Origin of the sequence: Ectopseudomonas chengduensis (genome assembly GCF_900102635.1) — a bacterium.
GTDB classification, from domain to species: Bacteria; Pseudomonadota; Gammaproteobacteria; order Pseudomonadales; family Pseudomonadaceae; genus Aquipseudomonas; species Aquipseudomonas chengduensis.
On the sequence record NZ_FMZQ01000012.1, the window covers coordinates 111659 to 168390 of the forward strand.

Below are 56732 nucleotides of genomic sequence, written 5' to 3' on the forward strand. Positions count from 1 at the left end.
GACCGCTGCCAGGTATGCAGTAACGCGCGTGTACGGGGCAGAACTGCTCTGGATCGCAGTCCCTATCCGCCCGGGCTGATAAGCTTGGGCGGAACTTCACCGCGCCTTGGCGGTTCGAAGGCTGCGGCATGTCTGCCCGATACCAGAAGAAATCCTAAGGAAAAGTTATGAAGACCAGGCGTAATCTGATCGCAGCCACTGCGCTCATGGCCTTGCTGGCCGGCTGTACCACCAACCCTTACACCGGCGAGAGCCAGGCCGGCAAAGCCGGCATCTATGGCGGCATCGGCGCCGCGACCGGTGCGGTGATCGGCGCTGCAACTTCGAGCAAAAAGGACCGCACCAAAGGCGCGCTGATCGGTGCGGCCGTCGGTGGCGCCGCCGGTGGTGGTTACGGCTATTATGTCGACACCCAGGAGGCCAAGCTGCGCCAGACCCTGCAGGGCACTGGCGTGCAGGTGCAACGCAACGGCGATGATCTGAAACTGATCATGCCGGGCAATATCACCTTCGCCAGCAACTCGGCGGATATCTCCAGCAGCTTCTACCCGACCCTCAATTCGCTGGTGCTGGTGTTCAAGGAGTTCAACAAGAACGGCGTGAACATCGTCGGTCATACCGATAACACCGGCTCCCTGGAGCTGAACCAGAGCCTGTCGCAGCGTCGTGCGCAAAGCGTGGCCAACTACCTGACCGCCAATGGTGTGCCGGGTCAGCGCATCTCCGCATACGGTGCCGGGCCGAGCCAGCCGATTGCCAGCAACGCCAGCGAAGCGGGGCGCGCGCAAAATCGCCGCGTCGAGATCAACCTGCGTCCGCTCTAAGGCCGCATTGCGTTGAACGAAGCCTCCCTCTGGGAGGCTTTTTCATGTTGATTGACAAGCACTGTTGCTGACGTCTTTCGGCGAGGCGCTAGAGGGCGTTTCCGACAACCTTCGTGACCGCCCGTCGTGTCCTTTGTGGTCAAAGGCCACTCATTCAAAACCTGACTAGAATGCTTGCTGTGGTTCTGTGATGTCCGCGCGCGGATGCCCCGTGTGCGTTGGTTCTGGATGACCGAGGGAGCGCGAATGGACGACAGAGCTGTCGAGTGGACGCCAAGGCCCTGGATACCGCTGCTGGCTGCACTTGGCCTGTTTATCGGGCTGGGTGGGTTGATTTATTGGCAGTGGAATACCCTGCAGGAACGTGAGCGGGAAGATAGTCAGCATCGCTTTGCGCTTGAGGCGCAGGATATTGGTCAGCGAGTGATGGCGCGCATGCAGGCTTATGAAATGGTCCTGCGTGGCGTTTCGGGGCTGATGAACGGGAGTGACCGGGTTTCTCCCATCGAGTGGGAGCGGGCACTGGATCAGCTGCAATTGCAGGATCGTTATCCGGGAATACAGGCCGTCGCCTGGTCGCGCTACCTGAGCCACGCGCAGTTGGACGATTTTCGAGCCGAGCCGAGCTGAAAGCGGATGAGCACCTCGATTATCAGGTGTTTCCCGAGGGGGGAGCGCGAGTACTACTTGCCCATCGATTACGTCAGTCCTCTGGATTGGCGTAACCGGCGCGTACTTGGTTTCGACATGTTCAGCGAGGCGATCCGTCGTCAGGCCATTGAGCGCAGCCTTGAGAGCGGTGATGCCAGCCTGAGTGGGCCGGTGGCGTCACGCCATCGAGAACGATGACTTCGTGCTGGTCTATCAGCCCCAGCTCCATCTCAATAGCGGCCGCCTGCGCGGCTTCGAGGCCTTGCTGCGCTGGCAGCATCGTGTCGTGGGTACCGTTGCGCCGAACGTGTTCATACCGCTGCTCGAAGAAACCCGCCTGATCAATTGCTTGAGCTGGGGGTGAAGATCGCCATCGATGACTTCGGCACCGGTTACTCGTCACTGGCTTATCTGCGTCATTTCGAACTGGACACGCTGAAGATCGGCCGTCTGTTCGTCTCCAACATGCTCGACTCACCGCGTGACGCCGCGGTGGTCAGCATCATCATCGATTTGGGCCATCATCTGGGGTTGGAGGTCATCGTGCGAGGGCGTCGAAACTCAGGCGCAGCGCGAGTGGCTGACGCGGCACCATTGCAACATCATGCAGGGCTTTCTGGTGGCGCCGGGTGTGTCGGCCGGCACCGCGATGCAGGTGCCGGCGCAGCTGGATTGGAGCAAGTTGCCCCTGCCGCGTGGTGAATGAAGCGGCGGTGACGCTTCAGGCTTGCTGGTGAAGGCTGGCGAGCTCCGCGTCTTTCTCTTCCCACAGGCGATTGACCCACTGCTGGAATGCCAGACGGTAGTCGTCGTCCTGATCGTAGTTGCGGCCGATGAATTCGCGCGGAATGTCGACCTGCCTGAAAATCACCTGCACGGCATCCAGGCGCCCGCAGAGCAGGTCCCAGAAGCCTGGTACGCCATGGGGATAGTGAATGGTGACGTTGACGATGGCGTGCAGCTGTTCACCCATGGCATCGAGCACGAAGGCGATGCCGCCAGCCTTGGGCTTGAGCAGGTACTTGAATGGCGACTGCTGCTGCGCATGTTTGGCCGGGGTCAGGCGGGTGCCCTCGAGGAAGTTGAATACCGCCACGGGGTTGGTCTTGTAGCGTGCGCAGGCCTTGCGCGTGGTGGCCAGGTCCTGGCCGCGCTTTTCCGGGTACTTGGCCAGGTACTCCTTGCTGAAGCGCTTCATGAATGGAAACTCCAGCGCCCACCAGCACAGGCCGATCACCGGCACCCAGATCAGCTCCTGCTTGAGGAAGAATTTCAGCAGCGGCATGCGCTGGTTGAGCAGGTACTGCAGCACCAGAATGTCCACCCAGCTCTGGTGGTTGCTGGTCACCAGATAGGAGTGACGGGTATCGAAACGCTCCAGGCCCTGGACGTTCCATTCGATATGGCCGACCAGACGCATCCAGAATTTGTTGATGCCGATCCAGCTTTCGGCGATGCCGTGCATGACGAAGCGCAGCGCGCGCTGGATCGGGGCGAACGGCAGCAGCAGCTTGAGCAGGGCGACGAAGAACAGCGGCCAGCACCAGAACAGGGTATTGAGAGCCAGCAGCAGGCTCGCGATCAGGCCGCGCAGCGGCGCGGGAAGAAAGTGCAGCATCGGGCAAACGCCTCCGTAAGCAGGCTGCACGCCCGGCGGGCAGCCTGAGAAGGGGGCTTTCTCTGCGCCCCGTATCAGTCGAAAGAGCTGCGGCGTTCCGTGCGGCGAGCTGGTTCGGCGCCAAGGGTAACGGTTGTGCACTGACCTACAAGTGCCAGTGGTGACCCGTTGGTTTCACTGGCTTGCAGGGTAGGCCATACGCACCGGCTTTTTTGACCGGCGAACGAGGGCGTCCTTCCTGGTGCGCCGGCTGAACACGCGGCGCACCCTAGGTCCTGCCTGGCTTCAGCTCGGCAGATCGGCCGCCTGGATTGCCGTCAGAGCGATGGTATAGACGATGTCATCGACCAGCGCACCGCGCGACAGGTCGTTCACCGGCTTGCGCAGACCCTGCAGCATCGGACCGACGCTGATGCATTCGGCACTGCGCTGCACTGCCTTGTAGGTGGTATTGCCGGTGTTCAGGTCAGGGAACACGAACACCGTGGCGCGACCGGCCACCGGGCTGTTCGGCGCCTTCTGCCGGCCGACGCTTTCGATGGCCGCGGCGTCGTACTGCAGCGGGCCGTCGAGCAGCAGGTCGGGACGTTTCTCGCGGGCCAGGCGAGTGGCGGTGCGCACTTTCTCCACTTCTTCGCCGCTGCCTGAATCACCGGTGGAGTAGCTGAGCATGGCCACGCGCGGCGGAATGCCGAAGGCCTGCGCCGAGGCGGCGCTCTGCAGGGCGATCTCGGCCAACTGCTCGGCGTTGGGGTCAGGGTTCACCGCGCAGTCGCCGTAGACCAGCACCTGGTCGGGCAGCAGCATGAAGAACACCGAGGACACCAGGTTGTAACCTGGTGCGGTCTTGATCAGCTGCAGCGCCGGGCGAATGGTATTGGCGGTGGTGTGGATGGCGCCAGACACCAGGCCGTCCACCTCGTCCAGTGCCAGCATCATGGTGCCCAGCACCACGGTGTCTTCCAGTTGTGCTTCGGCCATCGGTGCGTTGAGGCCCTTGCCCTTGCGCAACTCGACCATCGGCTCGATGTAGCGACCGCGAATCAGGTCCGGGTCGAGAATTTCCAGGCCTTCCGGCAGCTCGATGCCTTGCGCGCGGGCCACTGCGTGCACGTCTTCCGGCTTGGCCAGCAGCACGCAGCGGGCGATGCCGCGCGCCTGGCAGATGGCCGCCGCCTGCACGGTGCGCGGCTCGCTGCCCTCGGGCAGGACGATACGCTTGGCGGCCGCCTTGGCCCGTTGCACCAGTTGGTAGCGGAACGCCGGTGGCGACAGGCGCAGCTCGCGCGGCGTGCCGCAACGGGCGCTCAGCCAGTCGTGATCGATATGGCTGGCGACGAAGTCGGAGACCTTGCCCGCGCGTTCGCGGTCATCCAGGGGGATTTCCTTGTTCAGGCGGTTGAGGTGGGTGGCGGTGTCGTAGGACCCGGTGCTCACGGTCATCACCGGCAGGCCGCTGGCCAGGGCGCCCTGGCACAGCTCCATGATGCGCGGATCGGGGGCAAAGTCGCTGCACAGCAGCAGCCCGGCCAGCGGCACGCCGTTCATCGCAGCTAGGCTGGCGGAGAGGATGATGTCGTCCCGATCACCCGGCGTTACCACCAGAGTGCCCGGCTTGAGCAGCTGCACGCTGTTGGCCACGGCACGGGCGCAGAGCACGATCTTGAGCATGCGCCGCTGCTCGTAGTCGCCAGCGTTGAGGATGCGTGCGCCGAGCAGCTCGGCGATGTCTTTGGTTCGTGGTGCGTTCAGTTCGTCTTGCCAGGGAATGCAGCCGAGCAGGCGGAAATCCTGGCTCTTGAGCAACGGTGAGAGTTCCAGCAGGCGCTCGGCGAAGGCCGTGATGCCATCTTCGCTGCGCACCTTGTTGAGAATCACGCCGAGCACTTTCGGGTCCTTCGGCCCGCCGAACAACTGGGCCTGGATTTCGATACGATCGAACAACTCGGTGAGGCTCTCGTCCTCAGGCGCGCTGACCAGGATCACGTCGGCATCCAGGCTCTTGGCCAGGTGGAAGTTGACTCGTGCAGCGTAGCTGGCGTGGCGCGTCGGCACCATGCCTTCGACGATGACCACGTCCTTGTCGGCGGCCGCTTGTTGATAGAGGCTGATGATCTCTTCCAGCAGTTCATCCAGCTGGCCATCGCCGAGCATGCGCTCGACATGGCTCAGCGGCAGCGGCTTGGGCGAGTTCAGACCGTGGGTGCGGGCGATCAGCTCGCTGGAGCGCTCCGGGCCGAGATCGCCGGCATGTGGCTGGGCGATGGGCTTGAAGAAACCGACCTTGAGGCCGCTGCGCTCCAGCGCGCCGACCAGGCCGAGGCTGATGGAGGTAAGGCCGACACCAAAACCGGTGGGGGCGATGAAGAAGGTATGCATGAAAAAGCCTCAGTCGAGCAGGGCAAGGGTGTCGAGGGCGATCTGCCGCTCTTCGTTGGTCGGTACCACCAGCACGCGCGGGTGGCCGTCGGCATGAATGGCACCAGCGACGCCGCGTACGCAGCGGACGTTGGCCTGGGCATCCAGCTGCAGCCCGAGCAGGCTGAGATGGTTCACGGTCTTGCTGCGGATCAGCGCCGAGTTTTCGCCGATACCGCCGGTGAAGATCAGCCCGTCGAGGCGGCGCAGTGCGCAGCTCATCGCCGCCAGCGATTTGGCCAGGCGGTAGCAGAACACCTCGATGGCCAGGGTGGCGCCGGCATGGCCCTGTTCGCGGGCCTGCTCCAGCGTGCGCATGTCGTTGGACAGGCCGGACAGGCCGAGCAGGCCGCTGTCCTTGTTGAGCATGCTGTCGATCCGCTCCAGGCTCCAGCCCAGGGTGCGTGCCAGGTGGCCGTGCAGGTTGGGGTCGACATCGCCGCTGCGTGTGCCCATCACCAGGCCCTCCAGCGGTGTCAGGCCCATGCTGGTGTCGCGGCTATGGCCATTTTCCACGGCGCAGGTGGAGCTGCCATTGCCAAGGTGCGCGACCAGCCAGCTGCTGGCGTCGTACGCCAGGTCGCTCATCTGCGCGGCCTGGCGGCTGACATAGTGGTGACTGGTGCCGTGGAAGCCATAGCGGCGCACGCCGTGTTCGGCGTAGAGCGCCTGCGGTACGGCGTAGCGGTAGGCGTGCTCGGGCAGGCTTTGATGAAAGGCGGTATCGAACACCGCCACCTGGACCAGCTCCGGGAACAGCTTCATCGCCGCCTCGATACCCTGCAGATTGGCCGGGTTATGCAGCGGGGCCAGCGGCGCGACCTGGCGGATCGCTTGCAGGCTGGTGGCGTCCAGACGAGAGGCCCCGGAGAAGTGCTCGCCGCCATGCACCACGCGGTGGCCGATGCCGTGCAGCTCACCGGCTGCGGCCTGCTGTACCACAGGTAGAAGATGCGACAGGGCCAGGCGGTGGTCAGCGCCCGGCAGGACCAGGCTGTCCTTTTGTTCGCCTTGTTGCCAGTGCAGCACCGCCTCGGGGCTGCCAAGACGCTCGGCCAGGCCGCTGAGCATGAAGGTTTCCTGCGCTTCGTTGACCAAGGCGAACTTGATCGACGAGCTGCCGCAGTTGATCACCAGAATGTTGCGTGCAGACATTTAGACTTCCTTGGATTCATCGTGCGACCGATCCATGGCGCACCAGCCACAGGGGAAGAGGCTTCCCAGCCTGACTTGGCGCTGCTCGGGATCGAGTACCCAGGGCCGATTCTGCCAGGGTGGTCGGTGGCGTACATGCTGAGTATGGCCGCAAGACAAGACTGCCACCCAGTCGCCGTCGTCGTCCTGACGAAAATCAACGATGCGCACGGCCCGTTTGTCCGGGCTCGGGTCGCAATCCAGGCTGGCGTTGGTTAAACTTGCCCGTTCATTTATCTTTCGCAAAAGGTCTCCCCATGCTGATCGCCGCCAACAAGGCCGTCTCCATCGACTATACCCTGACCAACGATGCCGGTGAGGTGATCGACAGCTCCAGTGGCGGCGCGCCGCTGGTCTATCTGCATGGTGCCGGCAATATCATCGCCGGTCTCGAGAAGGCCCTGGTTGGCAAGCAGATTGGCGATGAGCTGGACGTTTCCGTCGAGCCGGAAGAAGCCTACGGCGAATACAGCGCCGAGCTGGTCGCGACTCTGAGCCGCGCCATGTTCGAAGGCGTCGACACCCTGGAAGTGGGCATGCAGTTCCACGCTTCGGGCCCGGACGGCAGCATGCAGATCGTTACCATCCGCGATATCGACGGTGACGACGTGACCGTCGACGGCAATCACCCGCTGGCCGGCCAGCGCCTGAACTTCAAGGTCAAGGTCGTAGGCGTGCGTGACGCCAGCGAAGAAGAAGTGGCTCATGGTCATATCCATGGCGAAGGTGGTCACCACCACTAAGTTGCCTGTCAGGCGACTTGCGGTCGTTCTCACTGGTTCAACCGCTGCTAAGCTCAAGCTTGCGATAAAAGGCGCCTTAGGGCGCCTTTTTTATGCATGGCGGCTTGCTCATGCACAGCCGCTTTGATGATTCATCGGGCCGTGCGCCCGCTGCACTGAATTCGCTGAGGAAGTTCGTCATGAGTGCCTTTCACGATCTCAATTTACGCGCGCTGGATGGCCAGGAACTGCCACTGGCGCCCTACAAGGGCCAGGTGGTGCTGGTGGTAAACGTCGCCTCCAAGTGCGGCCTGACGCCTCAGTACGCGGGGCTGGAAAAGCTCTATCAGCAGTACAAGGGCAATGGCTTTACCGTGCTCGGGGTGCCCTGCAACCAGTTTGCCGGTCAGGAGCCGGGCAGCGAGGACGAGATCCGCTCGTTCTGCAGCCTCAACTATGGCGTGACCTTCCCGCTGGGCAGCAAGCTGGAGGTCAATGGCCCAGGTCGCCACCCGCTGTATCGCCTGCTGGCGGGCGAGGGCGCCGAGTTTCCGGGCGATATCACCTGGAATTTCGAGAAGTTTCTGGTCGGCCAGGATGGCCGCGTGCTGGCGCGATTCTCGCCGCGCACCACGCCGGATGATCCTGCACTGATCCAGTCCATCGAGAAATCGCTCGGCCTCTAGGTCTTGGCTCCTGCGTCTCGATCAGAGGCGCAGGTGAGGCTGATCAGCCAAATCCACGGCCATTTCCTCCCATCCTCTTGTTCGCAAAGTCGCCCGGCTGCTTAATCGGGCGACTGCCGAGGAGTGCGCCCATGACCAGCTTTCTCAACGAGCAAACACCCGCCATGGCTTCGCCGGCCGAACTGCGCGCGCTGATCGAAAGTCGCCGCGCGGTACGCCGCTTCACCCCCGAACCGGTGCCGGACGCGGTGATTCGCGATTGCCTGGAGCTGGCCGTGCTGGCGCCAAACTCCTGCAACCTGCAGCCCTGGAGTTTTCAGGTGATTCGCGATCCGGCGCTGCTGGCGCAGTTGCACCCGGTATGCATGAGCCAGAACGCCGCCCGTGCACCTTTGATCATCGCCGTGCTGGCGCGCCCGGACACCTGGCGTCAGGCCTGCCGCAACGTCATCGATTACTGGCCGGAGGCCGAGGTGCCGGCGCGCATCCGCAGTTTCTACAGCAAGACCGCGCCGTTCCAGTACAACCAGGGGCCGCTGGGCTTGCTGGGTTTGTTCAAGCGTCAGCTGGTGCGACTGATGGGTGTGCGCAAACCCTTGATGCGCAAGCCCAACAGCAAGGCTGACATGCGATTGTGGGCGGTTAAGTCGACGGCGCTGGCAGCGGAGAACCTGATGCTGGCCTTCCAGAGCCATGGCTATGCCACCTGTCCGATGGAAGGCTTCGACGAGCCGCGCCTGCGTCGTGTGCTGGAGATCCCGCGTCAGGCCATCCCCATCATGCTGCTGGCCGTCGGGCGCCAGGGCGAGAAGGGCGTCTACAACCCGCGCCTGCGCTTTCCGCTGGAGCAGCAGGTGATCTGGCGCTGATCTGGATCAAGTCGTCACGTCTTGAATACGGCGTAATCGTCCTTATCTAGTCTGCATCTCAGCGAGTTTCTTTTTTCGGGGATGTTGTCCCGGCTCGCCACTCTGGAGGAAGGACATATATGCGTATCGATCGTTTGACCAGCAAGCTGCAACTTGCACTCTCCGATGCCCAATCCCTGGCGGTGGGCATGGACCACGCCGCCATCGAGCCGCTGCACCTGATGCAGGCGCTGCTCGAGCAACAGGGCGGTTCGATCAAGCCGCTGCTGATGCAGGTCGGCTTCGACATCAATAGCCTGCGCCAAGGTTTGACCCGCGAGCTGGATCAGCTCGGCAAGTTGCAGAACCCCACCGGCGACATCAACCTGTCGCAGGATCTGGCGCGTCTGCTCAACCAGGCCGACCGCCTGTCACAGCAACGCGGCGACCAGTTCATTTCCAGCGAGCTGGTGCTGCTTGCCGCCATGGACGAGAACACCAAGCTGGGCAAGCTGCTGCTCGGCCAGGGCGTGTCGAAGAAGGCCCTGGAAAATGCCATCGCCAACCTGCGCGGCGGCCAGGCGGTCAACGACCCCAACGTCGAGGAGTCGCGCCAGGCGCTGGACAAGTACACCGTCGACCTGACCAAGCGTGCCGAAGAGGGCAAGCTCGACCCGGTGATCGGCCGTGACGACGAGATTCGTCGCACCATCCAGGTGCTGCAGCGCCGCACCAAGAACAACCCGGTGCTGATCGGCGAGCCCGGTGTGGGCAAGACGGCCATTGCCGAAGGCCTGGCCCAGCGCATCATCAATGGTGAAGTGCCCGACGGCCTGAAAGACAAGCGTCTGCTGTCGCTGGACATGGGCTCGCTGATCGCTGGCGCCAAGTTCCGCGGCGAGTTCGAGGAGCGCCTGAAGGCGGTGCTCAACGAACTCTCCAAGCAGGAAGGGCGCATCATCCTGTTCATCGACGAGCTGCACACCATGGTCGGTGCCGGCAAGGCCGAGGGCGCCATGGATGCCGGCAACATGCTCAAACCGGCCCTGGCCCGTGGTGAACTGCACTGCGTCGGTGCCACCACGCTGGACGAGTATCGCCAGTTCATCGAGAAGGACGCCGCACTGGAGCGCCGCTTCCAGAAGGTGCTGGTGGACGAGCCGAGCGAGGAGGACACCATCGCTATCCTGCGTGGCCTCAAGGAACGCTACGAGGTGCACCACGGCGTGACCATCACCGACGGCGCGATCATCGCCGCGGCCAAGCTCAGCCATCGCTACATCACCGACCGCCAGTTGCCGGACAAGGCCATCGACCTGATAGACGAGGCCGCCAGCCGCATCCGCATGGAGATCGACTCCAAGCCGGAAGAATTGGACCGCCTGGATCGCCGCCTGATCCAGCTGAAGATCGAACGCGAAGCGCTGAAAAAGGAAGACGACGACGCGGCCCTCAAGCGTCTGGAAAAGCTCAAGGAAGATATCGCCCGCCTGGAGAAGGAATACGCCGACCTGGAGGAAATCTGGAAGTCGGAGAAGGCTGAGGTACAGGGTTCGGCGCAGATCCAGCAGAAAATCGAGCAGGCCAAGGCCGATCTCGAGGCTGCGCGGCGTAAGTCTGACCTGCAACGTATGGCCGAACTGCAGTACGGCATCATTCCGGATCTGGAGCGCAGCCTGCAGATGGTCGACCAGCACGGCAAGGCTGAGAACCAATTGTTGCGCAGCAAGGTCACCGACGAGGAGATCGCCGAAGTCGTTTCCAAGTGGACGGGTATTCCGGTGAGCAAGATGCTCGAAGGCGAGCGCGAGAAACTGCTGAAAATGGAAGGCTTGTTGCACCAGCGGGTGATCGGCCAGGACGAGGCGGTGGTGGCCGTGGCCAACGCCGTGCGCCGCTCCCGTGCAGGATTGGCTGATCCGAACCGGCCGAGCGGCTCGTTCCTCTTCCTCGGCCCGACCGGGGTGGGCAAGACCGAGCTGTGCAAGGCGCTGGCCGAGTTCCTCTTCGATACCGAGGAGGCGCTGGTGCGCATCGACATGTCCGAGTTCATGGAGAAGCACAGCGTCGCTCGCCTGATCGGCGCGCCGCCAGGCTATGTCGGTTATGAAGAGGGCGGTTACCTGACCGAGGCGGTGCGTCGCAAGCCCTACTCGGTGGTGCTGATGGACGAGGTGGAGAAGGCCCACCCGGACGTGTTCAACGTGCTGCTGCAGGTGCTCGAGGACGGCCGTCTGACCGACAGCCATGGCCGCACTGTGGACTTCAAGAACACCGTGATAGTCATGACTTCCAACCTTGGCTCGGCGCAGATCCAGGAGCTGGTGGGCGACAAGGAAGCGCAGCGCGCGGCAGTGATGGATGCGGTGAGCAGCCACTTCCGTCCCGAGTTCATCAACCGTATCGACGAGGTGGTGGTGTTCGAGCCGCTGGGCCGTGAACAGATCGCCGGTATCGCCGAGATCCAGTTGCAGCGTCTGCGTGGTCGTCTGGCCGAGCGTGAGCTGAGCCTGGAGCTGACCCCGGAGGCGCTGGACAAGCTGATCGCCGTCGGTTACGACCCGGTGTACGGCGCGCGTCCACTCAAGCGTGCGATCCAGCGCTGGATCGAGAACCCGCTGGCGCAACAGATACTCGCCGGCGATTTCGCCCCGGGCGCGATGGTGCATGCCAAGGTCGATGGCGAGGAGATCGTCTTCGCCTGATCGGTTGCCGCGTCAACACAAAGGCCCACCAAATTGGCGGGCCTTTGTTTTTGTAGCCCGGATGAAATCCGGGGAGTCGGCGTCAGGTTTGCCCGGATTGCATCCGGGCTACGGTGCAGCGGAGCTATTGTGGGAGGGGCTTCAGCCGCGACCGTCGCCGCTGAAGCCCCTCCCACATCCGTAATAGCGGCTCAGCCTCTTAGCAACAACCACCCCAATGCTTCTTCTTCGAGGTGTGGCCGATGCCGGGGTTGAAGGTATTGGTCGGGTCGAGCTCGCGGTAGAAGCCGGCCAACGCCGGCTTGGCCACGTACAGATGCCCAACGTTGTGCTCGGCCGGGTACTCGGCGCGGCGTTCGTCCAGCAGCTTCCACATGGCATGTTCCATGGCGAGCGGGTCATTACCCTTCTTGACGATATAGTCCTGATGGAACACGTGGCAGAAGAAGTGCCCGTAGTACAGCTTGTGGATGATCTGCTCTTCCATCTCCTGCGGCAGCGTCTCGACCCAGTCGCGGTCGTTGCGGCGCAGGGCGATGTCCAGGGCGAGGATGTCCTCGACGCTGCTGCGGTGCGCCTCGCGGTAGCGGATCGCGGCGCCTGCCACGGCGAAGCGATGCAGGAAGGCCTTGCGACCCTCATCGGCATCGCACTCGAAATAGGCACCGCTGTCACTGCCGGTGAAATACTCGCTGAGGAAGCTGCGGGTCTGTTCCAGCGTGTCGTTGGAGACACGCACCAGCAGGTGATGCTCAAAACGGTCACGGTACTCGCGCATGCGTGGCGGCAGGTGGCTGGGCAGCAGGTTCATCAGGGCCTGGATCACCTTGTCGGTCACGCCACGCAGGCCGAAGCGTTCGAAGAAGCCGTCGACCCGGCTCTTCATGGCGAAGGCAGCCGGCACCTTGGACGTACCGAACTTGTCGATCACCAGAAAGGTGTCCTTACCGTATTTCTCGCCGATGTCGAAGGCGGTGCGGTGGATGTATTCCCCGGCAATCGGCAGGCGCGGCAGTTCGGCCAGCAGGTGGCGGCGCACTTCGGTCAGATCGTGCGGGTCGTTGCTGCCGATATAGAACACCGTGCTCGGCTCTTTCGGGAAGGTGTCCAGGCGCACCGCGAACAGGCACAGTTTGCCGGCCGAACCGGAGGCTTCGAACAGGCGCGACGGGTCGGCATTGAAGCGTGCCGGGGTGTCGGCATCGACGTCGCGCACGTGCTCGCCGTAGCGCGCGTCGGAGGCCTTTGCCGTCTCTTCGTTGCGCACCTGCTGCGGTGTGTAGTCGCCGTTCTGCAGGCGGGTGAGGATTTCCTCCGGATCGTTGCCCAGCTCGATCCCCAGGTGGTTGACCAGTTCCAGCGAACCGTCATCTTTAACCTGTGCATACAGCGCCAGCTCGGTATAGGCCGGGCCACGGCGCACCAGGGCGCCGCCGGAATTGTTGCAGATGCCGCCGAGTACCGAGGCACCGATGCAGGACGAACCGATCACCGAATGCGGCTCGCGGTTCAGCGGCGCCAGGGCCTGTTCCAGGCGATCCAGGGTGGCGCCGGGCAGGCACACCACCTGCTCGCCATCGTTGATCAGTTGTACGCCGGTGATGCGCAGGGTGCTGATCAGCACGATCTCGCGGTCGTAATCGGCACCGTCGGGGGTGGAGCCGCCGGTCAGGCCGGTGTTGGCCGCCTGCATGATGACGATGCGGTCGGCCGCTACTGCCGCCTGCAGGATGCGCCACTGCTCCAGCAAGGAGCCTGGGCGCACCACCGCCAGCACGTTGCCTTCACCCGTACGGTGGCCCTTGCGGAAACGCCGTGTGGCTTGTTCGTCGGTCAGCACGTGGCTGGTTCCGACGATCTGGCGCATCTGCGCCAGCAGGGCGTCACGGGTGATGGAGGCGGCAGCAGTCATTGGCTCAACGCTCCATTACCAGCAGATCCGGAGTGATTTCGGCGATGGACTTGGCGCCGGTCAGCACCATGGCCACACGCATTTCCTTCTCGATCAGATCCAGCAGGTTGCTCACGCCAGCGCCACCGGCTGCGGCCAGGGCGTAGAGGAAGGCGCGGCCGAGCAGCACGGTGTCGGCGCCGAGAGCAATCATGCGCACTACGTCGAGGCCGGTGCGGATGCCGGAGTCGGCGAGGATCTTCAGCTCGCCCTTGACCGCATCGGCGATGGCCGGCAGGGCGCGGGCGCTGGACAGTACGCCGTCGAGCTGGCGACCACCGTGGTTGGAGACGATGATGCCGTCGGCGCCGAAGGTCACCGCATCACGAGCGTCTTCGGGGTCGAGGATGCCCTTGATCACCATCGGGCCGTCCCAGAAATCACGGATCCATTCCAGATCCTTCCAGGAGATCGACGGGTCGAAGTTGGCGCCCAGCCAGCCGATATAGTCCGCCAGGCCGGTCGGGTTGCCGCGGTAGGCAGAGATGTTGCCCAGGTCATGCGGTTTGCCCTTCAGGCCGACATCCCAGGCCCACTGCGGGTGAGTCATGGCCTGCAGCATGCGGCGCAGCGCCGCGTTCGGGCCACTCATGCCGGAGTGGGCATCGCGGTAGCGGGCGCCGGGCACGGGCATGTCGACGGTGAACACCAGGGTCGAGCAGCCGGCGGCCTTGGCACGCTCTAGTGCGTTCTTCATGAAGCCGCGGTCTTTCAGCACGTAGAGCTGGAACCACATCGGCCGGTCGATGGCCGGGGCCACTTCCTCGATCGGGCACACCGACACGGTGGACAGGGTGAAGGGAATGCCCTTGGCCGCTGCCGCCTTGGCTGCCTGCACCTCGCCACGGCGAGCGAACATGCCGGTCAGGCCGACTGGCGCCAGGCCTACCGGCATCGACATCTTTTCGCCGAACAGCTCGGTGGACAGGTCCAGTTCGGACATGTTCTTCAGCACGCGCTGGCGCAGTTCGATGTCCGACAGGTCGGCGACGTTGCGGCGCAGCGTGTGCTCGGCGTAGGCGCCGCCATCGGCGTAATGGAACAGGAAGGGCGGCAGCCTGCGTTGAGCGGCGGCGCGATAGTCGGTCGAGGCAGAAATGATCATGGGCTCATCCTGTTGCTGAAAAGGGGAAGCGTAGCCTTACGGCAAATGCCCCGACGATGTCGGGGCGGGCACTACCAGTCGATCAGTGGGGCATCAGCGGATCGCTGACACCCAGCACATAGATCGCGACCATCGCGATGATGCCGGTGAACAGCAGGTAGTACAGCGTCGGCCAGATGGTCTTGCGCAGAGTACTGCCTTCGCGGCCGAGCAGGCCAACGGTAGCCGAAGCTGCGACGACGTTATGGATCGCCACCATGTTGCCGGCGGCGGCGCCAACGGCCTGGACCGCGACGATCAGCGCGCTGGAGATACCCAGGCTGCTGGCCACGCCGAACTGGAACTGGCTGAACATCATGTTGCTGACGGTGTTGGAGCCGGCGATGAAGGCACCCAGGGCACCGATGCTCGGGGCCAGCAGCGGATAGATACCGCCAACGCTGTCGGCCACCCAGCGCGCCATGAGGATCGGCATGCTGGCCAGCTCGGCGCCGTTGACGCCGGAGTTGATCAGAATGCGCACCATCGGCACGGTGAACAGCAACACGAAGCCGGCGCTGAGCAATACGCTGGAGGATTCCTTCACCGCCTTGCCCAGGTCACGTGCCTTCATGCCATGCAGGAAGAAGGTGGCCAGGACCACGGCGACCAGAATGCCACCCGGCAGGTACAGGGGTTGGAAGTTGGCGCTGACGCCGGCTTCGCCGAGCAGGTCGGGGAAGTTCACCACCACCGCCTTCAGCGCGTTGCTCACTTCCGGGAACACGCGGCTGATCACCAGCAGGGCACCGACCAGCACATAGGGCAGCCAGGCGCGCAGTGCGCTCATCGGTTTGGCAGTCAGTTCGTCCAGTTTCATCTCGACGCTGCCCAGCCACTCGCTCGGCCATTTGTCGGCCGGGGCGAAATCCCAAGTCTTCTTCGGTACCAGGAAACCGAAGCGCGCGGCGCTGGTGACGATGGCCAGGCCGATCAGGCCGCCCAGCAGCGAGGGAAACTCCGGACCGAGGAACACCCCGGTGGCCGCGTACGGCAGGACGAATGCAAGGCCGGCGAAAATGGCGAACGGCAGCACTTCCAGGCCGGCTTTCCAGCTTTTCTCCTGACCGAAGAAACGGGTCAGCATCATCGCCATCACCAGTGGCATGACCACACCGACGATGGCATGGATGATCGCCACCTGGCCGGTGATCAATTGCAGGAACTGCGCCCAGGACGAACCTTGCTCGACCAGCTGTGCGCCGATGGTGGCGGTGTCCAGGCCGGTGTTGAGACCGACGATGATCGGTGTGCCGACGGCGCCGAAGGATACCGGTGTGCTTTGTACCAGCATGCCCATCAACACCGCGGCCATGGCCGGAAAACCGATGGCGACAAGCAGCGGAGCCGCGATGGCCGCTGGCGTACCGAAGCCTGAGGCACCCTCGATGAAGCAGCCGAACAACCAGGCGATGATGATCGCCTGGATGCGGCGGTCAGGGCTGATGGTGGTGAAGCCGGCACGAATGGCGGTAATGCCACCGGAGTGCTTGAGGGTGTTCAGCAGCAGAATGGCGCCGAAAATGATCCACAGCAGGCCGAGGGTGATCAGCAAGCCTTGCAGGGTGGAGGCCAGTACGCGGTTGAAGGTCATGTCCCAGGCGAACAGGCCTACAGCAGCAGTCACCAGGTAAACCAGAGGCATGGCGTGTTTGGCCGGCCAGCGCAGACCGATCAGCAGCACGGCAGCGAGCAGAATCGGCGAGAACGCCAGCAGGGCGAGAATTCCGTTGGACATTGGGTCTTACTCCACACGAGCGCACAACTGGCGCGGCAGGGATGAGGCGTGATCGAACAGGCTTGCAGCGCGTAGGGCTGTCATGGCGTGACCTCGATGGTTTGTTGTTCTTGTTGGTTAAATTGGTAATACCAATTTACAAGATAGCGGGCTCAGGTTAAAAGTTGCTCAATAGGCTGTCAAATCGAGAGGCTAAGACTTTGGTCGTAGAGTGCTTGCTTGTTCAGCGAGGAGGGGCGCTATAGGCTTGCCCTGTGAGGCCATCGGCTTGGTCAAACCAATGGAGATGTGGGTAATGGAAGTAGGTCAGGTGCGGCAGCGTCGTCTCTCTGATGACATCGTCGCGCAACTGGAAACCATGATTCTCGAGGGCACCTTGCGTGTCGGTGAGAGGCTGCCTGCAGAACGTGCGCTGGCCGAGCAGTTCGGTGTGTCTCGTCCGTCCCTGCGTGAGGCGATCCAGAAACTGGTGGCCAAGGGGCTGCTGGTCAGTCGCCAGGGCGGCGGTAACTATGTTGCCGAATCACTCGGCTCGACCTTCAGCGACCCGCTGTTGCAACTGCTGGAGCACAAGGAAGACGCCCAGCGCGATCTGCTGGAATTTCGTCACACGCTGGAAGGCTCCTGCGCCTACTACGCGGCCAGGCGAGCCACCGATATCGATCGCCAGCGCCTCACCGAAGCGTTCGAAGCCTTGCAGGATTGCTACGCGCGAGTCGGCAAGGTGACTCGCGCCGAGGAGGGTGCGGCCGATGCGCGTTTTCACCTGGCGATTGCCGAGGCCAGCCACAACGCTGTTCTGCTGCACACCATTCGTGGCTTGTTCGATCTGCTCAAGCGCAACGTGGTGACCAACATCGGTGGCATGTATGCCCAGCGCGAAGAGACCCGCGACATGCTGATCGGGCAGCACCGCGCGCTGTACCAGGCGATCATCGAAGGTCGCGCGGAGGACGCCCGCGAGCTCTCCAATCAGCATATCGATTATGTGCAGGAGGTGCTGTCGGAAGTGCAGTTGGAAGCCCAGCGCGTGGCGCGTGCGCAGCGCCGACTGGGGTTGTAGGCGCTACAGGCTGTACTGGAGCAGGGCGTGACTGGCGGCGATCCGTTGGCGAAGCAATACGCTGTTGAGTCCCAACGGAATGTTGTGGTGCCAGGTCTGGCATGGCGGACTGTTCGCTTGGGCTCCTGAGTCCGCCCTACGCCAACTTTGCCTGCAGCCTGTCGCCGCTTTTAGTCGTCCTTGCCCTTGCTGCGCATCGCACGTTGAACCTCACGGTCGGCGTCACGCTCTTTCTCGGTGTGGCGCTTGTCGAAGTCCTTCTTGCCCTTGGCCAGGGCAATTTCGCATTTGACCAGATGCTGCTTCCAGTACAGCGACAGCGCCACGGCGGTGTAGCCCTTCTGCTGCACGGAGCCGAACAGCTTTTCCAGCTCGCGCTTGTTCAGCAGCAGCTTGCGCGTGCGGGTCGGGTCGGCGATGACATGGGTGCTGGCGGTTTTCAGTGGCGTGATGTGGCAGCCCATCAGCCAGGCCTCATCGTCCTTGAGCAGCACGTAGCTGTCGACCAGCTGTGCCTTGCCGGCACGCAGACTCTTCACTTCCCAGCCGGACAGCACCAGGCCGGCCTCGAACTTGTGTTCGATGAAATAGTCATGCAGCGCCTTCTTGTTCAGCGCGATGGTGCCTTGGGGATGTTTCTTTTGCTTAGCCATAGGGCGCGCATTATAGGGAGTCGTCCGCGCCTGCGCCATGGGGCTTTACCGAGCCAAACTTGAGCCCATGCCGCGAATCTCCGACAATGCGCGATCTTTTTTCCCGCAGTATGGGGTCTTGGCCGCAATGGCGAGCGACAAAGTTTCGATTCATGGTGCCTGGACCAGTCGCTGGGTGTTCATTCTGGCGGCGACCGGCTCGGCTGTCGGTCTCGGCAATATCTGGAAATTCCCCTACATGACCGGGGTCTACGGCGGCGGTGCGTTCGTCGTCATGTACCTGTTCTGCATCGCCCTGGTGGGTGTGCCGATCATGCTGGCGGAAACCCTGATCGGCCGCCGCGGCCGGCAGAGTCCGGTCAATGCAATGAAGAGCCTGGCGATCGAAGCCGGAGCCTCGAAGCACTGGTCGCTGGCTGCGCTGATGGGGATGGTCGCCGCGCTACTGATCCTGTCCTTCTACAGCGTGGTGGCCGGTTGGTCGCTGGATTACATCATCGGCATGGGCCGTGGTGACTTCACCGGCATCAGCGCCGATGGGGCAGGTGCGGCGTTCGGCGGTCTGACCTCCGATCCGTGGCGACTGACCCTGTGGCACAGCCTGTTCATGCTGATCACTGCGTTCGTCATCGCCAAGGGGGTGGTAGCAGGGTTGGAGCGCAGCCTGCGCATCATGATGCCGCTGCTGTTCGTGTTGTTGCTGGTGCTGCTGGGCTATAGCTTCACCACCGGGCATTTCCGCGAAGGTTTCGACTTCCTCTTCCATTTCGATCCGAGCAAGGTGCAGGACGGCATTCTGGCGGCCATGGGCCATGCCTTCTTTACCCTGAGCGTGGGCGTGGGCTCGATCATGGTCTACGGCGCCTACATGCCGAAGAAGGCCTCGATCGGCGTCACGGTGCTGACCGTCGGTCTGCTCGATACCCTGGTGGCGCTGACGGCGGGTCTGGCATTGTTCCCCATCGTCTTTGCCGCCGGCCTGGAGCCGGGCGGTGGCCCGGGGCTGATGTTCGTCACCCTGCCGATTGCCTTCGGCAATATCGCTTTCGGTCAGGTGATGGGGCTGATCTTCTTCGTGCTGGTGGCTGTTGCCGCATGGAGTTCGTCGATCTCCATGTTGGAGCCGGCCGTGGCTTACTTCGTCGAAAAAACCGGGCGCAGTCGTGCGCAGGTAACCGCCGCGCTGGCGCTGTTGTGCTGGCTGGTGGGGATGGGCACGGTGCTGTCGTTCAACCTGTGGGCCGAGACCAAGTTCTTCGTCTTCGCCGAGGACGGTTTCCATCTGTTGCAGTGGGGTGCCGAGGGCGGCAAGACGTTCTTCGACAGCATCGACTACCTCACCAGCCGTATCCTGCTGCCGCTGGGCGGTCTGTCTTTCGCCATGTTTGCTGGTTGGGTGCTGAGCCGTGATGCTGTGCGTGAAGAGTTGTCCATCAGAAGCCCGCTGCTGTTCAATCTGGCCCTCTGGCTGATTCGCGTAGTGGCGCCAATCGGCGTGCTGATCGTGTTCATTGCGGAGCTGAGCAAGTAAATGGCTACTCGAATCCAGCGTTCGGCATTGTTGCCGTACCCGGCGCAGGCACTGTTTGATCTCGTCAACGATGTGGCCGGTTACCCACAGTTTCTGCCTTGGTGCCGCGCCAGTGAGGTGTTGGAGGTCAGCGAAACACACATGCTGGCCAGCCTCGAGGTGGCCAAGGGCAGCATCGGCCAGCGCTTCGTCACGCGTAACGTGCTGCTGCCTGGGCAGCGTATCGAGATGAACCTGCAGGAAGGGCCTTTTACCAGTCTCCATGGCGTCTGGGAGTTCAAGGCGCTGGGTGACAAGGCTTGCAAGATCAGCCTGGACCTGACCTTCGACTATGCTGGGCCACTGGTGCGTGCCACGCTGGGTCCGCTGTTCAATCAGGCGGCCAATACCATGGTCGACGCCTTCTGCCAGCGAGCCAAGCAGCTGTATGGATAAACCCAGTATTGCCATCGAAGTGGTCTATGCCCTTGCCGAACGGCAGAAGCTCCTGCGTCTGTCCGTACCGGCCGGCACTACGGTGCGCGAGGCCGCGCTGCGTTCTGGTATGCAGCAGTTCTTTCCGGAGCTGGATCTGAGCCAGGCGCCGCTGGGCATTTTTGGCAAGGCGGTAGGCAAGCCGGAAGAGCGAGTGCTGGAGGAGGGTGAGCGTGTCGAGATCTATCGACCGCTGATCGCCGATCCGAAGGAAGTGCGCAAGCAGCGTGCGGCCAAAGCCAAGGCCAGGGAAGAAGGCGAGGAGTCGAGCTGACCCGTCAGCTCGTAAGACGGCAGATATGAAAAAGCCCGGATTCGCTCCGGGCTTTTTTGTGTGCATGTGTTACTGCGGATCGGTGTCCAGCGGCTCGGGCGTAGGGACCGGAACGGTCTCGACCTGGTCCACTTCGCGCTGAATCTGCTCCAGCAGCGAGCCGGGGGCGGGCGGCGTTTCATCCTGCGGTTGGGCTTGCGGCTGAGCGCTGCTGGTGTCGCTAGTCTGGCCCATGATTGCCTGGTCACGGCTGACGCCGGGCATGAAGTCGCCGGCCAGGCCAACCAGTTGGTCGCTGCCGTCGAATACCAGGCTGACGCGTTCCTGCAGGCGCTGACCGCCGCCGGGCTGGATGCTGTACAGATAATCCCAGCGATCGGCATGGAAGGTGTCGGTGATCAACGGGTTGCCCATGATAAACCGCACTTGGCGTCGGGTCATTCCCGGGCGCAGCTGGTCTATCATGTCCTGTGTCACGACATTGCCCTGTTGAATGTCGATCTTGTAAACCCCGGGGAATGAACAACCGGCGAGTGCGAAGAGCCCGGTCAGCGACAGGCTGGTCAGCAAGAGCTTGGTTTTTTGCATCGGAGGGTGACTTCCACTATCTTGGGCAACTTGAACCCCGGATCATACCCGTATTGAAGGGTGCTGCGAAGCAGCATCCATGAGAAAGCAGACCATGGTTGAAAATAACGAACTGCGCAAAGCTGGACTGAAGGTGACTCTGCCACGAGTCAAAATCCTGCAAATGCTCGACAACGCCGAGCACCGCCATATGAGTGCGGAGGATGTCTACAAGGCTCTGATGGAGGCGGGTGAGGACGTTGGCCTGGCCACCGTGTACCGCGTGCTGACTCAGTTCGAAGCGGCCGGCCTGGTGGTGCGTCACAACTTCGATGGCGGCCATGCCGTATTCGAGTTGGCTGACAGCGGCCATCACGACCATATGGTCTGCGTCGACTCCGGTGAAGTGATCGAGTTCTTCGACGCCGAGATCGAGAAGCGCCAGAAGGAGATCGTCAAGGAACACGGTTTCGAGCTGGTCGACCACAATCTGGTGCTGTACGTACGCAAGAAGAGCTGATTCTTCTGCGGCAATCAAAAAGGCGACCCTCGGGTCGCCTTTTTGCTTTGTCGTGGCCTGGATGCAATTCGGGTGACTTGGTGCTCCCGGATTGCATCCGGGCTACGTCGCTTCAGGCGGCCTGGGCGCTGGTGACCATCTTGCGGGCGTGAGCCAGGGATTCCTCGGTCAGGTCGACGCCACCGAGCATGCGGGCTATTTCCTCGACGCGGCCGCTCTCGTCCAGCTTGCTCACGGCGGTAGACGTGGCATCTTCGCCGCGCCGCTTGTGCACGAACAGATGTTGATGGCCCTGCGCGGCGACTTGCGGCAAGTGGGTGACGCACAGCACCTGACCGCGTTCGCCGAGGCGGCGCAGCAGTTGCCCGACCACTTCGGCGGTCGGGCCGCCGATACCGACGTCCACTTCGTCGAACACCAAGGTCGGTACGCGCGAGGTTTGTGCGGTGATCACCTGGATCGCCAGGCTGATGCGTGACAGCTCGCCACCCGAGGCCACCTTGGCCAGGCCGCGTAGCGGCTGGCCAGGGTTGGCGCTGACCAGGAACTCCACCGTTTCCAGGCCGCTGGCATGTGGCTCTTCGCTGCTCATGGCCTGGAGCTGGATGTTGAAGCGACCGCCAGGCATGCCCAGCGCCTGCATTTCCTGCTCCACTGCAGCGGCCAGGCGTTCGGCGGCATTGCTGCGTAGCGCGCTGAGCTCGACTGCCTTTTCCTGATAATGGCGTTCATAGGCGGTCAGCTCCTCAGCCAGGCGTTCGCTGGCCTGGTCGTCGGCATTCAGGCTCTCAAGCTCTTCGAACAACTGTTGCTGCAGGGCAGTCAGTTCGGCTGGTTGAATACGGTGCTTGCGTGCCAGGGTGTAGATGGTGTCCAGGCGCTCTTCGAGCAGTTGCTGGCGCTCCGGGTCGGCGTCGAAGTGATCGAGGAAGCGATTCAGCTCGCCGACTGCTTCTTCGACCTGGATCTGCGCACTGGCCAGCAGGTTGCTGGCTTCGTTCAAGGCGCCGCCCTGGCCGCCAAAGGCGCCCAGGCGGTTGAGGCTGGCGGTCAGCGCGGAGAGCACGTTGCCGGCATCGCTCTCGCTGCACAGATCGAGCACCTGGCGACAGGCCGCGAGTAGCGCTTCAGCGTTGCTCAGCGCCTTGTGCTCCTGTTCCAGCTGTTCCAGTTCGTTGTCGCCCAGCGCCAGATTTTCCAGCTCTTCCAGTTGATAGCTGAGCAACTGGTGGCGGGCGCGCTGTTCGTCACCCTGGCTGGAGATGCGCTCCAGCTCGTTGCGTGTCTGCTTCCAGCGTTGCGCGGCGAGTTGCACCTGGCGCGCGAGGTCCTGGCTGCCGGCGTATTCGTCGAGCAGGCGGCGATGGGTGTCGGTCTTGAGCAGCGACTGATGCTCGTGCTGGCTATGGATATCGATGATCAGCTCGCCAAGGGCCTTGAGGTCGGCCTGCGGGCAGGGGCTGCCGTTGATATAGCCGCGCGAGCGGCCTTCGGCGGTGATCACCCGGCGCAGGATGCACGGGCCGTCGTTGTCCAGATCCCGTTCGGCGAGCCAGGTGCGGGCTTCGGGAATGTCCGCCAGGTCGAAGCTGGCGAGAATGTCAGCCTTGTCTGCGCCTGGGCGTACCACGCCGCTGTCGGCGCGATCACCCAGGCACAGGCCGAGGGCGTCGAGCATGATCGATTTGCCCGCGCCGGTCTCGCCGCTGATGGCGCTCATGCCGGCATCCAGCTCGAGATCCAGGTGGTCGACGATGGCGTAGTTGTGAATGGACAGGTGCACCAGCATGGCGAACGCTCCCGAATTGATGTCTGGTTATTTATACAGTGTTTTTTCTTTCTCTGGCAATCCTCCCTATTGCCCCTTGAAAGCTGTGGAATTGACTCCATATAGGCGGCAGGAGCGCGAGTCGGTATCGCGCCAGTTTTTTCGAGAGGAGAAAGGCATGGCTGACGAACAGACCCTGGATACGCAGAATTCCGAGGCGCAGGCAGCAGAAGCTGTGGCGCCTGGTGACGACCTGGCTGCTCGCGTGCAAACGCTGGAAGAGCAACTGGCCGCTGCACAGGATCAGTCGCTGCGCGTGGCTGCCGACCTGCAAAACGTGCGTCGTCGCGCGGAGCAGGATGTAGAGAAGGCACACAAATTTGCGCTGGAAAAGTTCGCCGGCGATCTGTTGCCGGTAATCGACAGTCTGGAGCGCGGCCTGGAGCTGTCCAGCCCTGACGATGTGTCGATCAAGGCCGTGCGTGAGGGCATGCAACTGACCCTCAAGCTGTTCCACGACACCCTGGCTCGCTACAACCTGGAAGCCATCGACCCGCATGGTGCGCCGTTCAACCCGGAGCATCACCAGGCCATGGCCATGGAAGAGAGCATCCACGCCGAGCCGAACTCGGTGCTCAAGGTGTTCCAGAAAGGCTATCTGCTCAACGGTCGCCTGCTGCGCCCGGCCATGGTCGTGGTCAGCAAGGCACCAACCACGCCGCCGCCGAGTATCGACGAGCAGGCTTGAAATCAGCAGTAACGACCCCATTTTTAAGTCAAGCGTTTTAGTGCTGCCGGCGCCCGAGAAACGAGGCGACGGAAAAATCAAAGTTTCGGGAGAACATTCATGGGCAAAATTATCGGTATCGACCTGGGGACCACCAACTCCTGTGTCTCTATTTTGGAAAATGGCAACGTCAAGGTAATCGAGAACGCCGAAGGCGCTCGTACCACGCCGTCCATCATCGCTTACGCCAACGACGGTGAAATCCTCGTGGGCCAGTCGGCCAAGCGTCAGGCCGTGACCAACCCGCACAACACCCTGTATGCGGTGAAGCGTCTGATCGGTCGTCGTTTCGACGAAGAAGTCGTGCAGAAAGACATTCAGATGGTGCCGTACAAGATCGTCAAGGCTGACAACGGTGACGCCTGGGTTGAAGTGAACGGCCAGAAGATGGCGCCGCCGCAAATCTCGGCTGAAATTCTCAAGAAGATGAAGAAGACCGCCGAGGACTACCTGGGCGAGCCAGTCACCGAAGCGGTCATCACCGTTCCGGCCTACTTCAACGACAGCCAGCGTCAGGCCACCAAGGATGCTGGTCGCATCGCCGGTCTGGACGTCAAGCGCATCATCAACGAGCCTACCGCGGCTGCGCTGGCTTATGGCATGGACAAGGCCAAGGGCGACCACACCGTGATCGTCTATGACCTGGGTGGTGGTACCTTCGACGTGTCGGTCATCGAGATCGCCGAAGTCGATGGTGAGCACCAGTTCGAAGTGTTGGCCACCAACGGTGACACCTTCCTCGGCGGTGAAGACTTCGATATTCGTCTGATTGACTACCTCGTCGACGAATTCAAGAAAGAAACCGGCATGAACCTCAAGGGCGACCCGCTGGCCATGCAGCGCCTCAAGGAAGCTGCCGAGAAGGCCAAGATCGAGCTGTCCTCGAGCCAGCAGACCGACGTCAACCTGCCGTACATCACTGCAGACGCTACCGGTCCGAAGCACCTGAACGTGAAGATCTCCCGTTCCAAGCTCGAATCGCTGGTCGAAGACCTGGTGCAGCGCACCATCGAGCCTTGCCGTATCGCGTTGAAGGATGCGGGTATTGATGTCGGTTCGATCAACGACGTGATCCTGGTCGGCGGTCAGACCCGCATGCCGCTGGTGCAGAAGCTGGTGACCGAGTTCTTCGGCAGAGAAGCACGCAAGGACGTCAACCCGGATGAAGCCGTCGCCATGGGTGCTGCCATTCAGGGCGCCGTTCTGGCCGGTGACGTCAAGGACGTACTGCTGCTGGACGTGTCCCCGCTGACCCTGGGTATCGAAACCATGGGCGGCGTGATGACTGCGCTGATCGAGAAGAACACCACCATCCCGACCAAGAAGTCGCAGGTGTTCTCCACTGCCGATGACAACCAGAGCGCCGTGACCATTCACGTGCTGCAGGGTGAGCGCAAGCAGGCCGCACAGAACAAGTCGCTGGGCAAGTTCGACCTGGCCGAGATTCCGCCGGCTCCGCGTGGCGTGCCGCAGATCGAAGTGACCTTCGACATCGACGCCAACGGCATCCTGCATGTGTCCGCCAAGGACAAAGCCACCGGCAAGCAGCAGTCCATCGTGATCAAGGCCAACTCCGGCCTGTCCGATGACGAAATCGAGCGTATGGTGCGTGACGCCGAGGCCAACGCCGAGGAAGACCGCAAGTTCGAAGAGCTGGCCACGGCACGTAACCAGGGCGATCAACTGGTGCACGCCACCCGCAAGATGCTCACCGAGGCGGGCGACAAGGCCACTGCCGACGAGAAGGCGGCCATCGAAAAAGCCATTGGCGAACTGGAAGTGGCCGTGAAAGGCGACGACAAGGCCGCCATCGAGGCCAAGATGAACGCACTGTCCGAAGCCACCACGCCGCTGGCGCAGAAGATGTATGCCGAGCAGCCGCAGGGCGGTGCCGCCCAGGCTGATGCTGGCGACGCCAAGGATGCCGGTGACGACGTGGTCGACGCTGAGTTCGAAGAGGTCAAGGAGAACAAGTAAGGGATGCGGCCTGCTCGGCGGGCCGCCTCTTCTTTACGCTCCACCGTCGCTCGCGACGGGCAGGATTCGCCGCGCGGGAGCCTTCTCCCGCGTCGGCGTATCTGGAACTCACGAATTTGAGAGTGCAGCACAACTATGGCAAAACGTGATTATTACGAGATCCTGGGGGTCGAGCGCGGCGCTAGTGAAGCCGAGCTGAAGAAGGCCTATCGGCGCCTGGCGATGAAATATCACCCGGACCGCAACCCGGACGACAAAGACTCCGAAGAGAAATTCAAGGAGGCCAACGAGGCCTACGAAGTACTTTCTGACGCGGCCAAGCGTTCGGCCTACGACCAATACGGCCACGCTGGGGTCGACCCGCAGATGGGTGGCGGTGGTGGGGCCGGTTTCGGCGGCGCCAACTTCTCCGATATCTTCGGTGATGTGTTCAGCGACTTCTTTGGCGGTGCTCGCGGCGGCTCGCGTGGTGGTGCCCAGCGCGGCTCGGATCTGCGCTACACCCTCGAGCTGGATCTGGAAGAAGCGGTGCGCGGCACCACCGTGACCATCCGCGTGCCGACCCTGGTCGGCTGCAAGACCTGCGATGGCTCGGGTGCCAAGAAGGGCACCAGCCCGGTCACCTGTACCACTTGCGGTGGTATCGGTCAGGTGCGCATGCAGCAGGGTTTCTTCTCCGTGCAGCAGACCTGCCCGCGCTGTCATGGCAGCGGCAAGATGATCACCGACCCTTGCGGCAGCTGTCACGGTCAGGGTCGCGTGGAAGAGAGCAAGACGCTGTCGGTCAAGGTGCCGCCAGGTGTCGATACTGGTGACCGCATTCGCCTGTCCGGCGAGGGCGAGGCCGGTACGCATGGCGGCCCGGCCGGTGACCTCTACGTGGTGGTCAACGTCCGTGAACATGCGATCTTCCAGCGTGATGGTAAGCATCTGTACTGCGAAGTGCCGATCAGCTTTGCCGATGCGGCGCTGGGTGGCGAACTGGAAGTGCCGACCCTCGATGGTCGGGTCAAGCTGAAGATCCCCGAAGGCACGCAGACCGGCAAGCTGTTCCGTCTGCGTGGCAAGGGCGTGGCCCCTGTTCGTGGTGGCGCGGCTGGCGATTTGATGTGCCGGGTCGCGGTGGAAACGCCGGTCAACCTAAACAAGCGTCAGCGCGAACTGCTCGATGAGTTCCGCAAGTCGCTGCAGGGTGACGATTCCCACTCGCCCAAGGCCAGTGGCTGGTTCGAGGGCGTGAAGCGCTTCTTCGGCGACGTTTAATTGAGCGTCAAGCGGCAAGTCACAAGCGGCAAGAGGGTATTGCGCTTGGCTTGCAGCTTGAGGCCCGCAGCTTGGAGCTGATGTTATGCAACGTATTGCAGTGATGGGCGCCGCCGGGCGTATGGGCAAGACCCTGATCGAGGCCGTCAGTCAGGCCGAGGGTGCGAAGCTCCGTGCCGCCATCGACCGCGCCGACAGCAGCCTGATCGGTGCCGATGCCGGTGAGCTGGTGGGGCTGGGCAAGATAGGTGTGACCCTGGTGGGTGATCTGGCCGCAGTGGTCGACGATTTTGACGTGCTGATCGACTTCACCCATCCGTCGGTGACCCTGAAGAACCTGGAGGTCTGTCGCCAGGCGGGCAAGGCTATGGTCATCGGTACCACCGGTTTCACCGTGGAAGAGAAACAGCAGCTGAGCGAAGCGGCCAAGCAGATCCCCATCGTTTTTGCCGCCAACTTCAGTGTCGGCGTCAACCTTTGCCTGAAGCTGCTGGATACCGCTGCTCGCGTGCTGGGTGACGATGTGGACATCGAAATCATCGAAGCCCACCACCGGCACAAGGTCGACGCACCGTCCGGTACAGCACTGCGCATGGGCGAAGTGGTTGCCGATGCACTGGGGCGTGATCTGCAGAAAGTCGCCGTGTATGGCCGCGAAGGTCAGACCGGAGCCCGTGAGCGCGAGACCATTGGTTTCGCTACCGTGCGTGCCGGTGACGTGGTGGGTGACCACACCGTGCTGTTCGCCGCCGATGGCGAGCGTGTCGAGATCACGCACAAGGCCTCCAGCCGCATGACCTTCGCCAAGGGCGCGGTGCGTTCGGCGCTGTGGCTGCAGGGGCGTGATGCCGCTCTGTACGACATGCAGGACGTGTTGGGCTTGCGTTGATGTGAATGTGTGACTGAGGCGTCTTACCGGGTGGACCGAAAAAGGGTTTTCCTGTAAGCTTCCTGTTTTAGTGTGTCCACTAAAAGTTACGCAGAATGGCTCAAATAAAAAAGCGGGATGACCTTCACACGTCATCCCGCTTTTTTACAACCTGCGTTTGCTTCAAGCCTTGATCGAGACGGAGGTCTTCTTGACTAAGCCAGCCCCCAAACCTGCCATTTTGGCCCTTGCTGACGGCAGCATTTTTCGCGGCGATTCCATCGGGGCCGATGGCCAGACGATCGGAGAGGTGGTGTTCAACACCGCCATGACCGGCTATCAGGAAATCCTTACCGATCCATCCTATGCCCAGCAGATCGTTACCCTGACTTACCCGCACATCGGCAATACCGGTACCACCCCGGAAGATGCCGAGTCCAACCGCGTCTGGGCCGCTGGCCTAATCATTCGCGACCTGCCGCTGATTTCCAGCAACTGGCGCGACAAGCAGCCGCTGGACGAGTACCTGAAAGCCAATGGCACCGTCGCCATCGCCGGTATCGATACTCGCCGTCTGACCCGCATCCTGCGCGAAAAGGGTTCGCAGAATGGCTGCATCCTGGTCGGTGACGACGCCACCGAAGAGAAAGCACTGGAGCTGGCACGCAGCTTCCCGGGCCTCAAGGGCATGGACCTGGCCAAGGTAGTCAGCTGCACCGAGCGCTACGAGTGGCGCGAAAGCACCTGGAACCTGCAGTCCGACAGCCACCCGGAAATTCCGGCCAGCGAGCTGCCTTACCACGTGGTCGCCTATGACTACGGCGTGAAGCTGAACATCCTGCGCATGCTGGTCGAGCGTGGCTGCCGCCTGACCGTGGTGCCGGCACAAACTCCGGCCAGCGACGTGCTGGCGCTCAATCCTGATGGCGTGTTTCTCTCCAACGGTCCTGGCGATCCCGAGCCGTGCGACTACGCGATCCAGGCGATCAAGGACGTTCTGGAAACCGATATTCCGGTATTCGGCATCTGCCTCGGCCACCAACTGCTGGCTCTGGCCTCCGGCGCCAAGACCCTGAAAATGGGTCATGGCCACCACGGTGCCAACCACCCGGTACAGGATCTCGACAGCGGTGTGGTGATGATCACCAGCCAGAACCACGGTTTCGCTGTGGACGAAAGCAGCCTGCCGAGCAATGTGCGGCCGATCCACAAGTCGCTGTTCGATGGCACCCTGCAGGGCATCGAGCGCACCGACAAGGACGCCTTCAGCTTCCAAGGGCACCCCGAGGCGAGCCCAGGGCCGCACGACGTGGCGCCACTGTTCGACCGCTTCATCGAAGCCATGGCCAAGCGCCGCTAAGCCCGCCGACTGACCTACGGATTCGAGAGAGAAAAAATGCCAAAACGTACAGACATCAAAAGTATCCTGATCCTCGGCGCCGGCCCCATCGTCATCGGCCAGGCCTGCGAGTTCGACTACTCCGGCGCTCAGGCGTGCAAGGCGCTGAAGGAAGAAGGTTTCCGCGTCATCCTGGTGAACTCCAACCCGGCCACCATCATGACCGACCCGTCGATGGCTGACGCCACCTACATCGAGCCGATCAAGTGGGCCACTGTGGCCAAGATCATCGAGAAGGAACGCCCCGACGCCCTGCTGCCGACCATGGGTGGCCAGACCGCGCTGAACTGCGCGCTGGACCTGGAAAAGCACGGCGTGCTGGAGAAGTTCGGCGTCGAGATGATCGGTGCCAATGCCGACACTATCGACAAGGCCGAAGACCGTTCGCGCTTCGACAAGGCGATGAAGGACATCGGCCTGGCCTGCCCGGTTTCCGGCATCGCCCACAACATGGAAGAAGCGTACGGCGTGCTGGAGAAGGTTGGCTTCCCGTGCATCATCCGCCCGTCCTTCACCATGGGCGGTACCGGTGGCGGCATCGCCTACAACCGTGAAGAGTTCGAGGAAATCTGCGCCCGCGGTCTCGACCTGTCGCCGACCAGCGAACTGCTGATCGACGAGTCGCTGATCGGCTGGAAGGAATACGAGATGGAGGTGGTCCGTGACAAGAAGGACAACTGCATCATCGTCTGCTCCATCGAGAACTTCGACCCGATGGGTGTGCACACCGGTGACTCGATCACCGTCGCGCCGGCACAGACCCTGACCGACAAGGAATACCAGATCCTGCGTAACGCCTCGCTGGCAGTGCTGCGTGAGATCGGCGTGGAGACCGGCGGCTCCAACGTGCAGTTCGGCATCTGCCCGAACACCGGGCGCATGGTCGTCATCGAGATGAACCCGCGTGTATCGCGCAGCTCGGCTCTGGCCTCCAAGGCCACTGGCTTCCCGATCGCCAAGATCGCCGCCAAGCTGGCTGTCGGCTACACCCTCGATGAGCTGTCCAACGACATCACCGGCGGGCGTACCCCGGCGTCGTTCGAACCGGCCATCGACTATGTAGTGACCAAGGTGCCGCGCTTCGCCTTCGAGAAATTCCCGAAAGCCGACGCCCGCCTGACCACCCAGATGAAGTCCGTGGGCGAAGTCATGGCCATCGGCCGTACCTTCCAGGAGTCCATGCAGAAAGCCCTGCGCGGTCTGGAAGTGGGCGTTGCCGGCTTCGATCCGAAGCTCGACCTGAATGACCCGGAGGCTGAAAGCACTCTGCGTCGCGAGCTGACCGTGCCCAGCGCCGACCGCATCTGGTACGTGGCCGATGCCTTCCGCGCCGGCAAGACCGTCGCCGAAGTGTTCGAGCTGACCCGTATCGACGAGTGGTTCCTGGTGCAGATCGAAGATCTGATCAAGGACGAGGCGACTGTGGAGACCCTTGGTCTGTCGGCCATCGACCGCGACCTGATGTTCAAGCTCAAGCGCAAGGGCTTCTCCGATGCGCGCCTGGCCAAGCTGCTGGGTGTGTCCGAGAAGAGCCTGCGCGCCCATCGCCACAAGCTCAAGGTGCTGCCGGTGTACAAGCGCGTGGACACCTGCGCCGCCGAGTTCGCCACCGACACCGCCTACATGTACTCGACCTACGAGGAAGAGTGCGAGGCCAATCCGTCGAGCCGTGAGAAGATCATGATTCTCGGGGGCGGCCCCAACCGTATCGGCCAAGGCATCGAGTTCGACTACTGCTGCGTGCACGCCGCGCTGGCCATGCGTGAAGACGGTTACGAGACCATCATGGTCAACTGCAACCCGGAAACTGTCTCCACCGACTACGACACCTCCGATCGCCTCTACTTCGAGCCAGTGACCCTGGAAGACGTGCTGGAAATCGTCCGTGTCGAGCAGCCGAAAGGCGTCATCGTCCAGTACGGCGGCCAAACCCCGCTGAAGATCTGCCGCGCGCTGGAAGAAGCAGGCGTGCCGATCATCGGCACCAGCCCTGAGGCCATCGACCGCGCCGAAGACCGCGAGCGCTTCCAGCAGATGGTGCAGCGCCTGAACCTGCGTCAGCCGGCCAACGCCACTGCGCGCAGCGAAGACGAAGCCCTGGCCCTGTCGAAGAACATCGGTTACCCGATGGTGGTGCGTCCGTCCTACGTACTGGGCGGCCGGGCGATGGAAATCGTCTACCAGGAAGAAGAACTCAAGCGCTACATGCGCGAAGCGGTGAAAGTCTCCAACGACAGCCCGGTGCTGCTCGATCGCTTCCTCAACTGCGCCATCGAAGTGGACGTGGATGCGGTGTGCGACGGCGAAACCGTGGTGATCGGCGCGATCATGCAGCACATCGAACAGGCCGGCGTGCACTCTGGTGACTCCGCCTGCTCGCTGCCGCCGTACTCGCTGCCGATGCACATCCAGGACGAGATCCGCGAGCAGGTCAAGAAAATGGCCCTGGAGCTCGGCGTGGTCGGTCTGATGAACGTGCAGATGGCCGTGCAGGGCGAGGACATCTACGTCATCGAAGTGAACCCGCGCGCCTCGCGTACCGTGCCGTTCGTCTCCAAGTGCGTCGGCGAGTCGCTGGCCAAGGTGGCTGCGCGCGTCATGGCTGGCAAGAGCCTGGCCGAAGCCGGCTACAGCAAGGAAATCATCCCGCCGTTCTTCAGCGTCAAGGAGGCGGTATTCCCCTTCGCCAAGTTCCCAGGCGTCGACCCGATCCTTGGCCCGGAGATGAAGTCCACCGGTGAAGTCATGGGTGTCGGTGATACCTTCGGCGAAGCCTTCGCCAAGGCCCAGCTGGGCGCCAGCGAGATCCTGCCGAACTCCGGTTGCGCGTTCATCAGCGTACGTGAAGATGACAAGCCGGAAGCCGTTCAGGTCGCCCGTGATCTGATCGCGCTGGGCTTTGAAGTGGTTGCCACTGCCGGCACCGCCAAGGTGATCGAGGCTGCTGGTCTGCCAGTTCGTCGAGTGAACAAGGTGACTGAAGGCCGTCCGCATGTCGTCGACATGATCAAGAATGATGAGGTCACCCTGATCATCAATACCACCGAGGGGCGTCAGTCCATCGCTGACTCCTACTCGATCCGTCGTAACGCCCTGCAGCACAAGATCTACTGCACCACCACCATCGCGGCTGGTCAGGCGGTCTGTGAAGCGCTCAAGTTCGGCCCGGAGAAGACTGTGCGCCGGCTGCAGGATCTGCATGCAGGAATCAAGGCATGATCAAATATCCAATGACCGTTCAGGGCGCTCGCGCCCTGGAAGAAGAGCTGGCGCACCTGACCAAGGTGGTTCGCCCGAAACTCAGTCAGGACATCGGTGAAGCCCGCGAGCTGGGTGATCTCAAGGAAAACGCCGAGTACCACGCCGCGCGTGAGCAGCAGGGCATGGTCGAAGCGCGTGTGCGTGATATCGAAGGTCGTCTGCAGAACGCGGTGATCATCGATGTCACCACCATCGAGCACACCGGCAAGGTGATCTTCGGCACCACGGTGGAAATCGCCAACGTCGAGACAGACGAAAGCGTGACCTACCAGATCGTTGGCGAGGACGAAGCCGACATCAAGCAGGGCAAGATTTCCGTCGGCTCGCCTATCGCCCGTGCCTTGATTGGCAAGAATGAAGGCGATGTGGTTGCGGTGCAGACTCCCAGTGGCCTGATCGAGTACGAGATTGTCGAAGTCCGTCATATCTAAACCGCAACAACCGTCTCGGGCGGCTGCCGTCAGTTGGCAGCTGGCCCAGACCCTCTGGGTGGGCGGCTTGTGGTTGTTGCAGTTCGTCATTCTGCCGGCCATCGGCCAAAGCGGTCTGGCGCCTCTGCTGGTGCAGGAGATAGCCACGCGGCTGGTGCCGCTACTGGTCGGTCTGACAGCGGTATGCGTTGCGCTGCAGGCTTTTGCCTTGCTGCGCAGTGAAGGTCTGTCGAGTCTGTTGCGGGATATACGTGGGCAACTACTGCTGACCGTTGCGGCCATGGCCCTGAGCTACTTCGCTGTGTTGCGCTACTGGCCCGAGGTCGAGTATTGGCTGCGCTTCAGCTATCTGGTGATGGCATTTTGTGGGCTGTTGCTGGTGCTGCAGCCTGTGCCTGGGGCGCCAGTCAGGCGCTAACGACGCTTTCAGACGCGAATTCATTCGCGATCAGGGCACGCCATGCCTGCCCGTGATCGCGATGGATGCGCCTCAACCCTGGTAACGAATAACGTTGGACAGGTTGCGATTCGGCTTGGGGTTCTTGCGATAGAGCAGGGCGACCTTGCCAATCGACTGGACCAGTTCAGCGCGTCCGCTCTCGCACAGGGCTACAATGGCGGCCTGGCGATCCTCGCGTTCGGTGAGGCGCAGCTGTACCTTGATCAGCTCGTGATCGTTCAGGGCGCGGTCCAGTTCGGCCAGCACGCCCTCGGTCAAACCATTGTCAGCCACGATCAATACAGGTTTCAGGTGGTGGCCGATAGATTTGAATTGTTTCTTCTGCTCTTGAGTGAGCGGCATAATCGTTAGTACCTAATTCGGTCTGGAAAACGGCGCCTATCTTACCCGAGCCCGCGCAGTTATTCATGACCCGTTGAGTCAGAGGTTTCAGTGGCACGTTCCAAGACCAGCCAGCGTTGGCTGAAAGAACATTTCGATGATCCCTACGTGAAGATGGCGCAGAAAGACGGCTATCGTTCGCGCGCCAGCTACAAGTTGCTGGAGATCCAGGAGAAGGATCGCATCCTGCGCCCGGGCATGACCGTGGTCGATCTTGGCGCCGCGCCAGGTGGCTGGTCGCAGGTCACCAGTCGAGTGATCGGCGACAAAGGGCGGCTGATCGCCTCCGATATCCTGGAGATGGACAGCATTCCTGATGTCACCTTCATTCAGGGTGATTTCACCGATGACGCGGTCTTCGCGCAGATTCTCGAGGCCATCGGCGAAAATCCGGTGGACCTTGTTATTTCCGATATGGCCCCCAATATGAGTGGGGTAAGAACCGCCGATCAGGCGCGTGCGATGTATCTGTGCGAGCTGGCGCTGGATCTGGCCGGGCGTGTCTTGCGTCCAGGTGGCGATTTTCTGATCAAGATTTTCCAGGGTGAAGGTTTCGACGCTTACCACAAGCAGGTGCGCGAGACGTTCGACAAGGTGCAGATGCGCAAGCCGCTGTCCTCACGCGATCGCTCCCGTGAGCAATATCTGTTGGCGCGCGGTTTTCGCGGGATGTGAGTTGAAACTGGTGTCCGCCCTGTCGGTCTCAGTCGCAGAAACCTCATAAAGGGTTACAGACGGTGCCTGCGGGACGCGGGCGTTTGGTGTAAGTTAGTCGGTATATCATTGGTCGTCATGGGAAGCCCGCTTCGCCACGAGGCCTGCTTCAGAGGGTAGCTAATTGAACGACATGGCAAAGAATCTGATCCTGTGGCTGATCATCGCGGCGGTGCTGGTTACCGTGATGAACAACTTCTCCAGTCCGAGCGAGCCGCAGACCCTGAGCTACTCGCAATTCATCGAGCAGGTGAAGGAAGGGCGCGTTGAGCGCGTTACCGTCGATGGTTACGTGATCTCCGGCAAGCGTACCGATGGTGAGGGCTTCAAGACCATTCGCCCGGCTATTCAGGATGAAGGCCTGATCGGCGATCTGCTGGATAACAACGTGGTTATCGAAGGCAAGCAGCCTGAGCAGCAGAGCATCTGGACTCAGTTGCTGGTCGCCAGCTTCCCGATTCTGGTGATCATCGCCGTATTTATGTTCTTCATGCGCCAGATGCAGGGCGGTGCTGGTGGCAAGGGCGGGCCGATGAGCTTCGGCAAGTCCAAGGCGCGTCTGCTCTCCGAAGATCAGGTCAAGACCACCTTCGCCGATGTCGCCGGTTGCGACGAGGCCAAGGAAGAAGTCAGCGAGCTGGTGGAATTCCTCCGCGATCCGGGCAAGTTCCAGCGCCTGGGCGGTCGCATCCCGCGTGGTGTACTGATGGTTGGCTCGCCGGGTACCGGCAAGACCTTGCTGGCCAAAGCCGTGGCTGGTGAGGCGAAAGTGCCGTTCTTCACCATTTCCGGTTCCGACTTCGTTGAGATGTTCGTCGGTGTTGGTGCCAGCCGTGTTCGCGACATGTTCGATCAGGCCAAGAAGCACGCGCCGTGCATTATCTTCATCGACGAGATCGACGCCGTGGGTCGCCATCGTGGCGCCGGCATGGGCGGCGGTCACGACGAGCGTGAGCAGACCCTCAACCAGTTGCTGGTGGAGATGGACGGTTTCGAGATGAATGACGGCATCATCGTCATCGCTGCCACTAACCGTCCGGACGTTCTCGACCCTGCGCTGCTGCGTCCTGGCCGCTTCGACCGCCAGGTGGTCGTTGGTCTGCCGGATATTCGTGGTCGCGAGCAAATTCTGAAGGTGCACATGCGCAAGGTGCCGATGAGCGACGACGTGCAGCCGGCGGTGATCGCCCGCGGCACCCCGGGCTTCTCCGGCGCCGACCTGGCCAACCTGGTCAACGAGGCCTCGCTGTTCGCCGCCCGCGCCGGCAAGCGCGTGGTGGAAATGAAGGAATTCGAGCTGGCCAAAGACAAGATCATGATGGGCGCCGAGCGCAAGACCATGGTCATGTCCGACAAGGAGAAGCTCAACACCGCGTTCCACGAGGCGGGCCACGCCATCGTTGGTCGTCTGGTGCCCGAGCATGATCCGGTCTACAAGGTGTCCATCATTCCGCGTGGTCGTGCTCTGGGCGTGACCATGTTCCTGCCGGAAGAGGATCGCTACAGCTTGAGCAAGCGCGCGCTGACCAGTCAGATCTGCTCGCTGTTCGGTGGTCGTATTGCCGAAGAAATGACCCTGGGTTTCGATGGCGTTACCACCGGCGCCTCCAACGACATCATGCGTGCCACGCAGTTGGCCAAGAACATGGTCACCAAGTGGGGGCTTTCCGAGAAGCTGGGCCCGCTGATGTATGCGGAAGAAGAGGGTGAAGTCTTCCTCGGTCGTAGCATGGGCAGCCAGGCCAGCAACGTTTCCGGCGAGACTGCCAAGCAGATCGACGAGGAAGTGCGTCGCATCATCGATGAATGCTACGCCACGGCCAAGAAACTGCTGGTAGAGAACCGTGACAAGCTCGATGCAATGGCCGAAGCGCTGATGAAGTACGAAACCATCGACGCCGAGCAGATCGACGACATCATGAACGGCCGCGAGCCTCGTGAGCCACGCGGCTGGGATGGTGGCGGTGACTCCGGTGCTCCGCAGGCCAAGGTCGACGAGCCAGATCGTTCTGAAAAGCCCATTGGTGGGCCGGCGGCCGAGCACTAAGGTTTCATATGTCTCAAGTGCAACACCTGAGCCGGCTACCCTGTGGTAGCCGGCTTCTTGATTTGTCCCGTCCGCAGGTGATGGGCATCCTCAATGTCACTCCTGATTCTTTCTCCGATGGTGGGCGCTTTACGGCGCGCGATGCTGCGCTGCGTCACGCCGAGCAGATGGTCGCCGCAGGTGCGACGCTGATCGATATCGGCGGTGAGTCCACCCGCCCAGGCGCCCGGGCCGTTTCTCCGACCGAAGAGCTGGAGCGGGTTGCGCCGGTGGTCGAAGCTATCGCCCGTCAGCTCGACGTGATCATTTCCGTGGATACCTCGACGCCCGCAGTCATGCGCGAAAGTGCAAGGCTGGGCGCGGGGCTGATCAATGATGTGCGTTCGTTGCAACGTGATGGTGCTCTGGATGCGGCGGCAGATACTGGTCTGCCGGTGTGTCTGATGCATATGCGCGGCGAGCCCGGCAACATGCAGGATGATCCGCAGTATCCGGATATCGTCGCTGAGGTGCGTGATTTTCTCGTCGAGCGCATGGCTGCCTGCGCGACAGCCGGTATTCCCGCTGAGCGGATCCTGCTCGATCCGGGCTTTGGTTTTGCCAAGACCCTGGAGCACAATCTCGCCCTGTTCAAGCGCATGAGTGAGCTCTCTGCGTTGGGGCGGCCCTTGCTGGTTGGTGTCTCACGCAAGAGCATGATCGGCAAGGTGCTTGGTCACGAGGTTGGTGGTCGCCTCTACGGTAGTCTGGCATTGGCTGCTCTGGCCTTGACCAAAGGCGCACATATTCTGCGCGTGCACGATGTCGCCGAAACGGTGGACGTGGTGCGCATGATCGCTGCGGTTGAAGCGGCGCAATAACAAGGAAAGCGTTATGGCTAGAAAATACTTCGGCACCGACGGTATTCGTGGTCGCGTTGGCCAGTTTCCAATTACTCCGGATTTCATGCTCAAGCTCGGTTGGGCGGCTGGCATGGCGTTTCGCAAGCAGGGCAAGTGCCGCATCCTGATCGGTAAGGACACGCGTATCTCTGGCTACATGTTCGAGTCCGCCCTCGAGGCGGGGCTGGCTGCCGCAGGTGCGGACGTGCAACTGCTCGGGCCGATGCCGACGCCGGCGATTGCCTATCTGACGCGCACTTTCCAGGCCGATGCCGGTATCGTCATCAGTGCTTCGCACAATCCGCATGACGATAACGGCATCAAGTTCTTTTCCAGCGAAGGCACCAAGCTTCCGGACGATGTCGAGGCGATGATCGAAGAGTTGCTCGATCAGCCGATGACCGTGGTGGAGTCCGCCGGGATCGGCAAGGCTTCGCGGATCAACGATGCCTCCGGTCGCTACATCGAGTTCTGCAAGGGCAGTGTGCCCAGTGGCACCAGCTTCAAAGGCCTGAAGATCGTCATCGATTGCGCCCATGGCGCTGCCTACAAGGTCGCGCCTAGCGTGTTTCGCGAGCTGGGTGCGGAGGTTCGAGTCATTTCGGCGCAGCCCGACGGTCTCAATATCAATGATGCTTGCGGTTCCACGCACATTGCCGCGTTGCAGGCTGAAGTGGTCGCACAGCAGGCTGATCTGGGTATCGCCTTCGATGGCGATGCTGATCGTGTGCTGATGGTCGACCAATATGGTGCGGTGGTCGATGGTGATGAGCTGTTGTTCATCATTGCGCGTGATCTGCAGGAGCGTGGGCGGCTGCGTGGTGGTGTGGTCGGCACGCTGATGAGCAATCTCGGGCTGGAACTGGCTCTGGCCGATCTGAACATCCCATTCATTCGCGCCAATGTCGGCGATCGTTATGTGATCGCTGAATTGTTGGCGCGCAACTGGCAGCTCGGTGGCGAGAATTCCGGGCACCTGGTGTGCTTCCAGCACACCACGACTGGCGATGCGATTATTGCGGCCCTGCAGGTTTTGATGGCGCTCAAGCGCCGCGGTCAGAGCCTGGTTGATGCGCGCAGCGATCTGAAGAAGTGTCCGCAGGTGCTGGTCAATGTGCGATTCTCCGGCGCTGTCGATCCGCTCGAGCATCCGTCGGTGAAGGAAGCCTGCGCGCGGGTGACCGAGAGCATGGCTGGACGTGGTCGAGTGCTGCTGCGCAAGTCCGGCACCGAGCCGCTGGTGCGGGTGATGGTCGAAGGTGACGAGGAAAGCTCGGTTCGCGGCTATGCCGATGAATTGGCTAAGATTGTTGCCGAAGTCTGTGCTTGATTGCGCTTGCTACCGAGGGTGCTCTTGGGTAACATCTGCGCCCTCTTTGATCGACGAGGTAAAACATGCGTCGCCCCTTGGTCGCTGGTAACTGGAAAATGCACGGTACCCGCGCAAGCGTCGCAGAGCTGATCGAAGGTGTACGTCAGCAGGTACTGCCTGCTGATGTCGATGTTGCGGTGTTTCCCTCCAGTCTGCATATCGCTCAGGTCGTCGAAGGCCTGAATGGTAAAGCGGTGAAGGTTGGAGCGCAGGATTGTGCGGCACAAGTAGAGCAGGGCGCCTTGACTGGTGAGCTGGCAGTTAGTCAGTTGGTCGACGGCGGTTGTGAGCTGGTGCTTGTTGGTCACTCCGAGCGTCGCCTGATTCTGGGTGAAAGTGACGAAGTGGTCGTGCGCAAGTTTGCAGCGGTACAGGCTGCAGGTTTGACTCCCGTGCTCTGTGTGGGGGAGACCCGCGAGCAACGTGAAGCGAATAAAACGCTGGGTGTAGTGGGTGGCCAGTTGGCCGCAGTGATCGGCGCGCTGGGTGTCGATGTGCTGAAAAACGCCGTAGTGGCCTATGAGCCTGTATGGGCCATTGGTACCGGGTTGACCGCTACGCCCGAGCAGGCTCAGGAAGTGCACGCAGCAATCCGTGCGCAAGTTGCGCAGCTCGATGCTGGTGTCGCGAGTGGGCTGAGAATTCTTTATGGCGGCAGTGTGAAGGCCGTCAGTGCAGCCGAGTTGTTCGGCATGCAGGATATCGATGGGGGGCTTGTGGGTGGAGCCTCTCTGAATGCGGATGAATTCGGTGCGATCTGTCGCGCTGCAGGAAACTGAAGAATGCTGGAAACAGTCATTGTTGTTCTGCACCTGCTGGGTGCGATCGGGATTGTGGTGCTGGTGCTGTTGCAGCAGGGTAAAGGCGCTGACGCGGGTGCGTCGTTCGGTTCGGGTGCTTCGGCAACTGTATTCGGAAGCCAAGGTTCCTCTACCTTTCTGAGTAAGTTTACTGGTATACTCGCCGCGGCTTTTTTCATTACCAGCTTGGGTTTAGCGTTCTTTGCTAAAGAAAAAGCTGATGCACTGACTCAAGTTGGTCTGCCAGATCCAGCGGTTCTGGAAGTTCAACAAAAACCGGCTGTCGAAGATGTGCCGGTGCTCGAAGAGCAAGCTCCAGCATCCGATGCTTCGGATGTGCCGGAGGCTCCAGGGCAGTAACAGTTTTGCCGAGGTGGTGGAATTGGTAGACACGCTACCTTGAGGTGGTAGTGGCCATAGGCTGTAGGGGTTCGAGTCCCCTCCTCGGTACCATACTCAAGAAAGCCCGCAGTTCGCGGGCTTTCTTGTTGCTGGAGTGTTTGGTTGACCCTCGCCAGGGGGTGGCCGTATAATTCCGGCCCAGCTTTGACGCGGGGTGGAGCAGTCTGGTAGCTCGTCGGGCTCATAACCCGAAGGTCGTAGGTTCAAATCCTGCCCCCGCAACCAGTTTCAGCAGGCCCCTTTTCAGGGGCTTTTTGTTAGCTGAAAGACAGTGTCCGTTGGTATTTACGGCGGATTGAAGGGATGGGCGTTTCGCCCATTTTTTATTTGCACAGCATGCACGAGGGCCGTTAAGTGTCGAGCAAGCTAGAACAGTTGCAGGCCTTGTTGGCCCCAGTAATCGAGGCGCTCGGTTACCAATGTTGGGGCATCGAGTTCCTGTCGCAGGGGCGTCATTCGCTGCTGCGTGTCTATATCGATAAAGCCGATGGCATCCTGATCGACGATTGTGAAATCGTCAGCCGTCAGCTCAGTGGTGTACTCGATGTCGAGGATCCGATTACCTCGGAGTACACACTGGAAGTTTCTTCTCCTGGCATGGATCGTCCGTTGTTCACTCTCGAACAGTTTGCGACGCATGCCGGTGAACAGGTGAAGATCAAGCTGCGTTCGCCTTTCGACGGGCGTCGTAACTTCCAGGGCCTCCTTCGCGGTGTGGAGGAGCAGGACGTGGTAGTTCAGGTGGATGACCACGAGTATCTGTTGCCGATCGACCTGATCGACAAGGCCAATATCATCCCCCGATTTGATTGAGATGCGGATTCTGTGGCGCTGCTGGACTGTCGATTGTCGGCGCAGCGCAAGCGACACAGATGGCGCGAAGGTAGCACGGCAGCTCACGAAGATAGCGCCAATGGCGTGAACGTGAAGCGGACTGCGCAGAACCAATGGATTGCGAAAGGCGAGGCGTACGATGAGCAAAGAAGTACTGCTGGTTGTTGAGTCGGTATCCAACGAAAAGGGTGTACCGGCCAGCGTGATTTTCGAGGCGCTGGAGCTGGCTCTGGCAACCGCCACCAAGAAGCGTTTCGAGGACGAAGTCGACCTGCGTGTGTCGATCAACCGTCAGAACGGTAGCTACGAAACTTTCCGCCGCTGGACCGTGGTCGATGAGTCCGAGTTCGAGGACCCGGCCTACCAGGTGACCGAGGACATGCCGCAGGCCGTTGAGGCCAACGCCAAGATCGGTGACGTGCTCGAAGAGAAGGTTGATTCCATCGAGTTCGGTCGCATCGCCGCGCAAACCGCCAAGCAGGTCATCGTGCAGAAAGTGCGCGAGGCCGAGCGTGCTCAGGTGGTAGACGCCTACCGCGAGCGCCTGGGTGAGATCATCTCCGGCACCGTGAAGAAGGTCACCCGCGACAACGTCATCGTCGACCTGGGCAACAACGCCGAGGCGCTGCTGGCCCGTGAAGACATCATTCCGCGCGAGACTTTCCGCGTTGGTGTGCGGCTGCGTGCCCTGCTCAAGGAAATTCGTACCGAGAACCGCGGCCCGCAACTGATCCTGTCGCGTACCGCTCCGGAAATGCTGATCGAGCTGTTCCGCATCGAAGTACCGGAAATCGCCGAAGGGCTGATCGACGTCAAGGCCGCCTCCCGTGATCCGGGTTCGCGCGCCAAGATCGCCGTGCGCTCCAAGGACAAGCGTATCGACCCGCAGGGTGCCTGCATCGGTATGCGTGGTTCGCGCGTCCAGGCCGTTTCCGGCGAACTGGGCGGTGAGCGCGTCGATATCGTGCTGTGGGACGACAACCCCGCGCAGTTCGTTATCAATGCCATGTCGCCGGCTGAAGTGGCTGCGATCATCGTCGATGAAGATGCCCATGCCATGGACATCGCCGTTGGCGAAGACAACCTGGCCCAGGCCATTGGTCGTGGCGGTCAGAACGTGCGTCTTGCCAGTCAGTTGACCGGCTGGACCCTGAACGTGATGACCGAAGCGGACATTCAGGCCAAGCAACAGGCAGAAACCGGCGACATCCTGCAGTCCTTCATCGACGAGCTGGAAGTCGACGAAGAACTGGCTCAAGTCCTGGTCGAAGAGGGTTTCACCAGTCTCGAAGAGATTGCCTACGTACCCATGGAAGAAATGCTCAGTATCGATGGCTTCGACGAGGAGATCGTCAATGAGCTGCGTGCACGGGCTAAGGATCGTCTGCTGACCAAGGCGATCGCCAACGAGGAGAAGTTGGCCGATGCCCATCCGGCAGATGATCTGCTGGAACTGGAAGGCATGGACAAGGCGCTGGCTCTAGAGCTTGCGCTGCGCGGCGTGATTACCCGTGAAGACCTGGCCGAGCAGTCTATTGACGACCTGCTCGACATCGACGGCATCGACGAAGAGCGTGCCGGCAAGCTGATCATGGCCGCCCGAGCCCATTGGTTCGAATAAGCGGTTGCGGCCGAGGAGAAAGATGCATGACGCAAGTCACGGTTAAAGAACTGGCCACAGTGGTCGACACCCCGGTTGAGCGCCTGCTGCAGCAGATGCGTGAAGCTGGCCTGTCCCACGACAGTGCCGAACAAGTAGTGACCGATAGTGAGAAACAGGCCCTGCTGGCCCATCTCAAGAGCAGTCACGGCGACAAGGTCGAAGAGCCGCGCAAGATCACCTTGCAGCGCAAGACCACCAGCACCCTGCGCGTTGCTGGCAGTAAGACCATCAGTGTTGAAGTGCGCAAGAAGAAAACCTTCGTCAAGCGCAGCCCGGAAGAGATCGAAGCCGAGAAGCAGCGCGAGCTGGAAGCGCAGCGCGCCGCTGCCGAGGCTGAACGCCTGAAGGCCGAAGAAGAAGCCAAGCGCAAGGCTGACGAAGAAGCCAAGCGTCAGCCTGCCGCTGCTGCGACCGATGGCGCTGCACCAGTTGCTGCGCCGACGCCTGTCAGCGAGCCGCTGGTTGCCGCTCCGGTCGTCGAAGTCGAGCGCAAGAAAGAGGAAGTGCGTCGCCCCGAGAAGGCACGCTCTGATGAAGATGAGCGTCGCGATCGCAAGCACACCCAGCATCGCCCCGCGACCAAGGAGAAGGCGCCGGCTCCGCGCGTCGCTCCGCGTAGCGTCGATGAAGAAAGCGACGGTTTCCGTCGTGGTGGCCGCGGCAAGTCGAAGATGAAGAAGCGCAACCAGCATGGCTTCCAGGCTCCGGCCGGTCCGGTGGTGCGTGAAGTGGCCATTGGCGAAACCATCACGGTGGGCGATCTGGCTCAGCAGATGTCGGTCAAGGCTGCTGAAGTCATCAAGTTCATGTTCAAGATGGGCACCCCGGCCACCATCAACCAGGTGCTGGATCAGGAAACTGCCCAGCTGATCGCCGAAGAGTTGGGCCACAAGGTCAAGCTGGTCAGTGATACCGCCCTGGAAGATTCCCTGGCCGAGTCGCTGAAGTTCGAAGGTGAAGCCGTTTCCCGTGCTCCGGTCGTGACCGTAATGGGCCACGTTGACCACGGTAAGACCTCGCTGCTCGACTACATTCGTCGCGCCAAGGTGGCTTCCGGTGAAGCGGGTGGCATCACCCAGCATATCGGTGCTTACCACGTGGAAACCGAGCGTGGCATGGTCACCTTCCTCGACACCCCCGGTCACGCTGCGTTTACCGCCATGCGTGCGCGTGGTGCCAAGGCGACCGACATCGTCATCCTGGTCGTTGCAGCTGACGACGGCGTAATGCCGCAGACCCAGGAAGCCGTACAGCACGCGAAAGCGGCTGGCGTGCCGATCGTGGTCGCGGTGAACAAGATCGACAAGCCCGATGCCAACCCGGATAACATCAAGAACGGCCTGGCCGCTCTCGACGTGATCCCGGAAGAGTGGGGCGGCGATGCACCTTACGTGCACGTGTCGGCCAAGATGGGTACCGGCATCGACGAGCTGCTCGAAGCCGTACTGCTGCAGGCTGAAGTTCTCGAGCTGAAAGCCACGCCGTCGGCCCCGGGTCGTGGTGTGGTGGTCGAATCGCGTCTGGACAAGGGCCGTGGCCCGGTGGCCACCGTGCTGGTTCAGGACGGTACCCTGCGTCAGGGCGACATGGTCCTGGTTGGCGTCAACTATGGCCGCGTGCGTGCCATGCTTGACGAGAACGGCAAGCCGATCAAGGAAGCCGGTCCTTCCATTCCGGTCGAGATCCTCGGCCTCGATGGTACGCCGGATGCCGGTGACGACATGACCGTGGTCGCCGACGAGAAGAAGGCCCGCGAAGTTGCCCTGTTCCGTCAAGGCAAGTTCCGTGAGGTCAAGCTGGCCCGTGCTCACGCCGGCAAGCTGGAAAACATCTTCGAGAACATGGGCCAGGAAGAGAAGAAAACCCTCAACATCGTGCTCAAGTCCGATGTGCGTGGTTCTCTGGAAGCCCTGCAAGGCTCGCTCAGCACCCTGGGTAACGACGAAGTGCAGGTGCGTGTGGTCGGTGGCGGCGTCGGTGGTATCACCGAGTCCGATGCCAACCTGGCGCTGGCTTCCAACGCCGTGCTGTTCGGCTTCAACGTCCGTGCTGACGCTGGTGCGCGCAAGATCGTCGAGGCCGAAGGCCTGGACATGCGCTACTACAACGTCATCTACGACATCATCGAAGACGTCAAGAAGGCGCTCACCGGTATGCTCGGCAGCGATGTTCGCGAGAACATCCTGGGCACCGCCGAAGTGCGTGACGTATTCCGTTCGCCGAAGTTTGGCGCGGTTGCCGGTTGCATGGTCATCGAAGGCACTGTCTTCCGTAACCGTCCGATCCGCGTACTGCGTGAAGACGTGGTGATCTTCGAAGGTGAGCTGGAATCGCTGCGTCGCTTCAAGGACGACGTCGCCGAAGTGCGTAACGGCATGGAGTGCGGTATCGCGGTGAAGAGCTACAACGACGTCAAGGTCGGCGACAAGATCGAAGTGTTCGAGAAAGTCCAGGTGGCTCGCAGCCTGTAATCGCGAGTCGCAACACGCAACGCCCGGCCCCGCATTCGCGCGGCCGGGCGTTTGCCGCTTTTGAGTCCGCTGGCGAACAGGCAGCGGACGAAGTAAAGGTAAGTAGAAAATGGCCAAAGATTACAGCCGTACCCAGCGTATCGGCGACCAGATGCAACGCGAACTGGCCCAGCTTATTCGGCGTGAGGTCAAGGATCCGCGTCTGGGGCTGGTGACCATCACCGCAGTCGACGTCAGTCGTGATATCGGTCACGCCAAGGTCTTCATCACCGTCATGGGGCAGGATGATGCCGAGGCGATCAAAGAGAGCCTCAAGGTACTCAACGACGCGGCCGGTTTCCTGCGCATGCAGCTGGGCAAGGCGATGAAGCTGCGCAGCGTGCCACAGCTGCACTTCCACTACGACGAGAGCGTCCAGCGCGGTGCTCACCTGTCGGCACTGATCGAGCGTGCCGTGGCGGAAGATCGTCTGCACGACGACACCGCGGGTTCCAAGGAGTAAGGCGTGGCGCAGGTCAAACGTATTCGCCGCAAGGTCGACGGCATCATCCTGCTCGACAAGCCGCACGGTTTCACCTCCAACGCCGCGCTGCAAAAGGTGCGTTGGCTGCTCAATGCCGAGAAGGCCGGTCACACCGGTAGCCTCGACCCGTTGGCCACCGGTGTGCTGCCGCTGTGTTTCGGTGAGGCGACCAAGTTCTCCCAGTATCTGCTCGACGCTGACAAGGGCTACGAGACCGTCGCTCAGTTGGGTGTCACCACCACCACTGGTGATGCCGAAGGCGATGTTATCGAACGGCGCCCGGTGACCGTCGGTCGCGCCGAGATTGAGGCGCTGTTGCCGCGTTTTCGCGGTGAAATCAAACAGATACCGCCGATGTACTCGGCCTTGAAGAAGGACGGTCAGCCACTCTACAAGCTGGCTCGTGCGGGTGAAGTAGTGGAGCGCGAAGCGCGTTCTGTTACTATTGCGCGCCTGGAACTGCTGGCCTGCGAAGGCGAGCAGGCCCGTCTGGCGGTTGATTGCAGCAAAGGCACCTATATTCGTACGCTGGTCGAGGATCTCGGCCAGTTGCTCGGCTGCGGTGCACATGTCGCCGAGTTGCGCCGTACCAAGGCCGGCCCGTTCGACCTGACGCGTACCGTGACGCTGGAAGAACTGGAGGCTGCACACGCCGAAGGTGGTAACGAGGCGCTGGATCGCTTCCTGCTACCGGCCGATAGCGGTCTGCAGGACTGGCCGCTGCTGCAGTTCTCCGAGCACAGTGCGTTCTACTGGTTGCAAGGGCAGCCGGTGCGAGCGCCGGAAGCACCGAAGTTCGGCATGGTGCGGGTGCAGGATCACAATGGTCGCTTCATCGGCATCGGTGAAGTGAGTGACGATGGGCGTATCGCCCCGCGTCGATTGATTTATACCGGTGCGTAGCACCGAACGGTTCGGCCGAGATGGCTGAAGGCCTGATGCTGACGACGTCGTCATCAGGTGCTGCGAGGGTGGCTGTTAGTAGGCACGGTCATACCTCTTTTTAAAACACGGGAAGCGATTCCCGGCCTATTGAGACTGCTTCGGCAGTTTCCAGATGAGAGGAAGCCAACATGGCACTCAGCGTTGAAGAAAAAGCCCAGATCGTTAACGACTACAAGCAAGCTGAAGGCGATACCGGTAGCCCGGAAGTGCAGGTTGCCCTGCTGACCGCCAACATCAACAAGCTGCAAGGTCACTTCAAGGCCAACGGTAAGGATCACCACAGCCGTCGTGGTCTGATCCGTATGGTTAACCAGCGTCGTAAGCTGCTGGACTACCTGAAGGGTAAAGACACCAGTCGTTACAGCGCCCTGATCGGTCGCCTGGGCCTGCGTCGTTAATAGACGCGAGCTGCACAAGTTGGAAGCTGGGAGTTCGGCGTCGCGAGTGGGGAGTGATCCTCACCTCGTGGCGCTGGGCTTCCAGCTTTTGGCTTTTCGAGGGATGCATCGGGTCCGACTCCCGCGCTTCTTTCCAATTTCCCCCAAGGCAACAAAGAGAAGGAAAACACCGTGAACCCGGTAATCAAGAAATTCCAGTTCGGTCAGTCGACCGTTACCCTCGAGACTGGCCGTATCGCCCGTCAAGCCTCCGGCGCAGTGCTGGTCACCGTTGACGACGACGTCAGCGTGCTGGTCGCCGTAACCGGCGCCAAGACTGCCGACCCAAGCAAGGGCTTCTTCCCGCTGTCCGTGCACTACCAAGAAAAGACCTACGCTGCCGGCAAGATCCCGGGTGGTTTCTTCAAGCGTGAAGCGCGTCCTTCCGAGAAAGAAACCCTGACCTCGCGCCTGATCGACCGTCCGATCCGCCCGCTGTTCCCGGAAGGTTTCCAGAACGAAGTGCAGGTCATCTGCACCGTGGTTTCCACCAGCAAGAAGACCGATCCGGACATCGCTGCGATGATCGGCACCTCGGCCGCTCTGGCCATCTCCGGTATCCCGTTCAACGGCCCGATCGGTGCCGCGCGCGTCGCCTTCCACCCGGAAACTGGCTACCTGCTGAACCCGAACTACGAGCAGCTCAAGGCTTCGAGCCTGGACATGGTCGTGGCCGGCACCAAGGACGCCGTGCTGATGGTCGAATCGGAAGCCAAAGAGCTGACCGAAGACCAGATGCTGGGCGCCGTGCTGTTTGCCCATGAGGAGTTCCAGGTGGTCATCCAGGCTGTCGCCGAGCTGGCTGCCGAAGCCGGCAAGCCGACCTGGGACTGGCAGCCGAAGCCGGAAAACACCGCACTGCTGAACGCCATCCGTGGTGAGTTCGGTGACGCGATTTCCCAGGCTTACACCATCACCATCAAGCAGGACCGCTACGCGCGTCTGGGCGAGCTGCGCGATCAGGTCGTGGCCAAGTTCTCCGGCGAAGAAGGTCAGCCTACTGCCGGTGAAGTCAAAGAAGCCTTCGGCGAGATCGAATACCGCACCGTGCGCGAGAACATCGTCAACGGCAAACCGCGTATCGATGGTCGTGACACCCGCACCGTGCGTGGCCTGAACATCGAAGTCGGCGTACTGGACAAGACCCACGGTTCGGCGCTGTTCACCCGTGGCGAAACCCAGGCGCTGGTCGTGGCTACCCTCGGTACCGCCCGCGACGCACAGCTGCTGGACACCCTCGAAGGCGAGAAGAAAGACCCCTTCATGCTGCACTACAACTTCCCGCCGTACTCGGTCGGTGAGTGTGGTCGCATGGGCGCCACTGGCCGCCGCGAAATCGGCCACGGCCGTCTCGCCCGTCGTGGCGTTGCCGCTATGCTGCCGAGCGCTGACGAGTTCCCGTACACCATCCGCGTGGTATCGGAAATCACCGAGTCCAACGGTTCTTCCTCCATGGCTTCGGTCTGCGGTGCTTCCCTGGCCCTGATGGACGCTGGTGTGCCGATGAAGGCGCCGGTTGCCGGTATCGCCATGGGTCTGGTGCTGGAAGGTGAGAAGTTCGCCGTGCTGACCGACATCCTCGGCGACGAAGATCACCTGGGCGACATGGACTTCAAGGTAGCCGGTACCGCCAAGGGCGTCACCGCGCTGCAGATGGACATCAAGATCCAGGGCATCACCGAAGAAATCATGGAGCAGGCGCTGGAGCAGGCGCTGGAAGCTCGCCTGAACATCCTCGGCCAGATGAACCAGGTTATCGCCCAATCGCGCAGCGAGCTGTCGGCCAACGCGCCGACCATGATTGCGATGAAGATCGACCAGGACAAGATCCGCGACGTCATCGGTAAAGGCGGCGCGACCATCCGTGGTATCTGCGAAGAAACCAAGGCTTCGATCGACATCGAAGACGATGGCTCGATCAAGATCTTCGGTGAAACCAAAGAAGCTGCCGAAGCTGCTCGTCAGCGCGTTCTGGGCATTACCGCAGAAGCCGAGATCGGCAAGATCTACGTCGGCAAGGTCGAGCGCATCGTCGACTTCGGCGCCTTCGTCAACATCCTGCCGGGCAAGGACGGCCTGGTGCACATCTCCATGCTGAGCGATCAGCGCGTGGAGAAGGTCACCGACGTGCTGCAGGAAGGCCAGGAAGTGAAGGTACTGGTGCTGGACGTGGACAACCGCGGCCGTATCAAGCTGTCGATCAAGGATGTAGCTGCTGCCGAGGCCTCTGGCGTCTAAGCACGGTTCGCCTGTTCGAACGAGAGGGCTCCTACGGGAGCCCTTTTTTGTGCGCGATCGTCAGGGTTCGTCATTGCCGACCTGAGATGCGACTGCGATGCATGCATGCGTTCACTCGGTTATCGGATCATGCAAATTGCCCGAGAGTTTTTTTGCGACTCGGCGAAATGCAATCAAAAGCATAATGGTGATTTTATTTAAGTGTTTGTTTTTAAAGTATTTAATTTAATTTAAAAACCTGGCACAGGCCCTGCAACAGTACTGGTGAACCTGCAACCAGGAGTTGGTTTGCAGATTGTCTGGAATGTACAGGAGTCGAATTATGAAACAGCCAATCAACCGTTTTGCCGCTACCACCCTGACCGCTGCCGTGCTGAGCATGTCGCTGGCCTCGGCAGCCTTCGCCGCAGAGCCGACCATGCTGGCGGCCAATGACACTGTGGATAAAGCCGAGCAGGCGGTATCCGACACCTGGATCACCAGCAAAGTGAAGTCCACCTTCGTCGCTGACTCGAACCTTAGCGCGCTGGACATCAAGGTCGAGACCAACCAGGGCGTGGTTTCCCTGTCCGGCGTGGTCGCTACCGACGCCGAGCGTGATCTGGCTATCGCCAAGACCAAGGAAATCGAGGGTGTGCGTGACGTGTCCGCCGATGCCCTGAAAACTGCTGACTGATAGCCGAGCCGGCCGGGCTGGTGCCCGGCCCCACCTTCTGTCACTGGGAGAATGACCATGAATAGCGACATCATCAAAGGCAAATGGAAGCAGCTCAGCGGTCGCATGAAGGAGCGTTGGGGCAACCTGACCGATGACGACCTGGACGTCGCCGAGGGCCACAGCGAATACCTGGCCGGCAAGCTGCAAGAACGTTACGGCTGGACCAAGGAAAAGGCCCAGCAAGAGCTGCGCGATTTCAGCGACAAGCTCTGAGCACGGATTGCCGGGTAAGGATGCCCACAGGTACGGACAGTTTCAGAAACGGATGTATTTTCAGCACGGATGGCTACAGGCAGGACGCCTGATCAGCACGGATAGCGACAGGCATGGATGCGCGAAGGCCCCGCCGGTGTGACCGGCGGGGCCTTGATTTTTTGTGCCGGGTGTTCGAGATGCTTCAGGAACGTGCGCCCTGCATGCAGTGTTACGTCAGCTACCGCGCTTGCTGCGGACTTCGGTCAGGCGGCCGCCCTCGAAGCGTAGAAAGTGGTACATGCCGCTTTTCGGGCCGTAGACCCACTCCTCGACACTCACCTCGTTGCGAAAACCGTAGCTATCGACCACTTCCTTGTAACCGAGAAAATCGCGGCTGGAAGGTTCACCACATTTGTTCAGCACCTCTGCGGTGGGTGCTGTCTTGCTGACCAGGGCGCTACCGCAGCGATAGGTGGAGGACGCCTCGGCCATCAGGGGCAGGCAGAGCAGGCTGAACAGACAGCTGAGTTTGCGCATGAGAACCTCCTGTTCAGCGTTCGCGACGACGTTCGATGGCGGTCAGACGGTTACCCTCGAAGCGCAGGATGCTGAGCATGCCATTGCTCGGGCCGTATACCCATTCCTCGATCATGTACTCACGACGGTCATAGGAGCCCAGGGTGTAGCCGACCGGGTCACGGTGCACCGGCGCGCCACATTTGCGCTCGACCTCGAACGGACGGTCGCCAAGGCTGACTAGGGTGCTGCCGCAACGCAGCGTGTCGGCCTGCGCGCTGATGCTGATCAGGCCGGCAACCAGGGTAGTGAGCGTGATGATGGATAAGCTGCGCATGATCATTGGCTGTCCAGGTGCAGGGTGGTGAGCACGCGACCGTCGGCTTCTGGCTCACCCAGGTTGGCATCGATCAGGTAGACACGTTCATCGTACAACCCGCCTTGTTCAACCAGATAATCCTTGATCGTTGCAGCGCGTTGCTGAGCCAGTTGGCGCAGCAGCAGCTTGCTTTGCGCCCAGGAGTCCAGCACCGCCTTGCGCATGTTCTGCTGGCGCTGCTCTTTGTCCGGCCGGTGGCTGCTGCTTGAGGCGGGTGCGATAGATGCCTTCGAGCAGGGCGGCCTGTTCGTCCTCAGCGACCGTTAGCTCATCGGGACTGGCCGGTACCCTGTCACCACGGCGTTGCAGCACCTTGTACCAGGTTTCGCGAAATTCGCGCTGCAGGCGCTGCTCGGCCAGCAGCGGGCCGTCGGCATTCTGTGCGGCCTGGCCTTCTACCTCCAGACGCAGATTCGGGCGCTCCTCAAGCGCTTTGGCCAGCGTGTCCAGGGCCTGGCGCGCGTCGCCCTGCAGCTCCGCAGAGCCGGCGACGAACGGCACGGTGCTGAGGTCGACATTGCTGCCACCGACCAACCCGGCGATGAACTTGAACGGCGCCTGGGCCGAGCGCAACACCAGATTGCGCAAGGTCTGCCAGACGATGGGCATGACGCTGAACTGCGGATTGTTAAGATCACCCTGTACCGGCAACTCGATGGCGATACGGCCCTGGGTGTCCTTGAGCAGGGCGACTGCCAGGCGAATCGGCAGGTCGACAGCATCCGGGCTGTCGACACGCTCGCCCAGTTGCAGGTTCTCCACCAGCACCTTGTTCTCGGCATTGAGCTGGCCTTTCTCGATGCGGTAGTGCAGGTCGAGGTTGAGGCGACCCTTGCGGATGCGATAGCCGGCGAACTTGCCGGAATAGGGGGTGATGGTGGTCAGCTCGACATTCTTGAAGCTGGTAGCGATATCCAGGCTGTTGAGCGGATCGAATGGCGTCAGCTTGCCCTTGATGCTCATTGGCGCGTATCGGTCGACCTTGCCCTGGATATCGACGCTGGCGGCTTGCGGCTTCTGGTTGTCGAGTACACCGATGCGCCCGTTCATTTGCTGAACGGCAGTGGCGAAGCTGGGGGTCAGGCTGAAGTCGGCGAAGTTGGCCGAGCCGTCATTGATGGCTACGCCACCGATGCGGATAGCCAGTGGTTTGCCCGCATCGGCCTTGCTCTCGTTCGGCGTCGCCGGCTGCGGTACGATCAGTTCGCTGACGTTGGTGGTCAGGTCCTCGTTGATCACGAAGCGTGCATAGGGCTGATCCAGCTCGACGCGTTCGATGGCCAGGCTTTCACCGTGACGATAGTCGAGACCACCCACCCTTAATTGCTTCCAGCGCACGAAATCGCGTTCGCGCAGAGTATCCAGGGTATGCAGCTGATCGACCTTGGCGTTGCCGGTGACGCTAAGTGCCAGCGGTTCGGTGCTCTTGAGTTGCACGTCGAGGTCGCTGCCGAGCAGGCCACTGCGCAGTTCCAGGTGAATGAATGGGCTCAGGTAGGCTTGTGCCACGCGCAGGTCGATGTCCTGGGTGGCGACCTTGAGTTGAGCGCTGGTCGGGCTCAGTTGTACGTTGCCGGCTGCCTGCAGCTTGCCCTGTTTGCCCAGGCCGCTATCGAGCCTGAGGTCGAAAGGTTTGTCGCCCAGGCTGTCGAAATTCTTCAGATCCAGGTTCAGTGGGCCGACCTCCACCGCCACTTCTTGCTGCGGCACGCGGTCGGCCAAGTGAGCCTTGTAGTCGCGCAGCTGCACATCCTGCAGCAGCACTTGCCAGGGCTTGCTATCGCCGGCTTGCGACGCTGGCTCGGCAGTCTCGCTACTGGCGCTTTCGGGTTTGGCGAGCAGCTTCTGCCAATCCAGCTGGCCGTCGGCTTCGCGCGCCGCCCAGGCTTCGAGGCCCTGGCTACGCACCTGGCCGATCACCACCTGCTGCTTGGCCAGGTCGAGGCTGGTGTTGTCGATATCCAGGCGTTGCAGGCGTACCAGCGGTTTGCCTTGCGGGTCGTCGATGGCGAAGGGGGCCAACTGCACCTTGACCTTGCTCAATTGCAGCTCGGTACCGCTGGAGAGGTCTAGGCGATAGTCGCTGCTGAGGTCGACCTGGCCTTCCTTGAGCACCAGTGGCAGTGCGTCGCGCACGTAAGGCCAGAAGGTGCTCAGGCGGCCATCGCTGACGCTCAGGCTGCCGCTGGAAGTGATGGGCGTCAGGCTGACCTGGCCGCGCCAGTCGATCTGCGAGCCGTGCGGGCCACTGGCGGTCATGGTCATTTCGGCGTTATCGCCGGCCAGGGTGCTGAGATTGTGCAATTTAAGATCGAGCGCGTCATAGGCGAACTCCACGGCCTCGCTCGGGCGCAGGTCCTGGAAGCGCAGTGACTTCTCACGCAGACGGATGCTGTCGATGCGCAGCGGGAAGGGCTCGCTGCTCTCTGTCTTGGGTTCCGCCTGACTTTCCGGCAGATGGAACAACTGGGTGAGATTGAGCGTACCGTCTTTGGCGAAGAGTATTTCGGTGCGCGCACCGTCCAGCTCGACGTCACTCAGGTGCAAGGCACCGCTCCACAGGCTGTCACTTTGCAGGTTGGCGTAGAGGCGCTGGAAGCTCAGCTGCTCCTGGCCACTCTCGCCGATACGCAGGCCCCACAGGCTCAGCTCGAGGGTGAAGGGGTTGAGCTGCACACGCTGCAGCGAGGCCGGCAGCGTGGCGTACTGCGCCAACTGCTGATTGGCGATGCGCAGGGCGATGCCCGGCAGAATCAGAAAGCCGATCAGGCTGTAGAGGAAAACGGTGATCAACAGTGCGCTCAGCGCGCGCTTCAGTCCTTTGGGCATGGCTTGGCGTCATCTATCCAGACGAGGAGACGACTTGGAGTATGGCACGGCGGTTCAGTTCTGGTCGTTATCGCTGCAGTGAGATTGCGCGTAAGTCCCGGTTCAGAGGTGCAGGATCAGGGTTTTCAGCGGCGGTTTGGCGTCTTGCGAAGGGAAGTCGGGTGCAGGAGCGATGACCTGGCAATCCTGCACCTGGCGGCCGAGCTTCTCGGCGCAGCGCAGCACTTGCGTGCGCCAGTCGTTCATCTCCACCTTTGCCAGGTTGTTGCAGCACACCAGGGTGCCGCCTTCGGCAGTGGCCAGCAGCGCCGGTTTGAGCAGGCTCTGGTAGTCGCGCAGCAGGTCGACGGTGCCAAAGGCGCTCTTGGCCCAGGCCGGCGGGTCGAGGAACACCAGGTCGAACTGGCGCGGTTGCAGGCGCGGATAGCTCGGCAGTTTCTGTCCTCGGCGGCTGCTGATCGGTAGATCGGCCAACTGACGAATCGCCGGAAAATAGTCGGACTGGATGAACTGCATGGCGGGCAATTCGGGGTTGAGCGCGCCGTTCTCGCGGCCCACGGCGAGGTTGCCCTGGGCGAAGTCGAGGTTGATCACCTCGCGTGCGCCGCCCGCTGCGGCGCATAGACCGACGCCGCAGGTATAGGCGAACAGGTTGAGCACGGACTTGCCGGCGCTGTTGGCTTTGATCCAGCCACGGGCGTTGCGCAGGTCGAGAAACAGCAGCGGGTCCTGTCCGGCATGACGACCGCGTACGCGGTAATTCAGCCCCCATTCGTGGCCGACCATATCTTCCAGTGCTGCATCGTCGGCCAGGAACAGTGCCGGGTCGCGATCGATCCGCGAATTGCCCTTGGAGCGGTCGTTATAAACCAACAGCAGCGGCTGCCCCAGACAGGCTTCGACACTGCCGACGATGCTGTGCAGATCGCTGGCCTCAAGCGGTTGATGAAAACTCTGCACCAGCAACTGCGGACCGTAGCGGTCGACGGTCAGGCCTGGCGCGCCTTCCTGCGTGCCATGGAACAGGCGATAGCAGTAGGTGTCTTGCGAGTGCAATTGGCTAAGCAGGTTTTCACGGTCGTCGAGGGCGGCGCGCAGCGCCTGATCAAGAGCGGGCATGCGCGGCATCTCGGGGTAGGAAAGAGTGGCAGTTTATCAAGAAAAGCCGCTGCCCGAGGGAGCGCTCGCCTTATGAGTCAGGCAACAGACGGCGACGGGCGCGCTGCGCGGCGCTGTTGCGTACGGCCCAGCGCAGCAGGTTGGCGGTACGCTGCACGCTGGCGCGGATCAGCGGGCGGCGCCAGGCGGCCTGGTGTTCGCCGAGCAGGTCGCTGGCCCAGTCCGGCAGCAGGTCGACACCGGCCTGCATCATCAGGCCGCCGAAGGGCTTGGCGAGCAGGCTGGGCATCGGCGCGTCGTACAGCAGGCGCACCACTTCGCGCGTGCGCGCATCGCAGAGCAGCTGCGGGCGCATGCGTTGCAGATAATCGGCGATGGCCTGCGCCGATTTGGGCACGTCCTGCGCGCCGAGGCGCTCGGCGATCAGCGCCACTTCGCGGTAGTAGCGATCCTGTTCGGCCTGCGGCAACTGCGGGTCGACGTAGCGCAGGTAGCCGGCGAGGAACTGGCTGACCTCGGAGACATGCACCCAGGTCAGCAGTTCGGGATCGCTGGCGGCGTAAGGACGGCCATCCGGCGCATGACCGACCACCTGCAGGTGGATGCGGCGCACCTTGTCGAGCAACTGTTCGGCATCGTGCAGGCCGCCATAGGTGGTGCCGGCGATGAACAGGCTGGTGCGGCGCAGGCGGCCGAGCATGTCCTGGCGAAAGGTGGAGTGATCCCACACGCCGGCGAGCGCTAGCGGGTGAAGCATCTGCAGGAGCAGGGCGGAGATGCCGCCGACCATCATCGCGGTGAAGTCGGCGTGGACTTTCCAGACCATCGACTCGGGGCCGAACAGGCCGGCATCACCGCGCGGCTGGTCGAGGTCGAGTACGCCCAGCGAGGCGCCGGTGAGGCTGTGCACCTGTTTTTCGATCTGACGACGTAGGCTTTCCATGGCGCGCAGTTTCGGCGCTTGGCAGGCACAAGACAAGACGCGCCCGGCCCTTTCAGGCCGGGCGCGAGGCTCAGCGGTTGAGGCGCTGATCGATCAGGCTGTCGACCACGCTCGGGTCGGCCAGGGTCGAGGTGTCGCCCATGTTCTCCAGCTCGTTGCAGGCGATCTTGCGCAGGATACGGCGCATGATTTTGCCCGAGCGGGTCTTGGGCAGGCCCGGCGCCCACTGGATCAGCTCCGGCTTGGCGAAGCTGCCGATCTCCTTGCCGACCAGGGCCAGCAGGTCCTTCTTCAGCTCGTCGGACGGTTCCTGGCCGTTCATCAGGGTGACGTAGGCGTAGATGCCCTGGCCCTTGACGTCGTGCGGGTAGCCAACCACGGCGGCTTCGGCCACCGCATCGTGCAGCACCAGCGCGCTCTCCACCTCGGCGGTGCCGATGCGATGGCCGGAGACGTTGATCACGTCATCCACGCGGCCGGTGATCCAGTAGTAGCCGTCCTCGTCGCGGCGTGCGCCGTCACCGGTGAAG

At 61.8% G+C, this 56732-nt stretch carries 49 protein-coding genes, 2 tRNA genes and 4 pseudogenes (2 of these 55 running past the window's edge); 38 read left to right on the forward strand and 17 right to left on the reverse strand.

The window, feature by feature from the left end; all coding sequences use genetic code 11:
* From BLS08_RS18350 to BLS08_RS18365, 4 genes and pseudogenes are all read left to right on the forward strand, one after another.
* Positions 1–23 carry the final stretch of a YiaD family glycine zipper/OmpA-like lipoprotein gene (locus tag BLS08_RS18350; protein ID WP_004424484.1) on the forward strand. The gene continues 646 nt to the left of window position 1, outside the view, so the window shows 23 of its 669 coding nt (coding positions 647–669); its start codon lies off the left edge, out of view; it ends in the stop codon at positions 21–23.
* 144 nt (positions 24–167) lie between these two features.
* Positions 168–824 carry a YiaD family glycine zipper/OmpA-like lipoprotein gene (locus BLS08_RS18355; protein WP_055987010.1) on the forward strand — a complete coding sequence of 219 codons (657 nt, stop codon included), beginning with the start codon at positions 168–170 and terminating at the stop codon, positions 822–824.
* A 246-nt stretch (positions 825–1070) separates the two neighbouring features.
* Positions 1071–1673 (forward strand): annotated as a pseudogene (locus BLS08_RS26785) (CHASE domain-containing protein).
* Positions 1651–2181 (forward strand): annotated as a pseudogene (locus BLS08_RS18365) (EAL domain-containing protein); the annotation flags it as partial. The pseudogenes BLS08_RS26785 and BLS08_RS18365, both read left to right, overlap by 23 nt.
* A gap of 15 nt (positions 2182–2196) precedes the next feature.
* Here the strand turns inward: BLS08_RS18365 and BLS08_RS18370 are convergent.
* The 4 genes and pseudogenes from BLS08_RS18370 to BLS08_RS26825 form a co-directional block, all read right to left on the reverse strand.
* Positions 2197–3093, reverse strand: a complete 897-nt coding sequence (locus BLS08_RS18370) for an acyltransferase (RefSeq protein WP_074679422.1) — start codon at positions 3091–3093, stop codon at positions 2197–2199.
* Between the two features lie 285 nt (positions 3094–3378).
* Positions 3379–5472: a phosphate acetyltransferase gene (pta, locus tag BLS08_RS18375; protein ID WP_074679424.1), complete on the reverse strand. Its 2094-nt coding sequence runs from the start codon at positions 5470–5472 to the stop codon at positions 3379–3381.
* A 9-nt stretch (positions 5473–5481) separates the two neighbouring features.
* A complete protein-coding gene (locus tag BLS08_RS18380) occupies positions 5482–6666 on the reverse strand; it encodes an acetate kinase (RefSeq protein WP_075749518.1) in 1185 nt (394 codons plus the stop codon).
* A pseudogene (locus BLS08_RS26825) lies at positions 6667–6994 on the reverse strand (DUF3565 domain-containing protein). It lies immediately after the preceding gene.
* On the opposite strand from BLS08_RS26825, the gene BLS08_RS18390 reads away from it, so the two are divergent.
* The 4 genes from BLS08_RS18390 to clpB all read left to right on the forward strand — a co-directional run bounded on the left by BLS08_RS18390 (position 6963) and on the right by clpB (position 11666).
* The gene (locus BLS08_RS18390) at positions 6963–7448 is read left to right on the forward strand and encodes an FKBP-type peptidyl-prolyl cis-trans isomerase (protein WP_021489343.1); all 486 of its coding nucleotides are present in this window, start codon (positions 6963–6965) and stop codon (positions 7446–7448) included. The pseudogene BLS08_RS26825 and the gene BLS08_RS18390 sit on opposite strands and share 32 nt — an antisense overlap.
* Before the next feature lie 179 nt (positions 7449–7627).
* Entirely contained in the window at positions 7628–8113 is a 486-nt protein-coding gene (locus tag BLS08_RS18395; protein ID WP_075749514.1) for a glutathione peroxidase, read from the forward strand.
* A gap of 131 nt (positions 8114–8244) precedes the next feature.
* On the forward strand, positions 8245–8982 hold the full coding sequence (locus tag BLS08_RS18400; protein WP_021489342.1) for a nitroreductase family protein: 738 nt from the start codon (positions 8245–8247) through the stop codon (positions 8980–8982).
* A 119-nt stretch (positions 8983–9101) separates the two neighbouring features.
* A complete protein-coding gene (gene clpB, locus BLS08_RS18405) occupies positions 9102–11666 on the forward strand; it encodes an ATP-dependent chaperone ClpB (protein ID WP_017675355.1) in 2565 nt (854 codons plus the stop codon).
* Positions 11667–11865: 199 nt separating this feature from the next.
* Here clpB and dld read toward each other — a convergent pair whose 3' ends face one another.
* The 3 genes from dld to BLS08_RS18420 all read right to left on the reverse strand — a co-directional run bounded on the left by dld (position 11866) and on the right by BLS08_RS18420 (position 16499).
* The gene (dld, locus tag BLS08_RS18410; protein WP_090337121.1) at positions 11866–13578 is read right to left on the reverse strand and encodes a D-lactate dehydrogenase; all 1713 of its coding nucleotides are present in this window, start codon (positions 13576–13578) and stop codon (positions 11866–11868) included.
* Positions 13579–13582: 4 nt separating this feature from the next.
* A complete protein-coding gene (lldD, locus tag BLS08_RS18415) occupies positions 13583–14722 on the reverse strand; it encodes an FMN-dependent L-lactate dehydrogenase LldD (RefSeq protein WP_090337123.1) in 1140 nt (379 codons plus the stop codon).
* Positions 14723–14804: 82 nt separating this feature from the next.
* Positions 14805–16499, reverse strand: a complete 1695-nt coding sequence (locus tag BLS08_RS18420; RefSeq protein WP_090337125.1) for an L-lactate permease — start codon at positions 16497–16499, stop codon at positions 14805–14807.
* A 295-nt stretch (positions 16500–16794) separates the two neighbouring features.
* On the opposite strand from BLS08_RS18420, the gene BLS08_RS18425 reads away from it, so the two are divergent.
* Positions 16795–17562 carry an FCD domain-containing protein gene (locus BLS08_RS18425; protein ID WP_017675351.1) on the forward strand — a complete coding sequence of 256 codons (768 nt, stop codon included), beginning with the start codon at positions 16795–16797 and terminating at the stop codon, positions 17560–17562.
* Between the two features lie 170 nt (positions 17563–17732).
* Here the strand turns inward: BLS08_RS18425 and smpB are convergent, their stop codons facing one another.
* A complete protein-coding gene (gene smpB, locus BLS08_RS18430; protein ID WP_017675350.1) occupies positions 17733–18215 on the reverse strand; it encodes an SsrA-binding protein SmpB in 483 nt (160 codons plus the stop codon).
* A 127-nt stretch (positions 18216–18342) separates the two neighbouring features.
* Here smpB and BLS08_RS18435 point away from each other — a divergent pair, with 127 nt between their 5' ends.
* The 3 genes from BLS08_RS18435 to BLS08_RS18445 are packed head-to-tail and all read left to right on the forward strand — an operon-like array spanning position 18343 to position 20494.
* Positions 18343–19746, forward strand: a complete 1404-nt coding sequence (locus tag BLS08_RS18435) for a sodium-dependent transporter (RefSeq protein WP_075749502.1) — start codon at positions 18343–18345, stop codon at positions 19744–19746.
* The gene (locus BLS08_RS18440; RefSeq protein WP_075749500.1) at positions 19747–20181 is read left to right on the forward strand and encodes a type II toxin-antitoxin system RatA family toxin; all 435 of its coding nucleotides are present in this window, start codon (positions 19747–19749) and stop codon (positions 20179–20181) included.
* Positions 20174–20494 (forward strand): RnfH family protein, encoded by a 321-nt coding sequence (locus BLS08_RS18445; protein ID WP_017675347.1) that lies wholly within the window; start codon positions 20174–20176, stop codon positions 20492–20494. Before BLS08_RS18440 ends, BLS08_RS18445 begins: the two co-directional genes overlap by 8 nt.
* Positions 20495–20563: 69 nt before the next feature.
* Here BLS08_RS18445 and BLS08_RS18450 read toward each other — a convergent pair whose 3' ends face one another.
* On the reverse strand, positions 20564–21082 hold the full coding sequence (locus BLS08_RS18450) for an outer membrane protein assembly factor BamE (protein WP_075749498.1): 519 nt from the start codon (positions 21080–21082) through the stop codon (positions 20564–20566).
* 94 nt (positions 21083–21176) lie between these two features.
* On the opposite strand from BLS08_RS18450, the gene fur reads away from it, so the two are divergent.
* Entirely contained in the window at positions 21177–21581 is a 405-nt protein-coding gene (gene fur / locus BLS08_RS18455) for a ferric iron uptake transcriptional regulator (RefSeq protein WP_003240531.1), read from the forward strand.
* A gap of 112 nt (positions 21582–21693) precedes the next feature.
* Here the strand turns inward: fur and recN are convergent, their stop codons facing one another.
* Positions 21694–23370 (reverse strand): DNA repair protein RecN, encoded by a 1677-nt coding sequence (recN, locus tag BLS08_RS18460; protein ID WP_090337126.1) that lies wholly within the window; start codon positions 23368–23370, stop codon positions 21694–21696.
* A 19-nt stretch (positions 23371–23389) separates the two neighbouring features.
* Here recN and grpE point away from each other — a divergent pair, with 19 nt between their 5' ends.
* The 8 genes from grpE (at position 23390) to BLS08_RS18500 (ending at position 33753) form a co-directional block, all read left to right on the forward strand.
* Entirely contained in the window at positions 23390–24097 is a 708-nt protein-coding gene (gene grpE, locus BLS08_RS18465; protein WP_257787005.1) for a nucleotide exchange factor GrpE, read from the forward strand.
* A gap of 99 nt (positions 24098–24196) precedes the next feature.
* Positions 24197–26113, forward strand: a complete 1917-nt coding sequence (dnaK, locus tag BLS08_RS18470) for a molecular chaperone DnaK (protein ID WP_059392585.1) — start codon at positions 24197–24199, stop codon at positions 26111–26113.
* Between the two features lie 135 nt (positions 26114–26248).
* Positions 26249–27376 carry a molecular chaperone DnaJ gene (gene dnaJ, locus BLS08_RS18475; protein WP_059392584.1) on the forward strand — a complete coding sequence of 376 codons (1128 nt, stop codon included), beginning with the start codon at positions 26249–26251 and terminating at the stop codon, positions 27374–27376.
* A gap of 85 nt (positions 27377–27461) precedes the next feature.
* Positions 27462–28265 carry a 4-hydroxy-tetrahydrodipicolinate reductase gene (gene dapB / locus BLS08_RS18480; protein WP_090337128.1) on the forward strand — a complete coding sequence of 268 codons (804 nt, stop codon included), beginning with the start codon at positions 27462–27464 and terminating at the stop codon, positions 28263–28265.
* A 190-nt stretch (positions 28266–28455) separates the two neighbouring features.
* Positions 28456–29604, forward strand: a complete 1149-nt coding sequence (gene carA, locus BLS08_RS18485) for a glutamine-hydrolyzing carbamoyl-phosphate synthase small subunit (protein WP_090337129.1) — start codon at positions 28456–28458, stop codon at positions 29602–29604.
* A gap of 36 nt (positions 29605–29640) precedes the next feature.
* Positions 29641–32862 carry a carbamoyl-phosphate synthase large subunit gene (gene carB, locus BLS08_RS18490; RefSeq protein WP_075749492.1) on the forward strand — a complete coding sequence of 1074 codons (3222 nt, stop codon included), beginning with the start codon at positions 29641–29643 and terminating at the stop codon, positions 32860–32862.
* Complete coding sequence (gene greA, locus BLS08_RS18495) at positions 32859–33335, forward strand: transcription elongation factor GreA (protein ID WP_004424425.1); 477 nt, start codon at positions 32859–32861, stop codon at positions 33333–33335. The genes carB and greA overlap by 4 nt, the downstream gene beginning before the upstream one ends.
* The gene (locus BLS08_RS18500) at positions 33313–33753 is read left to right on the forward strand and encodes a DUF4149 domain-containing protein (RefSeq protein ID WP_090337131.1); all 441 of its coding nucleotides are present in this window, start codon (positions 33313–33315) and stop codon (positions 33751–33753) included. Before greA ends, BLS08_RS18500 begins: the two co-directional genes overlap by 23 nt.
* Positions 33754–33825: 72 nt before the next feature.
* Here the strand turns inward: BLS08_RS18500 and yhbY are convergent, their stop codons facing one another.
* Positions 33826–34137 carry a ribosome assembly RNA-binding protein YhbY gene (gene yhbY, locus BLS08_RS18505; RefSeq protein WP_017675336.1) on the reverse strand — a complete coding sequence of 104 codons (312 nt, stop codon included), beginning with the start codon at positions 34135–34137 and terminating at the stop codon, positions 33826–33828.
* Positions 34138–34227: 90 nt separating this feature from the next.
* Between yhbY and rlmE the strand changes: the two genes are divergently transcribed.
* From rlmE to BLS08_RS18590, 17 genes are all read left to right on the forward strand, one after another.
* Positions 34228–34851 carry a 23S rRNA (uridine(2552)-2'-O)-methyltransferase RlmE gene (rlmE, locus tag BLS08_RS18510; RefSeq protein ID WP_017675335.1) on the forward strand — a complete coding sequence of 208 codons (624 nt, stop codon included), beginning with the start codon at positions 34228–34230 and terminating at the stop codon, positions 34849–34851.
* A 172-nt stretch (positions 34852–35023) separates the two neighbouring features.
* Positions 35024–36937, forward strand: coding sequence for an ATP-dependent zinc metalloprotease FtsH (gene ftsH, locus BLS08_RS18515; RefSeq protein ID WP_090337133.1), 1914 nt, complete (start codon positions 35024–35026; stop codon positions 36935–36937).
* 8 nt (positions 36938–36945) lie between these two features.
* The gene (gene folP, locus BLS08_RS18520; protein WP_090337135.1) at positions 36946–37797 is read left to right on the forward strand and encodes a dihydropteroate synthase; all 852 of its coding nucleotides are present in this window, start codon (positions 36946–36948) and stop codon (positions 37795–37797) included.
* 13 nt (positions 37798–37810) lie between these two features.
* Positions 37811–39148 (forward strand): phosphoglucosamine mutase, encoded by a 1338-nt coding sequence (glmM, locus tag BLS08_RS18525; protein WP_004424414.1) that lies wholly within the window; start codon positions 37811–37813, stop codon positions 39146–39148.
* 65 nt (positions 39149–39213) lie between these two features.
* The gene (gene tpiA / locus BLS08_RS18530; protein WP_004424411.1) at positions 39214–39969 is read left to right on the forward strand and encodes a triose-phosphate isomerase; all 756 of its coding nucleotides are present in this window, start codon (positions 39214–39216) and stop codon (positions 39967–39969) included.
* Between the two features lie 3 nt (positions 39970–39972).
* A complete protein-coding gene (gene secG / locus BLS08_RS18535; protein WP_074860159.1) occupies positions 39973–40350 on the forward strand; it encodes a preprotein translocase subunit SecG in 378 nt (125 codons plus the stop codon).
* A gap of 7 nt (positions 40351–40357) precedes the next feature.
* Positions 40358–40443 (forward strand) — tRNA-Leu (locus tag BLS08_RS18540).
* Between the two features lie 97 nt (positions 40444–40540).
* A tRNA-Met gene (locus tag BLS08_RS18545) sits at positions 40541–40617 on the forward strand.
* A gap of 129 nt (positions 40618–40746) precedes the next feature.
* A complete protein-coding gene (rimP, locus tag BLS08_RS18550) occupies positions 40747–41205 on the forward strand; it encodes a ribosome maturation factor RimP (RefSeq protein ID WP_004424406.1) in 459 nt (152 codons plus the stop codon).
* A gap of 160 nt (positions 41206–41365) precedes the next feature.
* Positions 41366–42847 carry a transcription termination factor NusA gene (gene nusA, locus BLS08_RS18555; protein ID WP_090337136.1) on the forward strand — a complete coding sequence of 494 codons (1482 nt, stop codon included), beginning with the start codon at positions 41366–41368 and terminating at the stop codon, positions 42845–42847.
* Between the two features lie 26 nt (positions 42848–42873).
* A complete protein-coding gene (infB, locus tag BLS08_RS18560) occupies positions 42874–45360 on the forward strand; it encodes a translation initiation factor IF-2 (RefSeq protein WP_075749478.1) in 2487 nt (828 codons plus the stop codon).
* Positions 45361–45469: 109 nt separating this feature from the next.
* Positions 45470–45862, forward strand: coding sequence for a 30S ribosome-binding factor RbfA (rbfA, locus tag BLS08_RS18565; RefSeq protein WP_004424397.1), 393 nt, complete (start codon positions 45470–45472; stop codon positions 45860–45862).
* A gap of 3 nt (positions 45863–45865) precedes the next feature.
* Positions 45866–46786 (forward strand): tRNA pseudouridine(55) synthase TruB, encoded by a 921-nt coding sequence (gene truB / locus BLS08_RS18570; protein WP_004424396.1) that lies wholly within the window; start codon positions 45866–45868, stop codon positions 46784–46786.
* Between the two features lie 170 nt (positions 46787–46956).
* The gene (gene rpsO / locus BLS08_RS18575) at positions 46957–47226 is read left to right on the forward strand and encodes a 30S ribosomal protein S15 (RefSeq protein WP_004424394.1); all 270 of its coding nucleotides are present in this window, start codon (positions 46957–46959) and stop codon (positions 47224–47226) included.
* A 171-nt stretch (positions 47227–47397) separates the two neighbouring features.
* Entirely contained in the window at positions 47398–49503 is a 2106-nt protein-coding gene (gene pnp / locus BLS08_RS18580) for a polyribonucleotide nucleotidyltransferase (RefSeq protein ID WP_090337138.1), read from the forward strand.
* Positions 49504–49825: 322 nt separating this feature from the next.
* Positions 49826–50179: a BON domain-containing protein gene (locus tag BLS08_RS18585; protein WP_017675327.1), complete on the forward strand. Its 354-nt coding sequence runs from the start codon at positions 49826–49828 to the stop codon at positions 50177–50179.
* Between the two features lie 57 nt (positions 50180–50236).
* Positions 50237–50434, forward strand: a complete 198-nt coding sequence (locus tag BLS08_RS18590; RefSeq protein WP_017675326.1) for a CsbD family protein — start codon at positions 50237–50239, stop codon at positions 50432–50434.
* 216 nt (positions 50435–50650) lie between these two features.
* Here the strand turns inward: BLS08_RS18590 and BLS08_RS18595 are convergent, their stop codons facing one another.
* From BLS08_RS18595 to acs, 6 genes and pseudogenes are all read right to left on the reverse strand, one after another.
* Positions 50651–50953 carry a DUF2845 domain-containing protein gene (locus BLS08_RS18595; protein WP_090337139.1) on the reverse strand — a complete coding sequence of 101 codons (303 nt, stop codon included), beginning with the start codon at positions 50951–50953 and terminating at the stop codon, positions 50651–50653.
* 13 nt (positions 50954–50966) lie between these two features.
* Positions 50967–51275 (reverse strand): DUF2845 domain-containing protein, encoded by a 309-nt coding sequence (locus BLS08_RS18600; RefSeq protein ID WP_004424376.1) that lies wholly within the window; start codon positions 51273–51275, stop codon positions 50967–50969.
* A pseudogene (locus BLS08_RS18605) lies at positions 51272–54140 on the reverse strand (DUF748 domain-containing protein). The gene BLS08_RS18600 and the pseudogene BLS08_RS18605 overlap by 4 nt, the downstream one beginning before the upstream one ends.
* Positions 54141–54242: 102 nt before the next feature.
* Positions 54243–55259, reverse strand: coding sequence for a class I SAM-dependent rRNA methyltransferase (locus BLS08_RS18610; protein WP_090337141.1), 1017 nt, complete (start codon positions 55257–55259; stop codon positions 54243–54245).
* 70 nt (positions 55260–55329) lie between these two features.
* Positions 55330–56202 carry an oxygenase MpaB family protein gene (locus BLS08_RS18615; protein WP_090337143.1) on the reverse strand — a complete coding sequence of 291 codons (873 nt, stop codon included), beginning with the start codon at positions 56200–56202 and terminating at the stop codon, positions 55330–55332.
* 70 nt (positions 56203–56272) lie between these two features.
* A protein-coding gene (acs, locus tag BLS08_RS18620; protein ID WP_090337145.1) for an acetate--CoA ligase crosses the window boundary here: on the reverse strand, positions 56273–56732 show its 3' portion. It continues 1478 nt past the right edge of the window; 460 of the gene's 1938 nt are visible here — the last part of the coding sequence; its start codon lies beyond the right edge, outside the window — the gene reads right to left on this strand; the stop codon is at positions 56273–56275.

What these genes read in the sequence shown, in the direction of transcription:
- BLS08_RS18355 (WP_055987010.1), top strand. Translation starts at nt 168, where the DNA reads ATGAAGACCAGGCGTAATCTGATCGCAGCCACTGCGCTCATGGCCTTG.
- BLS08_RS18370 (WP_074679422.1), bottom strand. Translation starts at nt 3,093, where the DNA reads ATGCTGCACTTTCTTCCCGCGCCGCTGCGCGGCCTGATCGCGAGCCTG.
- pta (WP_074679424.1), bottom strand. Translation starts at nt 5,472, where the DNA reads ATGCATACCTTCTTCATCGCCCCCACCGGTTTTGGTGTCGGCCTTACC.
- BLS08_RS18380 (WP_075749518.1), bottom strand. Translation starts at nt 6,666, where the DNA reads ATGTCTGCACGCAACATTCTGGTGATCAACTGCGGCAGCTCGTCGATC.
- BLS08_RS18390 (WP_021489343.1), top strand. Translation starts at nt 6,963, where the DNA reads ATGCTGATCGCCGCCAACAAGGCCGTCTCCATCGACTATACCCTGACC.
- BLS08_RS18395 (WP_075749514.1), top strand. Translation starts at nt 7,628, where the DNA reads ATGAGTGCCTTTCACGATCTCAATTTACGCGCGCTGGATGGCCAGGAA.
- BLS08_RS18400 (WP_021489342.1), top strand. Translation starts at nt 8,245, where the DNA reads ATGACCAGCTTTCTCAACGAGCAAACACCCGCCATGGCTTCGCCGGCC.
- clpB (WP_017675355.1), top strand. Translation starts at nt 9,102, where the DNA reads ATGCGTATCGATCGTTTGACCAGCAAGCTGCAACTTGCACTCTCCGAT.
- dld (WP_090337121.1), bottom strand. Translation starts at nt 13,578, where the DNA reads ATGACTGCTGCCGCCTCCATCACCCGTGACGCCCTGCTGGCGCAGATG.
- lldD (WP_090337123.1), bottom strand. Translation starts at nt 14,722, where the DNA reads ATGATCATTTCTGCCTCGACCGACTATCGCGCCGCCGCTCAACGCAGG.
- BLS08_RS18420 (WP_090337125.1), bottom strand. Translation starts at nt 16,499, where the DNA reads ATGTCCAACGGAATTCTCGCCCTGCTGGCGTTCTCGCCGATTCTGCTC.
- BLS08_RS18425 (WP_017675351.1), top strand. Translation starts at nt 16,795, where the DNA reads ATGGAAGTAGGTCAGGTGCGGCAGCGTCGTCTCTCTGATGACATCGTC.
- smpB (WP_017675350.1), bottom strand. Translation starts at nt 18,215, where the DNA reads ATGGCTAAGCAAAAGAAACATCCCCAAGGCACCATCGCGCTGAACAAG.
- BLS08_RS18435 (WP_075749502.1), top strand. Translation starts at nt 18,343, where the DNA reads ATGGCGAGCGACAAAGTTTCGATTCATGGTGCCTGGACCAGTCGCTGG.
- BLS08_RS18440 (WP_075749500.1), top strand. Translation starts at nt 19,747, where the DNA reads ATGGCTACTCGAATCCAGCGTTCGGCATTGTTGCCGTACCCGGCGCAG.
- BLS08_RS18445 (WP_017675347.1), top strand. Translation starts at nt 20,174, where the DNA reads ATGGATAAACCCAGTATTGCCATCGAAGTGGTCTATGCCCTTGCCGAA.
- BLS08_RS18450 (WP_075749498.1), bottom strand. Translation starts at nt 21,082, where the DNA reads ATGCAAAAAACCAAGCTCTTGCTGACCAGCCTGTCGCTGACCGGGCTC.
- fur (WP_003240531.1), top strand. Translation starts at nt 21,177, where the DNA reads ATGGTTGAAAATAACGAACTGCGCAAAGCTGGACTGAAGGTGACTCTG.
- recN (WP_090337126.1), bottom strand. Translation starts at nt 23,370, where the DNA reads ATGCTGGTGCACCTGTCCATTCACAACTACGCCATCGTCGACCACCTG.
- grpE (WP_257787005.1), top strand. Translation starts at nt 23,390, where the DNA reads ATGTCTGGTTATTTATACAGTGTTTTTTCTTTCTCTGGCAATCCTCCC.
- dnaK (WP_059392585.1), top strand. Translation starts at nt 24,197, where the DNA reads ATGGGCAAAATTATCGGTATCGACCTGGGGACCACCAACTCCTGTGTC.
- dnaJ (WP_059392584.1), top strand. Translation starts at nt 26,249, where the DNA reads ATGGCAAAACGTGATTATTACGAGATCCTGGGGGTCGAGCGCGGCGCT.
- dapB (WP_090337128.1), top strand. Translation starts at nt 27,462, where the DNA reads ATGCAACGTATTGCAGTGATGGGCGCCGCCGGGCGTATGGGCAAGACC.
- carB (WP_075749492.1), top strand. Translation starts at nt 29,641, where the DNA reads ATGCCAAAACGTACAGACATCAAAAGTATCCTGATCCTCGGCGCCGGC.
- greA (WP_004424425.1), top strand. Translation starts at nt 32,859, where the DNA reads ATGATCAAATATCCAATGACCGTTCAGGGCGCTCGCGCCCTGGAAGAA.
- yhbY (WP_017675336.1), bottom strand. Translation starts at nt 34,137, where the DNA reads ATGCCGCTCACTCAAGAGCAGAAGAAACAATTCAAATCTATCGGCCAC.
- ftsH (WP_090337133.1), top strand. Translation starts at nt 35,024, where the DNA reads ATGGCAAAGAATCTGATCCTGTGGCTGATCATCGCGGCGGTGCTGGTT.
- folP (WP_090337135.1), top strand. Translation starts at nt 36,946, where the DNA reads ATGTCTCAAGTGCAACACCTGAGCCGGCTACCCTGTGGTAGCCGGCTT.
- glmM (WP_004424414.1), top strand. Translation starts at nt 37,811, where the DNA reads ATGGCTAGAAAATACTTCGGCACCGACGGTATTCGTGGTCGCGTTGGC.
- tpiA (WP_004424411.1), top strand. Translation starts at nt 39,214, where the DNA reads ATGCGTCGCCCCTTGGTCGCTGGTAACTGGAAAATGCACGGTACCCGC.
- secG (WP_074860159.1), top strand. Translation starts at nt 39,973, where the DNA reads ATGCTGGAAACAGTCATTGTTGTTCTGCACCTGCTGGGTGCGATCGGG.
- nusA (WP_090337136.1), top strand. Translation starts at nt 41,366, where the DNA reads ATGAGCAAAGAAGTACTGCTGGTTGTTGAGTCGGTATCCAACGAAAAG.
- infB (WP_075749478.1), top strand. Translation starts at nt 42,874, where the DNA reads ATGACGCAAGTCACGGTTAAAGAACTGGCCACAGTGGTCGACACCCCG.
- rbfA (WP_004424397.1), top strand. Translation starts at nt 45,470, where the DNA reads ATGGCCAAAGATTACAGCCGTACCCAGCGTATCGGCGACCAGATGCAA.
- rpsO (WP_004424394.1), top strand. Translation starts at nt 46,957, where the DNA reads ATGGCACTCAGCGTTGAAGAAAAAGCCCAGATCGTTAACGACTACAAG.
- BLS08_RS18585 (WP_017675327.1), top strand. Translation starts at nt 49,826, where the DNA reads ATGAAACAGCCAATCAACCGTTTTGCCGCTACCACCCTGACCGCTGCC.
- BLS08_RS18590 (WP_017675326.1), top strand. Translation starts at nt 50,237, where the DNA reads ATGAATAGCGACATCATCAAAGGCAAATGGAAGCAGCTCAGCGGTCGC.
- BLS08_RS18595 (WP_090337139.1), bottom strand. Translation starts at nt 50,953, where the DNA reads ATGCGCAAACTCAGCTGTCTGTTCAGCCTGCTCTGCCTGCCCCTGATG.
- BLS08_RS18600 (WP_004424376.1), bottom strand. Translation starts at nt 51,275, where the DNA reads ATGATCATGCGCAGCTTATCCATCATCACGCTCACTACCCTGGTTGCC.
- BLS08_RS18610 (WP_090337141.1), bottom strand. Translation starts at nt 55,259, where the DNA reads ATGCCCGCTCTTGATCAGGCGCTGCGCGCCGCCCTCGACGACCGTGAA.
- BLS08_RS18615 (WP_090337143.1), bottom strand. Translation starts at nt 56,202, where the DNA reads ATGGAAAGCCTACGTCGTCAGATCGAAAAACAGGTGCACAGCCTCACC.